Origin of the sequence: Halobacillus litoralis (assembly GCF_020524025.1) — a bacterium.
Classification (GTDB): Bacteria; Bacillota; Bacilli; order Bacillales; family Halobacillaceae; genus Halobacillus; species Halobacillus litoralis_D.
Map to the genome: position 1 here is coordinate 1 of NZ_JAIVKN010000008.1, position 48,962 is coordinate 48,962.

Here is a 48,962-nt window from a genome sequence, read left to right on the forward strand (position 1 = left end):
AAGTTAAGTTTGACTTGCTCATTTGCACACCGAATGTGCTTGTTTCAAATCTCTTCATAAAGAAGAAATGTTTTGACGTACTGGTTGGTTCGTTCAGTTTTCAAAGATCAAAATGTTGTCAGCCACTTCAAAACAGCGACTCAATCATCTTATCATGTGCGAGTTATTTAGTCAATAACTTTTTCATGATTTGTTTTTGGTTTGTTTTATGTCGTTTTTTGCGACATTTACTAATTTACCACTGTTTGTTTTTAATGTCAACAACTTTTTCTGTGGTTTATAGTATCTTTTCTCTCGTTCTGTCGCGATCTCTTAATGCGACAAATAATAATTTACCATGCCCCGAAGACTAAATCAATAGCTTTTACGTTAAAAAACTATTCTGATTATTCGCGTGTGTTCTACATTGATTCTATTCATTCTTACCCTCTCTGTCTACAATCAATAAAACCCCCTGCGAAGCTGTCGCAGAGGGTAGAATCTATAACTTATGAATCACGATGCCTCATTTGTGGGAATAGCAGCACGTCACGGATAGACGGTGAATTAGTAAGGAGCATAACAAGACGATCGATACCAATTCCTAATCCGCCAGTCGGCGGCATACCATATTCAAGTGCCTCCAGAAAATCTTCATCCATCATATGAGCTTCATCATTTCCTTCTTCTCTTTCTTTTAGCTGTGCTTCAAATCTTTCTCTCTGATCAATAGGATCATTTAACTCAGAAAAGGCATTCGCATGCTCTCTGCCTACAATAAACAATTCGAAGCGGTCAGTGAACCGTTCATCATCCGGGTTCTTTTTCGCCAAAGGAGAAATCTCGATTGGATGACCATAGATAAATGTCGGCTGAATCAATTTCTCTTCAACCCGCTGCTCAAAGAACTCATTCACAATATGGCCGAATGTCATCGTTTCTTTAATTTCTATACCGTGTTCTTTTGCAAGCTCTTTCGCTTTACTATCGGTCATTTGTTCCCAAAAGTCCACGCCCGTGTATTCTTTAATCGCATCCACCATATGAAGACGAGTCCACTCAGGCTCTAAATTAATCTCCTGATCATTATAGGTAACAGTTGTTGAGCCTAACACTTCTTTCGCAATGTGGGCGACCATATTCTCCGTCAATGCCATGATATCTTTATAGTCAGCATAGGCTTCATATAATTCAATCATAGTAAATTCAGGGTTATGGCGGGTAGATACCCCTTCATTACGGAAGACGCGTCCTATTTCATAAACTTTTTCCAAGCCACCGACAATCAACCTCTTCAAGTGGAGTTCAATAGCTATACGCATATATAGCTGCATGTCCAACGCATTATGGTGAGTAATGAACGGACGAGCAGATGCTCCCCCTGGAATCCCATGCATTAAAGGAGTCTCCACTTCCAAGAAACCCAAACCATCCAGGTAGCGGCGCATAGACTGAATGATTTTACTGCGAAGTACAAACGTATCTCTACTATCAGGGTTCGTAATTAAGTCGAGATACCGCTGACGATATCGTTGTTCGACATCCTGCAGACCATGAAATTTCTCAGGTAATGGACGCAGTGATTTCGTAAGCAGTTGAAACTCATCCGCTTTAACAGAAAGCTCACCTACTTTTGTTTTGAACATAACACCAGTTACCCCGATAATGTCACCAAGATCCGCGGAGTTAAATAGTTCATATGCTTCTTCACCGATACGATCTTTACGGATATAAAGCTGTATCTGCCCAGTAAGATCCTGAATGTGAGTGAAGCCGGCCTTCCCTTTTCCTCGTTTGGTCATAATACGGCCGGCAATCGTAGCTGGGAATTGTTTCTCCTCAAGCTCTTCTTTTGTATATTGGTCATATTTCTCTTTCAACTGTTCTGCATAATCTGTGCGCTCAAATTTATCACCAAAAGGATCAAGACCCTGCTCACGATGAGCATTCATTTTGTCTCGACGCACCCGCATGTGTTCGTTGAGTTCTTCTGTCATTGCTACCACTCCATTCTCTGATCTATTTCATTAGCCATTCCGTCACAATAACAAAAACTGCCAGCAAGGCACTGGCAGCATCTAACTATGGTTAGTATAAAAAAGTCTAATAGGCGTGTCAACGCTCAAGAAAGTCAGGATGTCTGCATCCATTCTTCTCATTCAACCGCAAACTCATAAAGGTCCTGACACAACTTCTTTTGTTTCTGCTTGTCATCGGATTACGTATACGGCCATTCCTATTTAATTCCTTGAACTACAAGGATGTGTACTTACGTATTTCAAAAGGCACCTCTGCCTGCCACTAATGCTTAAACCCGGTGAAACTATATCTTCCCCCAAAGTTTTACACTATCCACTTCATCAGGGGGCAGCTTACTAAGGGTTTCTTCAGCTGTAAGATGTGTATGAGGCAGTACTATACCGGGAGCCACATCCGCCAGCGGAACCATCACAAAAGCGCGGTCCTGCATATAGGGATGTGGAATAGTTAGACGCTCTGCTTTCATATTTTCATGATTATACAGCAAAATGTCAAGGTCTATTGTACGGGGCCCCCATTTAATTATGCGCCGTCTCCCCAAATCCAGCTCAATCCTCTGGCAGTAATCCAGCAGTTCTGTAGGCGGGAGCGCTGTCTCCACTTCTACCACCATATTTAGAAAGTCATTTTGTTCCGTATACCCGACTGGAGCAGTTTCATATACGGAAGATTTATTTCTCACTGTTATGTGCTGGTGTTCATCTAAAAGTGTAAGGGCATCTTTAAGAAAGCCTTCCCTTTCTGCAAGATTTGATCCAAGAGCAATAAAGGCATTACTCATTGATTACGGCTCCGATAAATCTCTATGGCAACGGATTTATAATGGCCCGGAATAGGCGGATCAGGCTTGTATACCTTAACCAGGCAACCTTCCAGCCGTTCAAATTCCCGGAATAACTCATCTGATATTTTTTCAGCTACGGATTCGACTAAACGAAAGGCCTTTCCTTCCACAATGTTCTTTGTCACTTCATAGATCGCACCGTAATCGATAGACTTGGTCATATCATCGGATTGAGAAGCAGGCTTTAAGTCTAATTCAAGTTCTAAATCAACATAGAATCGTTGACCTAACTTATTCTCTTCCGGGAAAAGGCCGTGGTACCCCCAGAACTCCATTTGATTCACATAGATCTTATCCATCCTATTCACCCTTTCCAACCATCGCATCCATCATTTTAGACATTCTTGCGATTGGTTTTACATCATGCACCCTTACCATCTGTATTCCTTGGGCGATTCCATAACATACCGTAGCTCCTGTACCTTCCATACGTTCTTCTTTTGGTAAGTCTAATACCGTACCAATAAATGATTTCCGTGAGGTTCCGAGAAGGATCGGGTAACCAAGATCATTCAAATCCTTTAAGTGTCTCATCACTTCCAGATTATCAGACTGCGTTTTTGCGAAACCGATACCTGGATCAAGAATGATCTTTTCGTCCTTTACGCCAGCTTCTTTTGCGATTTGGATACTTTTCTTTAAGTCTTCTTTCATATCCGCGATCAATGAAACATAATTCTTATCCGTTCGATTGTGTGTAAGGATGATCGGTACATCGTAGTCAGCTGCCACTTGAGCAATCTCAGGATTTTTCATCGCTCCCCAAACATCGTTAATAATGGAAGCACCACATTCTACTGCCTTTTCAGCCACTTCAGCTTTGTACGTATCGATAGAAATGGGGATATTCACTTCTTTTTTTACAGCCTCAATAACAGGAAGCACACGCTCCATTTCTTCGTTTGCTGCTACCGGCTCAAAACCAGGACGCGTAGATTCACCACCAATATCGATAATATGAGCGCCGTCTCTTTCCATAGCTTTTGCCTGAGTGACCGCTCGATCCAGGTCAGCATATAAACCACCGTCAGAAAATGAATCCGGCGTGACATTCAAAATCCCCATTACCAGGGTTTCTTTAGAGAGGTCGTATGTTTTTTCGTTTGTTTTTAGTTGAAAGACCATGACCCTTCCCTCATTTCCTATATACTCTGTTCCTATCTTACATCATATCCAGATTTCTATCACGCATGGACGACCTTAAACTACAGCCTGTGGTCGTTGATCCTAAAACAAAATGAGAGAAGAGCTATTTTTCCTTTCATGAATTTAATCAGTGTTCAATTCCTATAAAAAAAGCCGCCCCTGTTCAGGGGCAGCTTTGTACTTATTCTTCATCAAACTGATAGAGTGGTGTTGAAAGGTAACGCTCACCATTACTCGGAATGACAGCCACTACCTTCTTACCTTTTCCAAGTTTTTTAGCCACTTGTTTGGCAACATGAATGGCAGACCCTGAAGATATGCCACCTAGAATGCCATCTTTTCTTGCGGCTTCCCGGGCTGCGGCAAAAGAATCGTCTTTAGAAACTTTAATCACTTCATCATAGATTTCTGTGTTTAAAATTCCTGGAACAAATCCTGCCCCTATTCCCTGAATCTTGTGGGGTCCTGGGTCACCGCCTGAAAGGACAGGGGATTCCTCTGGTTCGATTGCGTAAATTTTAATATCTGGATATTTTTCTTTTAAGACTTTACCTGCGCCTGTGATTGTACCACCTGTGCCAATACCGGCAACGAAAGCATCCAGCTGGTCACCCATCTGTTCCACAATTTCCGGACCTGTTGTCTTTTCATGAATCAAAGGATTCGCTTCGTTGTTGAACTGCTGCGGCATGAAATACCCATGCTTTTCATGGAGTTCAGCAGCTTTCTTAATCGCACCTTTCATTCCTTCACTTCCCGGGGTAAGTACCAAGTCAGCCCCGTAGGCACGGAGGAGGTTACGACGCTCCTGACTCATCGTATCCGGCATAACAAGCACGGCTTTATAGCCTTTAGCGGCAGCGATCATAGCCAGACCGATCCCTGTATTTCCACTTGTTGGTTCTACAATTGTATCGCCCTCTTTAAGGCTGCCATCTTTTTCTGCTTCCTCAACCATAGATAGAGCAATCCGATCTTTTACCGAACTTCCCGGATTCATATACTCAAGTTTGAGGTACACATCTGCACTGTCTTCATCAGCGCTTCTATTGAGCTTCACCAAAGGGGTTTGACCAACCAATTCACTGACATTGTTCACGATTCTCACAACAATCACTCCTAAAACCAAGTATTTAAATAGGATTTAACTTTAATGTACTGAATCTGATGTTAATTGTCAAACAATTCAATATAAAGTTGCTTGGGAATCTCTCTATAAATAAATGACGAAACACAGGTTCCGCCATTTATTTATATCTTACGCTTTATCCTTTTATGATGGTGAATTGGAATCGTTTGATTGGAGCTCCTGTAAGTCTTCTACGTCAAACTGGTAATCCTCATTGCAGAAATGACATTTTGCTTCCGCACCTTGATCTTCATCGATCATACGCTGGATTTCCTCATCTCCTAAGCTGGAGATTGCCATTTCTACACGCTCACGGGAACAGTGACACTCAAATTGAACAGGCATTGTATCTAATACGCGCACATTCTCTTCCCCTAAGACCGTGTGAAGAATCTGCTCAGGAGTTTTTCCATCTCTCACAAGAGAAGAAATAGCGGGCATGTCTGTCAATCGCTTCTCAATTTCGCTCGTTGTCTCTTCATCAGCACCCGGCATCATTTGAACAATAAAACCGCCTGATGCGAGTATGGAATGATCTGTATCAACAAGGACACCAGCACCAACCGCTGAAGGCACCTGTTCAGAGTTAGCAAAATAATACGTGAAATCCTCACTGATCTCTCCTGAAACAATAGGCACCTGTCCTGTAAAGTGATCTCTCATCCCTAAGTCTTTAACAACACTCAACGTTCCAGAGGTACCTACGGCTCTTGCGACATCCAATTTCCCTTTTGCATTTAAATCAAAGTCTACATGCGGATTTTTAACATAGCCGCGAACCTTGCCGTTGGCATTAGCGTCAGCAATAATCGGTCCTGCTGGTCCATCCCCTTCAACTTTAATCGTGATTTTGTCGTCGCCTTTGAGCATCGCACCCATCATCGAACTAATTGTCAACGTCCTTCCAAGAGCGGCTGACGTTGTGGCCCATGTATCTTGTCTGCGTCTAGCTTCTTCGACTGTTTCTGTGGACTGCACTGCATATGCTCTCACTTGTCCGTCAAAAGCTATCGCCCGCACTAAATAATCTGACATGGTTGATCAATCTCCTTTAAACGCTTTTTTATCTTTGTTCCGTTGATATATTTTATGAAGTCCTTTTAATGTTAAATAAGGATCTACATGATCAATTGTCCTTGACTGACCTGCAATTAAATTTGCAAGACCTCCTGTCGCAATCACAGTAGGTTGCTGATCAGAGGTTTCCTTCATCCTTCGTACGACTTCATCTACTTGTCCTACATAGCCATAAAAAACACCCGACTGCATGGCATCTACTGTACTCTGCCCAATCACATGCTCAGGACTCTTAATTTCAATCTTAGGAAGTTTGGCCGCCTTTGCGTATAAAGCTTCCATAGAAATATTAATACCAGGTGCAATCGCTCCACCCAGATACTCTCCGTCTTCATTGATATAGCAATAGGTTGTTGCTGTTCCAAAATCAATAATAACCAAAGGAAGTGGATAGTCACCAATTGCTCCAACAGCATTTACCACCCGGTCCGCACCAATTTCATTTGGGTTCGGATATTTCATAGGCAGTCCATGATCAACGTTGCCTTCGCCGATAATCATTGGCTGCTTTTTAAAATAATAACGGGACATACGATCAAGTGCAAACATTATAGGTGGAACCACAGAAGAGATAATAACCCCACCCATGTCCTCAAATGTGAGACCTTCATGATCGAGCAGTGATTTAATAAGCATCCCGAACTCATCTTCTGTTTTATGACGATCTGTCTTAATTCTCCATTGATATTTCAAAGAGTTATTTTCAAATACACCTAACACAGTATTGGTATTTCCTACATCAAGGACAAAATTCATACAAACAGCCTCCAATGTCATTTCCTTCGGCTACCATCATACCATAAGAACTCTTTTCTTCGCTCTATATAAAAATGAAAAGCCACACCGCCCAAGTATAAGGCAGGTGTGGCTTTTTTTACACTTTAGGAACGAGGATCTTCTTTATCAGACGATTCGTCATCCTTCGCTGCTTCGCTGGATGGACTTTGATCTGTCTGCTCCTCTTTTTCTTCAGTGTCTTCATCTTTAGACTGAATGTTTACACGTACATCTTCGTCATGATGAGAAGATGTGTTGTTCTTAATCTTTTCGTTGTGTTCCCTTGCGATTGCTTCAAGCTCTTCGTCTGTCGGAAGACGTCCTTTATCGAAAAGGGAGCGGATTTGTGTCGCATCCAGTGTTTCGATCTCTAGTAACGTTTTCGCAACAAGCTCAAGTTTATCTTTATTTTCTGTGAGGATCGTTTTAGCTCGATCGTAACAGTGTTGAATAAAGTTTTTAACTTCCTGGTCAATTTCGTAAGCAATCTGGTCACTGTAGTTTTGTTCATTTTGGATATCACGGCCTAGGAAGACCTGTCCTCCTGAGTTTGAACCAAACTGCAATGGACCAAGTTTCTCACTCATTCCGTACTCAGTGACCATCTTACGCGCAATGCTTGTTGCACGTTGGAAGTCATTGTGAGCACCTGTACTCACTTCACCAAAGATAATCTCTTCAGCGACACGGCCGCCAAGAAGTCCGGTAATCTTATCAAACAGCTCCGGCTTCGTCATGAAGTAACGATCTTCTTTCGGAAGCATCACTGCGTATCCACCGGCCTGGCCGCGTGGAACGATGGTTACTTTGTGGACCATGTCCGCATCATCAAGGACCATACCAATAACCGTGTGTCCACTTTCGTGGTGGGCCACAATGTCACGTTCTTTCTTAGAAATAACGCGGCTCTTCTTAGCTGGTCCTGCAATGACACGATCAATCGCTTCATCGACATCATCCATGTCCACATTCTTCTTATCTCCACGAGCAGCAACAAGCGCTGCTTCGTTTAACAAGTTTTCTAAATCGGCACCAGAGAAACCAGGAGTACGAAGCGCAATCGTCTTCAAGTCCACATTCTCTGACAACGGCTTGTTCTTAGCGTGGACAGCCAGAACAGCTTCACGACCTTTAACATCTGGACGGTCAACAGTGATTTGTCTGTCAAAACGTCCCGGACGAAGAAGGGCCGGGTCTAGAATATCCGGTCTGTTTGTTGCCGCAATAATAATGATTCCTTCATTTACACCGAAACCATCCATTTCAACAAGCAGCTGGTTTAATGTTTGTTCACGCTCATCGTGACCACCGCCAAGACCTGCGCCACGTTGACGACCAACAGCGTCAATTTCATCAATAAAGATGATTCCCGGAGCATTCTTTTTAGCATTTTCAAATAGGTCACGTACACGGGATGCACCTACACCTACAAACATTTCCACAAAGTCAGAACCACTGATGGAGAAGAACGGTACACCCGCTTCACCGGCAACAGCTCTGGCAAGCAATGTTTTACCTGTACCAGGAGGTCCCACCAGAAGGACACCCTTAGGAATACGCGCGCCGACAGCAGAGAATTTACGAGGATCTTTTAGGAAGTCTACAACTTCTACAAGTTCCTGCTTCTCTTCATCCGCTCCCGCTACGTCTTTGAAACGAACTTTCTTCTTCTCTTCTGAGTACATTTTCGCCTTACTCTTACCAAAGTTCATTACACGACTACCGCCGCCTTGTGCCTGGTTAAGCAAGAAGAAGAATAAGATGAAGATGATTACAAACGGGATAATTGAGGTTAGAAAAGTCACCCATGCGCTAGGCTGCTCCTCTTCTTCAACATTTAAAACACTTTGTTCTTGTGCCGTTTGTGTAATATTCGCGATCACTTGGTCATTGGCTGGAATTTTAGCTGTGAAGCTCTCTTCCCCTTCTTCAGCATTTGCCAGTTGACCGGTAACACGGATCACTCCATTGACAGGTTGTATTGTCATTTCCTCAATGTTACCGCCATTCAGTGCCTCATAAAAGTCATTCACATTCAACTCTTGCTGCGGATCACCTTGACCTCGGAATAGACCGACCACGCCGATAACAACGAGGAAGATAAGTAAGTAAAATATGGTGTTACGAAATATCCGGTTCATTGCCTACCTCCTCCCAAACGAGAAAAACTATAGTAAATACTACCATAACAAAAACGGACGACACAACTAATTACCCTTGAAATGAACAGCTTGAAACCACTTACGCGAAATCTGTTACTATCCACCATAAACTTCCGGCTTTAACACTCCGACATATGGAAGATTGCGGTATTTTTCCTGATAATCCAAGCCGTATCCCACGACGAATTCATCAGGTACTTCAAACCCAACGGTATCCGCTTTGATGTCAGCGCTGCGCCCTGTCGGCTTATCAAGCAGTGTCACAATTTTAATTGATTTTGCCTGACGGTATTTAAACAAATCGACAAGATACGCAAGGGTGCGCCCACTATCAATGATATCTTCAATAATCAGAATATCCCGACCTTCAACTTTCGTATCAAGGTCTTTAACAATTTTGACCTCACCTGAAGATTCCATACCTCCGTGATAACTGGACACGTCCATGAAATCCATTTCCAAGTGTGTCTCCATACGCTTCAAAAGGTCCGTCATGAATGGTGTTGCGCCTTTTAAAACACCGATAGCCAGAGGAAAACGCCCTTCATATTCCTCTGAAAGCTGCGCCCCCAGCTCTTTACATTTCTGTTGGATTTCCTCTTCAGAAATCAAGACCTTTTCAATTTCGTTGTGCATGATTGCTCCTCCTACGTCTCTGCTTTGTTTTTATAATGTAACCGAAGCCATGTCCCTGATGAAGACAGACCGGCAGGATCCCCGCCTTTTTTCAAACCAACGACCCATAGGATCTTCCCTGTTTGATCAGTGACGATGGGCCACATATCGCGCAAATGAGCAGGGATTTTCTGATCGATAAAAATATCTTTCACTTTTTTCGATCCATTCATCCCTCTTACCCTTATCCTGTCCCCTTTCTGCCTTGTACGAAGAATGAGAGGAAGTTTTACGTGATTCTCATCACATACATAAACATAAGGATCTTCTTCATAAGAACAGCTCCACTGCGATTCTAAGCGAGAACCGTCGGGCAGTTCGACAGCTTCCCCTACATGAAAAAGCTGGTGAAAAGTGTCCGCTTCCTTATCTTCTGCAAACGTAAAGGTGACCTTATCATAAGCGCGTTTGATCTTTAAACCTTGCGGAAAATCCAGAGATGCATTCGGTTTTTCTTCATCCAGAAGGTTCATGAACATCTCTTCATGAATGTAAGAAATGTCTTCGTTTTGCTTCACATACAGATAGTTCAATATTAGATGAAAGGCTGTCCTTTGTAAAGCAAGCGGGAATGTTTTGAAAGTTTGTATTGAAAAATGTGCGAATTTCTCCACATCCTTTGAAAAATGGACTTCTTTCAGGACATTTTGAGCCTGCTCATTTATGTATACCCGTTCTTCCTCTACCCTCTCACTCCATGCCTGCATATGTTGGTGAAACTTCGGATTCTGCTCTTTCATAAAAGGCAGAACGTGGTGACGAAATGCATTCCTTGTATAATCCGTCTCATTATTCGAAGGATCCATTCTTACCTCAATCCTATGTTTCTCCAAGTAAGCAAATATTTGGTCTTTCGACACACATAGAAACGGACGGATAATCTTCCCGTCAGCGAAAGAACGCTGTACCGGCATTCCATGGACAGCTTCAGGACGAGCGCTGCGTGTCATCTGCATGAGCACGGTTTCTGCTTGATCATCGCCATGATGCCCTAAAACCAGTGCATCTCCACCATAGACGTACATCATCTTTGAAAAGAACTGATAGCGAAGATCCCTTGCTGCTTCCTGGGTTCCTTTCCCCGTTGACTCCTTATACGATTTAACGTCAACAGAGGTTCCAAGAAACTCAACTTCCCATTGTTTACACGTCTTCTTCACGAATCGAAGATCCTCTTTAGACTCTTCCCCTCTAAGACCATGGTCGACAGAAAGGGCGATGATCCGCAGAGGAATCTGTCTCCTTAACGATTTCAAAAAATGTAGGAGAGCTATTGAATCAGGCCCCCCTGATACAGCCACTAATAACACTTGGTGTGGCTGAATAAGGCCATGTTTTGAGATGAACGAATGAACCGTCTGATCCATTGAGCGTTCCTCCTGTCTCCATCTGTTTATCTCCCCTTATCGTATCACTCTTCCTATGTTCTGCAAAAGAATAGCTACTACAACCAAAAACTTACGACGGCACTCCCAAATACTGCAGCTGCAAAGATAGATAAAGCTGCTAACTCCATCTCCTCTCCCCGCCTGCCATCCCTTCGCTTTTGGAGGCGGGACGAACCTTCCTGCCTTTTTAATAAAATGTCGGTTAAGCCGGCTTTCATCGCTTGAGCACTTTTGTATCTGCCTTTCCAACAGGATTGTATAAACTGCCGGTATGGCTTCAACTGAGAAGAAGAGGCTAACTTACTTTCTAGTGTCTTCAATGGAGAACTGCCTTTTTCAAATTTGGCTGGATAAGCCATTTCCATCATAATCATAGTGACGGCAAACAAATCATACGTGGGTTCTGATCTTCTCATCCCCATCCCCCAGTACCCTCGGTCATAAAATTCGGTATACTCTTTAATAGCCCTGCCGGACGCTGTTACCCCACCGACATCAATCCACCGTATACGAGAGGAGGAGACTAACAAGTTATCTGTTTTCAAGTCTCCGAATACATAGCCGCATTCGTGAAGCTTTTCCAGATCCGTCAGCAGCTGAATCGCGCATATACCTATCCATTCATTGGTCTTTCCTTTAATGAACGAAGAAAGAGAAATACCATCTATATATTCCATTACATAAAAAGGGTGCGCCCCCCCTTTTTGATCTACCCAATCATCCACATCAACAAAAGAAGGCCCAAGTTTTACCCCTTGGACCTTGCCGAATTTTTTGAGCATATTTACTTCCAGCATCATACGGGAACTATCTTCCCCCATTTTCAGGGCATACGTATCCCCTTGTAATGTCCGGCACAAAAAAACTGTCCCGCAGGCTCCAAAGCCCAGTTCCTTAATAATCATGTATTTATGCCCATTCCATTTTCCGATAACTTGGCTTCCAGGGGTTAAGTTAAAAGCCCGTTTCTTCATATGGATCTTCTCCATCTCTTAAACGTTCAAATAACGGCTTTCCAGCAAAGGTATACAAGGCCTCTTTTAATGCAGGTCCTGTGGGTGTATATCCACCGCTGTTCAACTTTGAAAAGATTCCATGAATTTCTCCCAATTCAGGTGTCCAATCCACCATTTTCTTAATGGTCTTTTTAGGATCAGGAAAAGCATACACGCTAAACTGATTGGATCCTGATCTTGCATTTAAACTTAAAGACAAATCAAACAGAGCCTCTTTTACTGTTGGAAGCTTATGGTGCATACTAGCGCTTGTATCCACAAGTACCAGAACATCCAGGTCACAGCTTTCCCCCAGCTCCTCTACTACCTCTACTACCTCGCCCCTTTGTTCAGGAGGAAGCTCTTCGATCGTTTGATCCTTCCCTAATATTTCTGTTAATTCTTTATTAACGAAACCTTGAATCGTCTGATTCATGGCTTGTCTCGTCACCATTTGCACGGTTTGGGACAAACTTTTCTGATATACAATTTGACTGACGCCTCCACCTGCCTCAGCAATCGATTCTACTTCTTCAAGCCCCTGGGGCCTGCCATTCTGCCGATCGTCAAGTACGCCAATCACATTGACCGTTACGCCCTGATTCCTCGCGAGCGCCGCTACAGCAATCGGGTCTTCTCCATGGTTCGAGCATCCATCCGTCAATAAAAGAATCTGCTTTAATCGGCCTGGTTTCATTGTGAATATCCCTCCTGTTTCGTTGCTTCCATCTTCGCCGAAAAGGAGGATTTATATACTTCCTTTAAGCTTCTTTTTGCTCGGAAGGAATCGATGACCACTGCGGCATATAATGATCGATTCTTGCCACAATGACCGTCATATCATCTACAATATTTCCGGATTGTGTCCGTATCACCTCTTCTAATAGGACATCCGCCATAATCTGCGGGTCGTCCGTGTTGATTTCTCTAATCTTACGCTTTAACCACATTTCTACGTTCTCAATCTGCTTCGGTCCTTCAAAGATGCCGTCACTCATCATGATGAGGAAATCCCCTGCCTTTAATTGTTCACTTCTCATATCCACATCAACATCCGGTATAATTCCCATCGGGAGATTGCCGGCCTCGATAGTGAAGATCTTATCCCCCCTTTTGATAAAACTAGGCGTACTGCCGACCTTTACGAATTTAGAGGTCGCCTGATGCAGATCAATAACTGCCAAATCCAGTGTTGAAAATATTTCATCATTTGTCCGTAAAGACAAAATGGAATTAATAGATTGTATAGCCACAGATTCCTGGATGCCTGATTGTAGAATCTGTTTTAATAAGCGCAGCGTTTCCATACTTTCTTCATGAGCACGTTCCCCGTTGCCCATTCCATCACTAATCGCTAAGGCATACTTCCCCCTTCCCAGTTCCATCATTGTAAAGCTGTCTCCGGAAATAAACCCTCCCCCTTTAGCCGCATGGGCTACTCCAGATTCAATTGAGAAATGCTTGGCCGAACCAAAAGTCAGGTAGCACCTGCCCTGCGGATAAGGGGAAATTTCCTCCATTGTTACAACAATCGTCTCTCCCAGGATATCCGACAAAACAGGAGCAATGATTTTCGCCCCTTCCCCACGATAATTATCAATCTCAACAATTAATTCCAGGTCCATATTCCCAGAATCCAGCGAATAAATTTCTAGTTTTTGAATCACCATCCCCATGCGCTCCAGCGCGTGATAAATAATCTGCTCTTTGTGTTCATGATGTTCCCGTTCTTTCACAATTTCTTTAGCAAAATTATTCATAACTTCAGAAACTCCCTGCAGCTGCTCAGCTACAAACCTTCGACTTTCTAACACCTGCCTTTTCAATTGTTTATTCGCATGATAAAAAGATAGCTCATGATTCATCGTATCTATTAATTTCTGAGGTTTTACACAATGCTGATCCAGACTTTTCCTGAGCACGCGGCTCGGCTCTCCCCTCTCATCTAATTCATGCATCAGTTCCGTCATCAGATCATGGGTCTCGTCAAACCTCCTCACCCAGCATTTTTCTTTCATAAAACAGGACTGGCACGTTTTTTCTGTCACATGACTTAAAAAATAATCAATTTCTTCTGCCTCCGCACTCCCCTCACTGGACGTATCCACACGCGTAAAACTTTTCGATAAAGCCTGAAAAACGTCCGAAAATTTCCCGACCCTGACAGCCGTGACATCTCGAACTTTTTGTAAATATTTTTGTTGTTCTGAATGATGCTCCTCTGTCCCAGGAACATATTTAGAAAGTTGTTTAATCCAACTGTTCGGCGTCAACACAAATAATGCCACCGCCCAGGCTGAAGCCCATAATGATGATGGCAGACCAGCCCCATTATTTACGTAAAAGCCGATCAATAGAGTTCCAACCACAAGGCCGGCACTCACACCAGCCTTCTTCCCTTCCTTCAGTAAACCTCCAAGCAAGCCTGAAAAAGCCAGCAGGCTCATTTGATAAATATGATCCATATTGGACAGGCTCAGCACGAGGCCGGTCACCACACCCACGGTAGAACCAATGGCTGCTCCTGCGGTGTAAGCAAGCAGAATAACTAAGTATCTTGCAAATATATCAACAACAGCTACGCCCTGAACCTGCCACCCGATCATTCCTGTCAGGACGGAAGCTAATAATATAATTAAACAAACAATTTCTTCGTTTTTTAATGAAGGTTGAAATCTTTGTGGTGTTAAAAGTGGAATACTCTGCATAAAGATAAGGACAAGGATGAAACTGAGCACCCCTTCTGCAAACATCAACGTAATCTCGTATAGCTGCCATCGATCTAAGAGCGCCAGACTGACTGTCCGTGGAATCAGGCTGGCCATCAGTGCAAGCGTCGGCAGCCATTTCTGGGGGTGACTTGTTTTGTGCAGCGCCAGGCTTAAGAGCAAAAAAGTCATCGACGCCCCCACCACGTACCCTGCATGACCGTAGCTGTATGTAGACGCCCCGGCTGCCATCATAACGGTTACGGGTATGACGAGCGGTCGTTTTAACCACCAGATTACCGCTAAAAAAGCTACACCAAAAGGGGCCATCGATGAAAGAATAATAGCTCGTCCTAATAAAAGGGCTAAAACCATATGGAAGACCCCTTTATCAGCCATAAATGAAAAGGTACCTAATGAAGCACGTTGCAGCCCTTGCACAATCCCAAATCCCCTGGCAGCGTTCTGACGATTTTCACGTTTTGATACAGTTCCTAACATTCTCATCACTCCTTCTTTGTGAAACCTATTAAACCACATCCAGAACAAGCATTTTGTCAAAACAACAGGAGAGCAGAAACAAAAACTTCGATAGTTTTCACATAGTCTAAGCTCCTTTCTACAAATTCCCCCCGGGCTAGCTCTCTCAAGTCCTCTCACCTTACAAAAACTTACTTATTTCCTTAGCGAAATAGACAGAGTTATCTGATTTATTTATTTGTTGTTGACACTTTTTTTTTCATGGTGTACTATATGACTTGTGACTTTGAGAGAACAACTTATTCACATGGCGGTGTAGCTCAGCTGGCTAGAGCGTACGGTTCATACCCGTGAGGTCGGGGGTTCGATCCCCTCCGCCGCTACCATTTATTTTTTTCTTACATAACTGGCCCGTTGGTCAAGTGGTTAAGACACCGCCCTTTCACGGCGGTAACACGGGTTCGAATCCCGTACGGGTCATCTAAACATTCTTGTCCTAAAAAAGCACGCCTCTTTTAAAAGAGGCGTGCTTTTTTATGTTTTTGGCCATTGATCTTCACAAAAAGAAACTGTTTGGAGAAATAGATAGAATTTCACGCAAAAAAAGAACAGACCCAGTCTGGGTCTGTTCTTTATATGAAAGTGCGCACCTTTTACTCATTGTCCTAGACAGCAAGCTATCCTCGTTTAGCACCTCGACCTCCACGTTTGGATTCCGTGTGCTTTTTCAGTGATGCTAAGCGTTCGTCGCTATCCTTCATAAAACGGTTCATCTTCTGTTCGAAAGACTCCGCTGGTTTACGAGGTTTTGGCGGACGACGATTTGTGTTCTCTTTTGCTTTTTTAATGGAAAGTCCAATCTTCCCATCATCCCCGACATTGATGACTTTCACTTCAACCTGATCTCCCTGGCTTAAGTGTTCATTAATGTCTTTTACATAGTTGTCGGCAACTTCACTAATGTGGACCAGACCCGTCTTCCCATCTGGAAGTTCAACGAATGCTCCGAAATTAGTGATACCCGTTACCTTACCCTGCAGCTTGCTGCCTACTTCAATTGACATAAAAAAAATGCTCCTCCTTAGAATTTCGATAAAAATGTATCGTTCCTATATATTATATATAAGCGATGAAAAGAGTGTCAATATGATGGATCTTCATTCGGCATTTTAAAGATGATTTCGCCTTCTTTTGAGAAGAAATAATTCGTTCTTGCAATCTGCAATACATACTCCTCATCTTTCAAAAGTTCAATCTCCTGCTCCAGATCACTTTCCTCTTTTTTCAAAGCGTCCATATCCTGTTGCATTTGCTCGTACTGCTCACTCTTTTGAGCATACAGAGACTGTTGTTTCATATGATAGAATATCATGGAGCCAGCGACGATCGACACTAACAGGGCAAACATTACGAGACGGCGAATTAAGCGCTTCTTTTTCCTATGATGTCTGTCCAAGTAGGCATCGTAGTTCTTCATGTATGTAGAATCAAGACGGGCTACCGACTCCGACTGTCTCTTTGCCATGTGCGTTTGGCCTCCTTTACTTTTTGAATCGTTTCATCCAATTGATCATTGTATTCTGCATTTTATCCAAAAACCCTGCTAATTGCCTTAAGTAAATTTTCATGTTTTTCGGCAAAAGTCGCCAAATCAATATGAAAACTAACCGGATTGGATAAAATACGACAACAAACAATATAATGATACCCTTTAAAAGTATCTTATAAACGCCAATAAGTAAAGAAATAATAAGGAAAATGATGGATTTCGATGGAAGGAATAAAAGATAATAGATTGTTTTCTTTAAAAACCTCAAGATCCCAAGGCCGATACGAATCCACATTTCAAGCGTTCTTAAGTAAAGGCTCTGAAACATGGCACGATACGCCGCAAATCCACATACGATGGCGACAAAAACATAAACCCTTAACTCCCCGTAATTGGCCAGGTAAAGCAAATAAAAAAGAAAAGCCGCTTGAAGTAACCAAAATAACAATTGATATACGATTTCAAGCCAGCTTCTTTTATTTCTTTTATGAAAAAAACGTTCAAACGTATCTAAAAAAGCCCCAACGCATATGCCTCCGAAAATCATCGATAAGATCGTAACGAACTGTGTGGTAAGCGTCATTTGAAGAGCTTGCTAAATAGCCCTTTAGCTTTCTCCCCTTGGTGCTCGTCCAAGTATGACATTTCATACATCTTTCCTTTAATGGACACAATGCCTGCATCTAAGTCTAAATTTTTCATTTGGAGATTTTGACCACGGACAACAAGGTAACCCATGCTTGTCTGCAGTAAAAACTCCTCACTGTCGAAGCTGTCCACTTCCTTTACCCCTGATATCTCTATATTTCTTCTGTTCCATATCTTCACGTTGTGTTCAACTGGTTGCTGACTTCTTAATCCCTGGTTCTTCTCATAAGCTTCCATCTCCTAACAGCCTCCTTCTCTAGTACAAACTATGAGAAAAATAAGGCAATTAGAACTTGAAACAAAAGCATTCAAATCAGGAAGAAAGAAAGCAGGTATAGACAGACAAACGGCTGTAACCCTTTGGAACAGTGGGTTACAGCCGTTTGCGTAAACTTAAAAGTCATGGACTTACGATTGGTTAACAGGTTCTTCTTTTTTTATTTCATATAGGGAAGCCGCTTCGTTTTTATTGACGTTCTCCTTTAGAGACTTCACTTCAATCGTTAATACTTTTTGACCAAATTGAATCGTTAATTCATCCCCAATGGCTACATTGCTGGCCGCTTTACTCTTCGCTCCATTGATGCTGATGCGACCTTGATCAGCCACTTCTTTTGCGAGTGTACGTCTCTTTATTAAACGGGAAATTTTAAGGAATTTGTCCAAACGCATCACTTATTCCGCTCCTTTATTTTTAACTTTCGCTTGCACCCATAGTTCTTCTAAGGAATTTAAATCATAATCTTTCAGCTGACGCCCTTTATGTTCCGCTTCTTTTTCCATAGACAATAGCCGCGTGCGGAATTTTCTATTGGTACGTTGAAGGGCATTTTCACTGTTCAGCTTGTAATGTCTGGCTAAATTCGCAATAGCAAACAACCAGTCTCCAAATTCTTTTTCCATTTCCTCCTGGCTGCCTGATTCCCTGGCTTCTTGGAATTCCTGCCATTCTTCCTCTACCTTTTCAATTACAGGCTCTACAGAATCCCAGTCAAATCCGACCTTGGCTGCTTTTTTTTGCAGCTCTTCCGCCTGCAGTAAAGCAGGGAAACTTTCGGGCACTGAATCTAAAATGGAAGCAGGGGCTTCTCCTTTTTCCTGCTGCTTAATCGCATCCCAGTTGGAGAGAACCTCTTCTGCATCTGCTGCCTCTATTTCTCCAAATACATGAGGATGGCGGCGGATCATTTTTTCCGTTACCGTTACTATTACGTCGTCGATTGTAAAATATCCTTCATCTTCACCAATTTGACTGTGTAACATCACTTGTAACAGCACGTCCCCCAATTCCTCTATCATATTTTCATCGTCCATACGATTCACAGCATCTATGAACTCATAGGCTTCTTCAATCATATACTTACGAAGAGACTCATGGGTTTGTTTCCGATCCCAGGGACAACCTTCCGGACTGCGAAGAATTCTTATGACTTCTCTCAGTCGGAAGAACTGGTGATTTAAATCTGCCGGTTCCACCGGGGCCACGTACACACTTGTGAGGTTGTCTACCTGCACATTTCGATCCAACTCTTCCAATGTAGTTTTCTGTACCCTCTCATTCTCACTTCCCGCTGCGGTTACAATTGTAACCGGATGTTCAGGCGGAAGGTCTTCAAGCAGCGTCAGTTTCACCTCTGATGCGATGACAGGGTCATACACCTGACATAAAACAATATGGTTCATATATTGGAGCTGGCTACGATTCAAATCTGTCGCATCTAAAAATTGAAAGCCTTCAATGGGATCAATTTCAAGGGCTGTGAATGTTGCATCAAGAAAGCTCTGTCCACCTTTAATTTGAAGGTTGAGCCTTCCCTCCTCACGCTCTTCAATGAGCAGTTGAACCGTCTTTTCAGCCAGCATAGGATGACCTGGTACTAAATAGACAAGTTCCTCATTTTTTGAGAGTTTCACCAGACGTTCTACGATCTCTCTGTATACATCACCAAATTGGTCATGCCCTTCATAAACTTCATCAAAGCTTTGTATATGGATGCCTTCCCTTTGTAATTCCTGTATAACAGGATGTTTCAATGTTCTTGCGTAAATCGTGCTTTTCGAATTCATCAATTCCCGATATACGCCCAATGGCAGCTGGTCTATGTCTGATGCTCCTAAACCTAGCACTTTCACAGTATTCATCGATTCATTCCTTTCGGTAAAAATTTACCCAGCCATTTACTTGAGGGAAGAACAGCGACTTCTTCCTCTGTAAGTCCTCCCCTTTTCAGAAGGAGAGCAATATAAATAAATGCCCCAATTCCCGTTAGAGCCAGTGTATAAATGAATAATGACAACCGGTCATTTAAAACAAACAGTGTTTGGAAAACCCTGCTGCATACATACAACCCAAGCAGCATTCCTAAAAGAGAATAACCGAGTGGCAGCCAGGGAAGAGAGACCCACCTTTGTATAGGAACTTCTTTTCTTAAGATTACGATATTTCCTATTAAAACAAAAGCAACAGCTACTATAGAAGCCACCGCCGCCCCGTAAACCCCCAGGAGGGGGATTAAGACCTGATTGCCTGCAGCCTTGATTAACAGTCCTCCTCCAACAACAAGTGCAGTATATTTAACATAGCCGAGACCCTGTAAAATGGAAGAGGTGGTAATGGAAAGTGAGCTGCCCAGAATGACAAGCATGAACACCCTCAAATATCCCGTCCCCTCTATATCCTGAAAGAAAGCTTCGTTAATTGAGGGAAATAAAAAGATGAGGCCTGTAGTCGCTCCAAAAGAGATAAAGCCTGTGATCTTAATGGCACTCAGGATAGATTTCTGCGTGCGTTCCTCATCCTTTTCCAGGCGCTTTCTTGTTACAGAAGGAATTATTGCTAAAGCGAGGGAAGAAGCAAGTACGGTTCCCAGTTGTATCAAAGGCTGTCCTCTATCGAAGATACCTTTCGTTATCCGGGCTGTATGTGTCGATTCTCCTGACTCTATCATGAGAGGAACCAGCGTGAACGCATCAACAAGCTGTAAAGACAATAGCAGCATATAGTTTAAACAAATAAATAATCCATAAACGAAAATTGGCTTCCCATACGAAGGTTTCTCATTCCATCGAGCCAAAGACCATAAAGAAGATTTTCGAATACGCGTAAACAGAAAGAGACAGGCAGCGACGGCACCACACATCGCACCGGCCGCCGCCCCTATTCCCACTATGTAGACATCCCCGCCTCTCATTACAATAAGGGAAGTAAAGAGAATGACAGCTACTCTGAAAACCTGTTCGATGATTTGTGAAACTGCTGTCGGTGCCATCTCACTTTCACCTTGAAAAACACCACGGAAAACCGATACGAAAGGAATAAGTAAAAAGGCATAAAACGATGCCTTCAGTGATGGAATGAGCGATTCATCTCCCATCATCTGAGCTATGAAAGGAGACTGGGTATAACCCAGCAAGAAAATCACGCTGCATGCGAGCATCATCCAACCAAATACAGGCAGGTAAAAGGAGGGAATAGATAAAGAAATCCGATTCTCTTTTTCCTCTGACACGAGTTTGGAAATGGCAGCCGGAAATCCGTACAACGATAATATTAATGCGATCCCAAGTATAGGGTAAACCTGCTGATACACATAAAAACCGATATCTCCTGTTAAGTTCTGAAGCGGAACCCGATATCCCGCACTGATAATTTTGCTGATTAGTCCGGCGAAGGACAGAATAAATGCTCCTTTTAAAATAGAGCGTGACTGCGTTTTGGTCATTTTGGACCCTTTCTACTATTATGTATATATTTAGACACTCCATTATATCACATGAAAAGGTCAGATCCTTTATCTGACTGGACCTGACCAAGTTCGTTATTCCATCTGTTTAGCCAAAAAGCTGGCTGCTGTCTGTAATGATTTGGATGTACCCTCTTCAAGCGGGGCGCCTTCTTTATTAAAAGCAACCACACACCCGATAGGATCTCCTTGTGCAATAATAGGATGAATAAGATATGAGATCACATCTTCTTCCTGCCCCTGAATCAACTCAATCGGGTCTGGATGCTTCTCAAAAGACATCGTTCTAGAATCCATCACTTCTTCTATCTTCGTCCCTATCGATCGGTTCATATACTCTTTTTTCGCACTACCTGCTACCGCTATATACTCATCACGATCGCAAATCAAAACAGGGGATTCTAAAGATTCACTCAGAGCTTCTGCATACTCTTTCGCGAAATCTCCCAACTCACTGATTGGTGAGTACTTCTTAAGTATGACTTCACCTTCTCTGTCAACGAAAATCTCTAAAGGGTCTCCCTCACGGATCCTAAGGGTGCGGCGGATCTCTTTCGGAATAACAACACGTCCTAAATCATCAATACGGCGTACAATACCAGTTGCTTTCATTCTTTATGCTGCCTCCTTTTCTGTGATGACTTCCTTCTTTCTCCTGTTGAAGTGCAAGCAGAATAAGCGGGTGATTACAGATAGTATGATTCAGCAATAAAAACCTATACACCCTTGAGATGGATTTTTTCATAAAAAATGTAAAACACAAAGGTGGAGGCGACCTGTTCAGACACGACAAGCATAAGAACTTCCCTGCTGTAGAGCGGTTTTCTCTACATCAGGGAGGGACTTATGACCTCGAGTGTCTGGGAGCCTGAACTAGATGTCATCTAATGTGGAGGTGCCTTGAACAGCTTCGACAAGCATAAGCGGAGCATGTGCAGGGAGGCGCTCTTCCCTCCCCATCATGATTCGCTTATGTGACGTTGATATACAAAAAATCCCCCTCCACTATATCTTGTGAAGGGGGGGGAAGTTATGCTGTTGTCGCTTCTCTCATCATTTCTGGAAGCTTGCTGATGAACTCTTCTACAAGCTCATACCGCTTCCACTCATTTTTACGATCCCATGTAATTGTGACTTTTAACTGTCCCTCTTCTGTACCCAGCTGAACCATTCTTCCATATTGATTGGCAAACTCAAAAAGTTTTGAACCATCGATATTCTGACTCTGATCTGCTTCCATAAGCATCTCAATTTTCTTTTTCTTTTCTGTCACAGATTCGATTCTTGCCCGTTTGGCATAGAAACGGATGGAAGAGACACGGAATAAGTTTTCAACTTCTTCTGGATAATCCCCAAAGCGGTCGATCAATTCATCACGTAAGTCATGAATATCTTCGACCGATTCAATGGCTTGGAAGAGTTTATACATATCAATCTTTTGTTTTTCGTCGGCTATATATTCATCCGGAATATAAGCATCCAGCCTGATATCCAGTTCTGGCTGGAATGGCTGCACCTGCTCCGGCTTTTTGCCCTGCTGTTTGGCCTCTATTGCATCCTTGAGCATTTGGGAATACATATCAAAACCAACAGAATCGATATAGCCATGCTGCTGGGAGCCCAGAAGATTCCCTGCACCCCTGATGGATAAATCCCTCATAGCAATCTTAAAACCAGATCCAAGTTCTGTGAATTCTTTAATGGCCTGCAGTCTTTTTTCAGCTACTTCAGTCAGCACTTTATCCTTTTGATAGGTGAAATAAGCGTAAGCCACTCTGTTGGATCTGCCTACACGTCCGCGGAGCTGATAAAGCTGGCTGAGCCCCATACGATCGGCATCATAAACAATCAACGTGTTCACGTTAGGAATGTCGACCCCGGTTTCGATAATTGTTGTACTTACAAGAACATCAAATTCCCCTTCCAAAAAGGAGAACATGACGTTCTCAAGCTCAGTTTCATTCATCTGCCCATGTGCAAAAGTTACACGTGCTTCAGGAACCAATGCTGATATTTCCTGAGCCATCCGCTCAATGTTTTCCACCCGGTTAAACAGGAAAAAGACCTGACCGCCCCGGGCCATTTCTCTTTCTACCGCCTCCCGCAGGAAGATTGGATTGTACTCCAATACATAAGTTTGAATTGGAAAACGGTTGGCCGGAGGTGTTTCAATTACCGACAGATCACGAACTCCAAGCATAGACATATGCAGCGTTCTCGGAATTGGAGTTGCTGTTAAAGTAAGGACGTCTACGTTATTTTTAAGCTGCTTAATCTTCTCTTTGTGCTTCACACCAAACCGCTGTTCTTCATCTACGATCAACAGCCCTAAATCTTTAAATTCAACGTCTTTGGAGAGGATTCTGTGTGTGCCTACAATGACATCAACCAAGCCTTTTCTCAACCGGTCTGTAGTTTCCTTCTGCTGTTTCTTCGTTCGGAAACGACTCATTAATCCTACATTAATCCCAAAGCCCTGGAATCGCTCCTGAAGAGTCTCATAGTGCTGTTGGGCAAGAATTGTAGTAGGCACAAGCAGCGCAACTTGCTTTCCATCCACAATGGCTTTAAAAGCAGCACGTATAGCCACCTCTGTTTTTCCATACCCCACGTCTCCGCACAACAGACGGTCCATCGGGCGGATTCTTTCCATATCTGATTTAATTTCCTCAATACAGCGGATTTGGTCTTCTGTTTCCTCATACGGGAATGCGGCATCAAAATCCCGCTGCATTTCCCCATCTTCACTGAATGCATAGCCCTTAGACGCTTCTCTCTCTGCATAGAGCTGGATAAGGTCATCCGCAATATCTTCCACGGAAGATTGAACACGGCTCTTTACCTTCTTCCATTCACTTCCGCCAAGTTTATATACTTTCGGCTCTTTTCCTTCTGATCCCACATATTTCTGAATCAGGTCAATCTGATCAATGGGGACGTAAAGTTTATCATTCCCTGAATATTTAACAGTGAGGAAGTCTTTATGGTTGCCTGCCATTTTTAAGGTTTCAATACCGAGGTATTTTCCTATTCCATGACTCGCGTGTACGATGTAATCTCCGACCTTGAGTTCCTGATAGTTCTTAATCCGTTCAGCGTTGGACATTTTTTGTTTCCGCTTCGGCTTCGCGGTCCGCTTTTTGAACAGTTCATTTTCAGTAAGTACAGCCATTTGATGCATCGGCCACTCAAATCCACTGCTGATGTTCCCAATAACAATCGTCGGCTTGACCAGGGGAAGTGTTATATCTTCCTTAGCAATGACAGCTTCCATGTCATAGTCATGAAGGACATTTTGAATTCGTTCCTGCCTTTTTTCATCCGGGGCAAGAATAACAACAGAATAATCCTGCTTCTGCCAGCGATCCATTTCATTTTTCAGGAGATTCATTTGTCCATGAAACTGCTGCATCTGCCTGCTTGAAATATTTAAAATGTTTTGTGGCTGTGTGTTAGGAATATGACGCATAAAAACAGACATGTATAAACGAGGATGCTCAATTTTTGCCCACGCATCCTGCCAATCGAACGAGATATTTAATTCCCTGACGGTTTGGTTAGCTTCGAGCATGCTTTGATGCCACTCAGCCTCCTCCTGATCCAGACGGTTGGCTGTTTCCTGAATACGGCTCATTTCATCCAGGATCACAAGGCCTTCCTTAGGCAGATAGTCTAGTAGACTGACAGGCTCCTCATAAAAGTACCCGATGTACTTATAAATTTCCTGGAAACGTTCCTGCTGCTTCAAAAGTTCTAAATCATGTTCAACCACTTGGGATAATGTTTCTTTAGCCTCTGCTCTGTTCAATTTTTGCAAGGAGTGGCTGAGAGCGTCTTCCAAGCGGTGATAAGCCCTTGTGTAATCTTCATCTGTCAACAAGAGCTCTGTCGCTGGTCCGATATTTACTTGATCTATTTTTTCATGAGAACGCTGTGTTTCGGAATCGAACGTGCGAATTGAGTCAACTTCTGTATCGAACAATTCAATCCGGTATGGAAATTCTGCCGTTAATGGATAGACATCCATGATGCCCCCGCGAACCGAGAATTCTCCAGGAGTGGCGACCATTTCCGTCCGTTCGTACCCCATACTGATGAAACGCTGTAAATAATCATCCAGATTGATTTCTTCCCCAACACGAAAAGGGAGCTGGTTACGCTCCCAATATGTTTTCGGTGGCATCATTCGTTTCAATGCAGCTACAGGGGCAATGAGAATGCCGGTTTCCTGCGTGAGCCATTGACTAAGCGCTTCAATGCGCTGACTGCGGAGTTCCGGACTGGCTACAGCAATCTCAGAGGCAATTAATTCATTCACCGGATAAAGATGAACCTGATCTGGATCGGTTAGTTCCTGCATATCTTCATACAATTGTTGAGCCTGTATCAACTGATGCGTCACTAAAATTACCGGCCGCTTTAAAGACTCCTGAACCAGAGAGATCATCAAGCTTCTTGAAGCTCCGGACAATCCGGCAACCATCTGCTCTTTCATCCCTGACCTGAAGCCCTCTACAACAGAATGAATATCATCCTGCGGATATAAATAATCCTTAATACCTTGCATAACGAATTCCTCCACCACCTATATCTTCAGACAATCCGAAGATCATGATTTACTGAATAAAATAGTCTAACTCATGGTAATGTGGATTGTCGTCCAGAGATTCTTTACACGAATCACAAATAGTTGTTATATCCATATTGCCGTTTGTGGTCATATGAACCATTTGTTCTTGATCCTGATCATTTAACAGATCAAAACCCAGCTGTGAGACATCCACATGTTTGGCATCTAATTCACCGACCTGGTTTTGACAATGACGGCAAAAATAACGAATTTTCATGTCCATCCTCCTTGAAGGGGTGATGGTAGATAGTTTTACCGTCATTGGTCCGAGTTATACGATGAGAGATGCCTCTCTTTCATTCCTACATATTATAATCATTCATTACTTTATCAAAAGAGTGGTTCACCCAGGATTCACACGCCTGTACAGCATAATCAATACTTTCTTTTACAGCAGCCTGCTCCTCTTTATTAAACGTACCCAGGACATGATCAATGACCGTTTTAGAACCATGCGGACGCCCGACTCCGATACGCAGGCGCTTGAATTCTTTTGTACCAAGCTGGTCGATAATATTGCGAATGCCGTTATGTCCTCCGTGTCCACCTTTTTTACGTAATCGAATTTTTCCAGGAGCCAGATCCAAGTCATCATAAACGACCAATACATCCTCCACATCAATGTTGTAGTATTCCATAAGAGGACGTAATGACTCACCCGATAAATTCATGTATGTCTGGGGCTTTAAGAGGATCACTTTCTCTCCCCCTATACGCTCCATTGTATATAACCCGTTAAACTTCTTCTGAGTCACAGACCAATTGTTTTGATCTGCCCACTCATCAACGGTCATAAAACCAACATTATGACGCGTCTGTTCATACTTCTTACCTGGATTTCCAAGACCTACTATACATTTCATACGTAACTTCCTTTACTCTCTTTGTACTCATACCCTAATTATATCAGAGCCTCAGCAAAAATAATGTCAAAAACCGTTTGAGGTTATAAAATCCCAAGGGAAACGTTTGTTTATACAATCCCCTTAACCATCATTCTTAAACGCAGAAAAGGGCGGGGCCTAATCGGCCACGCCCTTTCCTTAGATTTCATTTTATTCGTTTGTCTCTTCGGATTCATTCTCGTCTTCATCAGACTTCTCATTGATGACTTCAGGTTCAGCATCCGCATTCTCGGTATCCGGCTCTTCCGGCATTTCTTCCGGTGGAGTGACAGATACGATAGTCGTATTCTCATCTTCAGTAATTTCATAGCTGCGACTCGCTTTCAAATCACTGACCATGATGCTGTCTCCAATATTCAGTTCAGAGATGTCCACGAGAATTTCTTCTGGAATATCCGCCGGTTTAGCACGAACAGCCAGCTCATATAATGGCTGCTGAACGACACCGCCGTCTTTGCTTCCAATCGCTTCCCCTTCAAGGTGGACAGGAACTTCAACGTCCATCTCCTGAGACATGTTAACGATGTAGAAATCAGCATGAATCAATTCATCTCTTAAAGGATCGACTTGATATTCATGCAGCATAACGTCGACCGTATCTTTACCTTCGATATCAAGGGAAATAATCGCATTCTTCCCTTCATCACGAACAGTCTTAAGTAACTCTATGCTGTTAACAGCAACCGTGATCGGTTCTTTATCCTTCCCGTACACTACACTCGGAACATTTCCTTCCAAGCGTATTTCACGAGTAACGGATTGTTTGAGATTTTGTCTTTGATTTGCTTTTAATGTAGTAGCCAAATTAATCAACCTCCAGTAATTTACCAATCATTTATAACAGTTTCCCGTTATACGCAAGAGTTAAACCTAAAAACTGAAAATTAATCAAATAAAATACTAATGGATTGACGTTCATGAACGCGAATGATGGCTTCACTGATCAAGCCGGCAACAGATAGCTCTGTAATTTTTTCACTCGCTTTTTCTTCTCCAAGTGGAATCGTATTCGTTACGACAAGCTCTTTAATCTTGGAATTATCAATACGCTCAATCGCAGGTCCGGACAACACCGGGTGCGTACAGCAAGCATAAACTTCCGTTGCTCCATTTTCAATAAGCGCATTGGCTGCAAGCGTAATTGTTCCAGCTGTATCAATAATATCATCAATAAGAATCGCTGTTTTACCTTCAATATTACCAACGATATTCATGACTTCAGCAACGTTCGGTCGAGGACGGCGTTTATCGATAATTGCAATCGGTGCTTTCAGACGGTCGGCCATCTTACGGGCACGTGTAACACCGCCATGGTCCGGAGATACAACCACGACGTCATCAAAGTTTTTCTCTTCAAAGTAGTCGGAAAGAATCGGCACGCCTACTAAGTGATCAATAGGCAGATTGAAGAATCCTTGAATTTGCGGCGCGTGAAGATCCAGCATAAGCACACGGGAGGCTCCAGCTGTTTCTAACAGATCAGCAATTAATTTAGCCGTAATTGGTTCACGGGCGCGGGCTTTGCGATCTTGACGAGCATAGCCATAATAAGGCATAACAACGTTAATGGTACGTGCAGAAGCACGTTTCAGTGCATCGATCATGATTAAGAGTTCCATGATGTGTTGATTGACCGGCTCACTTGTAGACTGGACAATGTACACATCGCATCCACGGATACTTTCTTCGATGTTGATTTGAATTTCTCCGTCACTAAAGCTCGTGACTGTACATTTTCCTAGTTCGACTCCGATGTTATCAGCAATTTCCTTAGCTAACCCAGGATTTGAGTTCAGTGAGAATACTTTAAGTTTTGAATCTTTATATCCAGTTGACATGGATGTTACCCTCCGTTAATCTTTTTTGATCGATTTCATTTTACTTGCATAGCCTTCTTTATTCGTCTGGCGGGAACGGGCGATGGACAAAGCCTCTGACGGTACGTCTTGATTAATAGTAGATCCAGCGGCAACATATGCGCCTTTCCCTACGGTTACAGGTGCGATTAAGTTTGAATTACAACCAATAAACGCATCATCTTCAATAGTCGTCAAATATTTCTTTTCTCCGTCGTAATTCACAGTTATTGTACCACAACCGATGTTCACACCATTTCCGACTTCTGCATCTCCAATATAGCTTAAATGAGAGACCTTACTTTCGTTTCCTAACTCGGCCTTCTTCACTTCCACGAAGTTCCCGATTTTTACGTCGTTCCCAAGAGAGGATTGTGGTCGAATATGGGCGAAAGGACCAACCTGGACCCGCTCTCCAATTTGACTATCCGTCGCAACACTCTGCTTGATCGTGGTTTGTGATCCAACATGACAGTTGGTAAGTGTCGTATGAGGACCTACAACAGCATCATTCTCAATCGTTGTTTGTCCTTCTAATATACACCCTGGATAAATAACAACATCTTGACCAATAGTAACATCAGGTCCGATATACGTTTGATCCGGATCCACCAACGTCACACCATTTCTCATATGTTGCTCGTTCACACGGTTTTTCATTAACTTTTCTGCTTTAGCTAATGCAACACGATCGTTTACCCCAAGTGATTCAGAAAACACAGGGGTTTGATAAGCACTGATGGTTTCGCCTTGACCTTTTAATATCTCAATGACATCCGGAAGGTAATATTCTCCCTGCACGTTATCATTGGATACATTTTTCAGCGCTTCAAAAAGCATGGCATTATCAAAGCAGTACGTTCCAGTATTAATTTCCTGAATGGCCTGCTCTTCATCTGAAGCATCCTTCTGCTCCACAATCCGTTCAACCTGACCATTCCCACCACGAATGACACGGCCATATCCGTGAGGGTCTTCTGCATGCGCGGTTAGAATCGTAGCTTTTGCTTCTTCACGATCATGATGATCCAGAAGCTTTTGCAGGGTTTCGCCCGTCAGCAGTGGTGTATCTCCACATACTACAACCGTTGTTCCTTCTTTATCTGCAAGAATCTTATCTGCCTGCAAAACAGCATGTCCGGTCCCAAGCTGTTCTTCCTGGACGACATAATGGCTGTCTTCCCCAAGCTGGTCCTGGACTTTTTCCGCACCAAAACCTACAACAGTAATCAATTCTTTTAAGTCTAATGTATTCAATTGGTCTACAACATGCTGGACCATAGGTTTTCCGCATACAGGATGCAAAACTTTATATAGTTTTGATTTCATACGCGTGCCTTGTCCAGCTGCCAGTACAACAGCATATCGATTAGTCATGAAAGTACCTCCATCCTAATTATCCACTTTGAATCATATCTTAATCACAAGCTGATTTCAACAATAGAGGATAATGGATGAACGTTTTTCACAAAAGGTTTATGGATGCTAAAAAAGAGCCTAACCTTAAAGGTTAGACTCTTGGTGTTCGTAAGTATTAAGAAGCACCGGCTTCTTCGAATTCCACCTCTGCTTCTTCCTCCTCACCGGCCTGGTGATAGGCTTCAAGTACAGCATCCTGAATCTTTCCACGTGTACCTGAATTGATCGGGTGCGCAATGTCTCTGAACTCACCATCTGGAGTCCGCTTACTTGGCATTGCTACGAATAAACCATTGTTGCCATCAATCACCCGTATGTCATGGACAACAAACTCCTGATCCAAGGTAATAGAAGCAATTGCTCGCATTCTTCCATCAGTATTCACGCGTCGCAGTCTTACGTCAGTTACTTCCATTAGAATTCACCACCTTTTATACAAAAGAACTTATGTAACACAAATTCCACAAAACGGGAAAAATTCCTGCTTATTTTCTAAAAAATTTTAATTTTTATAAGCTTCAATTGTAAATTATGGTTTTTCGCATGAAAAAAGCCCCCATACGAAAGCATGAAGGCCATTAAGAATCAGATATTTTCCAGGAGATTTCCCGGTCGAACTTCAATGGATGACTGCCGTTCATCCGCATTTACTATTTGTACGAGTGAAAGGTACTCCTCAACGACACGATCTTCTTCTTCATCTTCAGCTTCTGCCAACACACCAATTCCAGCAAGTTCAGCGTCAAATTCTTTTAACAAGTTGCGCATTCCGTTAATCGTACCGCCTGCTTTCATAAAATCATCGATGATGCAGACTCTTGATCCCTGCTCCAGAGAACGCTTTGTTAAAACCATGGTTTGAATCTTGCGGGTGGATCCAGATACATAATTGATACTTACAGTAGATCCTTCAGAGATTTTAGGATCCCGTCTGGCGATGACAACAGGAACATTCAAATACGAAGCCACCGCATAAGCAAGAGGAATTCCTTTTGTAGCCACTGTCATGACAACATCGACGTTTTTGTCTCTAAAAGCAGAAGCAAACAAACGCCCGATATTCCGCGTAGTTTCCGGATCCCCAAGGATATCACTCATAAATAAGTAGCCACCTGGAAGCAGCCTTTCAGGATCCTCCAACTTATCACAAAGTTCACTCACAAAGGTGCGGCTGTATTCCTGTGAAAATACAGGGATATATTTCACTCCGCCTGCAGCACCGGAAACGCTCTCCAAATAGCCAATCCCTTCATGCTTGAACATCTTATTAATAATTCCAAGATCTTCACTGATTGATGACTTCGCTGCTTCATACTTCTCGGAGAAATATGGAAGAGATATTAACTCTCTTGGTCGATCAAGAATAAAATGAGTCATCGCGACAAGCCTTTCACTTCTTTTCATAGTAAGGACACCTCAAAATCCGAATGTTTTCTATAAATATAACAGATTTGTACGGAATTTATCAAGAGGTTTCTTGGTATCCAAGCATCCTTACCATATAAACTTCCGTACAAAAACCTTTCAGGCTGTTATAAATACGCTGCGCGCGCGCATCATGTTCAACCAGGCAGAAAACAGTCGGTCCGCTTCCACTCATGAGTACGGCATCCGCACCCGCCTGTTTCATCTGCTCTTTAATTTGTCCAACTTCCTCATGTAATCCTAACGTTACCCCCTCAAGGGTGTTTCCTACATGAGAACAAATCCCGCGATAGTCGCCTTTTTTTAATGAATGGACCATAGCTTCCGTATCAGGATGTTCGGCTTTTTTTAAATCGAGCCGTTGATAAACGGTCTGCGTTGAGACACCAATGGTCGGTTTAGACAACACCACCCAGCAGGGGGGCGGAGCTGGCAGGGCCTTCACTTTCTCTCCACGGCCTGTAGCTAAAGCTGTTCCTCCATGAACACAAAAAGATACATCCGAACCAATCTCTGCACCAAGGTCAGCAAGCTCATCCATAGAAAGACCAAGATTCCACATCCGGTTGACCCCTCGTAATACAGCAGCAGCATCACTGCTCCCTCCGGCCAGACCAGCTGCGACTGGGATATTCTTTTCAATAAATATTTTGACGCCCTCTTTCACTTGGAATCGATCTTTGAGCAATTTGGCAGCACGATATGCTAAGTTGCGTTCATCATTTGGAACGAACCTGCTTTCGGACTCCACTTTGATATCTCCACTCTGAAGAAGTGTCAGTTCTATGCGATCAGCTAGATCTACAGTCGTCATGACCATTTCTACTTCATGAAACCCGTCCGCACGTTTGTATAAAACATCTAGCGACAAATTTATTTTCGCAGGAGCTTTTTCAAGTATTTGCATGCAAGCACCTCATCTTCAAGATTATCTGAAAGCATTGTACCATATTTCTCGTCTAAAAGAGCGACCAGACCGATTCTACCTGCCTTCTTTGAAGGTACACCTATATGTATAAAAACCCCTTGATGCAGAAGCACCAAGGGGAGTGTTCAGTTCTGGCTTTTCACCATTTGTTCTTCTGCCATTTGAATGGCTCGTTTTACCATATTACCGGCATCGCGCCCAGTGATGCCGCCCCATCCGTCTTTCTCTACCTTGTCGTAAAACCCAAGCTCTCTCGCGATCTCTTCCTTCAACGAATCGGACATCATGCTGCGCTTACGTCCCATCGTCTTCAGCTCCTTTCGCTTTCACTCAGCTACGACAACGTTAGTATGTGTAAATTCCTCTGCAATGTGCAAGGGATTTGTATGTATTTATGGAATTTAATTCTAGAACGTTTGAATGCAGACAAACAGCGCCAGACTCGTTAACCTTTGGCATCTTAATGGATAAATCCAGTCAAATCATGAATGGTTCAACGAAAACAAGACAAAATAAAAAAGCAGCAAACGGAAGGTTCACTGCTCAAGTGCCATAGTTTGTAGGTCGTCGAAGTTTAGTTCGACTGTCTCTGTAAGTACATCTGCATAGCTGTATGATACACGTTCAAAAGCATTTTCTTCTTGGTCCAGTTCTACAATGAAAACAGCAGGATAAGTTTCTGCCAGAATACCGGAACGTTCAATTGTTTTTCGACGTCCACCATTTGCTTTCAATGTTAGACGTTTACCAATCTGCCCTTCAAGGGATTGCTTGATTTCTACTAACGTTTTAGCCACTGCACTCCACCTCACTGTATTTTATCTTATCACGGTTAACGGACAAAGTCAAATAAAATATTCAATTATACCAACATGCGAAAAACAATGCAACAGAATGATATAAATAATCCGTCCTGGTTAGGTTATCCAATGCATGAAAAAGTATGTATAATTTATTTAAAAATCTCCATGATCTAATGCGTGCCTTTTTTCTATATATAATTGAGATCTGAAGGTGCCTGAAAAAGGGGGCCGTCATACAGCAAACACAAAAAAAGCCGTTGTTTCTTGAAGAAACAACGGTTATAACTCTTCTTGGTTTTCTGTATAAGGAATACCTATTCGAAGCAGCCCTTTTGTCTCTATTCCTCCAAGTCCATCCTGTCCACTAATGGTATTCCGGATCACTTCCCATATGTTGATATGGTCCATAAAGGAGGTATAAGCCACCCTGGCCGCTACATAAACCGGATCGATTGCATGGATATTCACGCGGGCTGGCGAGCTGGCAAAATTAGCTCCCGCTCGTATAATAGACTCAAAGTGGGACTGACAGGCCCCTGCAAATACAACCAATTGGTCAAAGTTTGGATATTTCCGCCTTATATTTCTTACCGCTTCTACAAAATACCGGGAATGGCGGTAGGACTCTAACTCCCTCACCGATCCTTTTGCTTTAGAGTACGAGTCATGTCCTGTTAAGACGACAATTTCCGGGTGTACTTTTTCTATTAAAGGCAGGACTTGGTCCGGCATCTCTTTTTCATGAAGGTACTGACCATGAACCTGCAGCCCTAACTGCTCATATAGAGCAATACATTTTTTCAAGAATAATGGGTCCCCATCAATATGAAGAATACGGGGAGGGATTTGGAAGTAATTTGTTTCTTCCTTACTTGCGTACCCACTTCCTGCTTCAGCCTCTCGCTTTTCCCTCAGCAGCCTGTAATCCTGCCGAAAAAGTCGATAGGAATAGGCTTCCTGTTCATCCACTTTCCTTTTTCTTCTATGGTATTCAGCTCCGGTCACTTTTTCAATATCATCAAGCGGTGCATCGGCTTCAAGTCGTACGTGTTCTCCCATCAATGTAACCATTGAAGCCGTTTTTGTCTGCACCCGAAAAATAATGTCATGCTGATACGACTTCCTTGTTACAAGATCTCCCGTTGAAATCATCACTTCCCCACCTCACTCTAAACACTACTGTAGTGTATGTGAGAACATGGGCTTTGTGTCTATGGAATATTACTTATAAAGAATATTGGCTAACTGGGCGAATTCTTCCATTGTTAATGATTCTCCGCGACGGGAAGGGTCAATACCTGCTTCATCCAATCGTGTACGAATTTCGCTTTTATCCATCTCACCTTTGAAATGACGGGCTAAGTTATTCATCAATGTTTTTCTACGTTGTCCGAAGGTGGCTTTAACAACATCGAAAAAATAGTCCTCATCTTCTACCTGGACAGGTGGCTCGTCTCTCATTTCCAAGTGAAGGACTGAAGAATCAACGTTTGGTTGAGGCATAAATACGGTCTTCGGTACATTTAATACAACCTTCGCCTCTGTATAGTACTGGACAGCAATCGAAAGAGATCCGTAACTTTTCGTGTTCGGACTCGCAGCCATCCGGTCAGCTACTTCTTTTTGAATCATGACTGTAATACTGTCAATCGGCAGGCGATCCATAAGGAGCTTCATCAGAATAGGCGTTGTAATATAGTAGGGCAGGTTCGCTACGACACGGACTTTCTGCCCCTTCTTAAACTGATCAGCCACTACTCTTTCCACATCTGCTGATAAGATATCCTGATTCATCACATAGACATTGTCATAATCCCCTAAAGTATCCTCTAAAATCGGCAGCAGACGCTGATCAATTTCAAAAGCGACAACACGATCGGCATGCTTGGCTATTTGTTCCGTCAAAGCACCGATTCCCGGACCAATCTCAATAGCCCCGGCTGATGAATCAATCCCGGCTTCTCCGATAATATTCTTTAAAATGTTAACATCAATGATAAAATTTTGTCCGAGACTTTTCTTAAAGGAAAAGCCATAGGTCTGTAGAATCTCTTTTGTTCTTGTAGGTGTTGCTATTGGTTTAGTGTTCATCTCTTTCCTCCTGCAAAATCTCATTCATCACGTCTTTTAGTTGTTCGGGAGTAATGTGGAACATGTTCAGCCGTCTCAGCAGCTGCTTCCCGTTGGTTTTTCCTATTTTCAAGTTTCGTCCCAGCTTTTCACGAAGCACAGCTGACCCGGGTCCGCCGATAAGACCAAAATAAATAAGGTCATCTTTCGTAATTTCTCCCTTTTCTTCATCTACCAATTCATACACAGATGAGAGCGCTGTTTGTATATCTTCAATAGAGGCATGCTCAATACCAATTCCCTTATCATGCTTGGCTCTCGCCAAATCTTTAGGAAGAAATGCGTGTTTACAATTCGGGACGTGCTGGGTGACGATATGCCTGATTCGCTCGCCGGGATAGTCCGGATCTGTAAAAATAATTACTCCCCGCTTCTCCTGGGCATGCTTAATCTGCTCCAGCACCATATCATCAATAGCCGACCCATTTGTTTCAATGGTATCGGCCAGAACAGCTGACTTAATCTTTGCCGTATCATCTTTTCCTTCCACAACGATCACTTCTTTTATTCTCAAGGTCTTTTCCCCCTGTATCGTTCCCACATTCATCTTTTCATAGCATACCATGAGTCTATACACGGAAAAAAGCAGAGGAGTTCTTCCTCTGCTGTCTTTATTAATCCAATATTTTAACTTTTACATTCCGCGAGCCAAACCTAAGCGCTTCGCTCTTCGAAGGAACAAAGAGGTCAATCCGGCTTCCGTTAATAGCTCCACCAGTATCTCCAGCAACAGCGTATCCGTATCCTTCAACCCAGACACGACTCCCTAAAGGAATCACGCTTGGATCTACAGCTACCACTTTTTTGTTGGGATTTGCTTTCAAGTTAATTCCTGTGGCCGTAATTCCTGAACACCCTGCACAATTAGCTGTATAGGCCGTGGCATGCATATAAAGGGTTTTCGAAGCACTTGTGTTTCCTCTTGAAACATTCGTTGATGCTTCAGATGCTGAATTGGAAGAACTTTTGGAAGCAGGTGCTGCAACTGGCGCTTTTTTCTCGACTTTCGTCCCCAGCGCTACTACTTGTGTCTGGCTCTCTTTTTCCACAGTCTCTTCAACTAACTCGCGACTTGCTTCTTTACCATTCTTTATAATGACTTCATATTTCTTCGTAATCAGGCCTTTTTCTCCTGATTCCAAAACTTTCTTCTCACCTTTAGGTAATGAATCATCTTTTTTAGTTTTTACGGAATAATCGACTTCTTCCTCGACGATGTCGGTCACCTTCTCCACTCGTGTAATGGTAAGCGGTGAATCTTCGGTTATCCGTTCATCTGTAGAATAGTTCATCTCATCGAGTTCGTTGAGTGTAATTCCCTGATTAGAAATGAACGTTTCAGCCGTGACACCTGTCGTCCAAACTTTTTTCTCGTCTCCTCCATCATTGAGGGTGACTTGAAAGGCCTTGTCAACTTGGATATCCATTCCGTTTTGTACAGGAGCATCAAACGCATGAGAGATTTTATCCCTCTCTTTTACATCAAGGTCCTGTTCTTCAAGAAATTCTCCTATTGTAGAAGCCGTCGTGTAATATTCTTCTTTAGCATTTTGATCAACAGCTAGATTAATAGACTTAGATGCTATGTATTCAACATCCATCCCAAACTCTACTGGATCTGATAATTTATGTGATAGTTCGTCATGCTGATGAACCGTGATATCAAGTTCAGAAAGTAAATCACTGACGGTATCTGCATGAGTACGTATGAGTTCTGTATTTCCGTTGTGAGTCACTTGAACTGAAGCTTTGGTAGCTTCAAATGAAACGGTAACTAAAAAGGCGATGCATAGGACGGCAAACAGTGCTGCCCAAATCTTCATGTTTGATATGAACGATTTTAACATATTTCCTATTTTCATCCTTCGGCCTCCTCTCTAAAGCACGCGTTTTATTGTAGTCAAGTGACAAATTGAAGTCAACTAGATTTCTCTTCCAAAAAAAAAAAGAGAAGCCAGTAGACCATCACTGACTTCTCTATTATGCTATTTTACCTAGTTGATTAACATAACAAACGTGTTACAATTCCCATACAATTCTACATGTTTTGTAATATTGAGACCTTAGCCCCCTAAATTACGCTTGAATGCGGAAAAATTCGAGAGCATTCGACGTCGTAACTTGACTAACTTCTTCATACGAAATCCCTTTTAGCTCTGCAATTTGTTCTGCTACCAACTGAACATAAGCCGGTTCATTTCTCTTTCCCCGATTAGGATGCGGAGCTAGAAATGGGCAGTCAGTTTCTATCAGCAAATGCTTAAGATCGATGGCTTCTGCTACTTCTTTTGGTAACTTTGCATTTTTAAAGGTGACAGGACCACCCAGAGAAATCATAAAGTTCATATCAATACACTCTTTCGCTGTTTCCACCGGACCGCTGTAGCAGTGCATAATCCCGCCTACTTCTGAAGCCTCTTCTTCTTTTAAGATCTCAACAATATCATCGGTTGCTTCACGGTTGTGGATAATGATTGGCATGTTCACCTTTTTAGCCAGGCGGATTTGTTTACGAAACACTTCCTTTTGAACATCAGCAGGTGATTTGTCCCAATGGTAATCAAGCCCCATTTCACCAATCGCCACGACTTTTGGATGTAAGGAAAGCTCTTCAATCCAGTCTAAATCCGCTTCTGTCATGTCTACAGCATCAACGGGATGCCATCCGACAGCAGCATAAATGTGATCGTACGTTTCTGCAATTTCAATCGCCTTAGGAATTGTCTTTCGATCGAAACCCACAACCGTCATATATTGAACACCCGCTTCATGGGCACGTTCAATCGTCTGCTCTAAATCCTCTTCAAACTGATCTGCGTTTAAATGGACGTGTGTATCAAAAAGCATAAGTTTCTCCACCTTTCTACATTCATTGGAAAAGGGAAAGCGCTGATAAGAGCTTTCCCTTTTTTCATCCTTGTTATTTCACTTTTGTCCCATTACTAAGCGTCTGGTCAACAGATGCCAGGGATAACTGACCATGATCCTCACCAGCAAGGATCATGCCTTCTGATAATTCTCCACGAAGCTTAACCGGTTTTAGGTTGGCTACGCAGATGACTTTCCTGCCGACAAGTTCCTCAGCAGTGTAGTGCTCCGCTATACCTGATACGACTTGACGCTGTTCAAAACCCAGGTCCAGCTGTATTTTCAGTAGTTTATCTGCTTTTTTCACTTTATCCACTTTCAAGACCTCAGCGACACGGAAATCGAGTTTCATAAAGTCATCAATCGTTACTTCTTCAGCCAGATCATTTTTCTTCTCTTCTTGTTTCTCTTCTTTTTGAGGAGCTGGTTTTTTCATCATTTCTTTAATGATCTGCGTCTCCTCTTCTGCATCCAGACGAGGGAAAATCGGCTGATCTTTTTGAACCTGCGTCCCTGCAGGAAGAATACCAAATGTGTCCAGACTATCCCAGGCTTTGTACGACTCTTCCGTTACACCAAGCTGCTGGAAGATCCGTTCCGGAGTTTGTGTAAGGAAAGGCTGCAGCATAATCGCTGTATGACGGAGTGCCTCTGCCAAGTGTGCCATTACATTACCCAGACGTTCTTTTTGGCTCTCATCCTTAGCTAATACCCACGGTTGAGTTTCATCAATATATTTGTTTGTCCGGCTGATGAACTTCCACAAGTTAGAAAGCGCTACAGAAAACTCCATGTTTTCAAGCGATTCTTCAAGAGAGCAGCGTGTCTCTTCAGCTAATGTTTGAAGACTTTGATCGTACTCATTTTCTCCTGAAGTCAGGGCAGGAATTTCACCATCGAAATACTTACTGATCATCGCAACTGTACGGTTCAGTAGATTTCCTAAATCATTCGCCAGATCATAGTTTGTACGCTCAACAAAAGCTTCTGGTGTGAAGACACCATCTGAACCGAATGGCACTTCACGAAGAAGGTAGTACCGTAAAGCATCCAGACCATAGCGGTCGCTCAATTGAACTGGATCAACAACGTTTCCTTTTGACTTGGACATCTTGCCATCTTTCATTAGAATCCATCCATGAGCAAATACTTTCTTCGGCAGCGGCAGATCCAATGCCATCAACATGATCGGCCAGTAAATGGTATGGAACCTTACAATTTCCTTACCGACAAGCTGCACATCAGCAGGCCAGAACTTTTGATAGCGTGAATCATCATCACTATCGTAACCAAGTGCGGTAATGTAGTTGCTTAGAGCATCAATCCATACATAGATGACATGCTTTTCATTACCAGGAACGCCGACGCCCCAGTCAAACGTCGTCCTCGATACAGCAAGGTCTTCAAGCCCTGGCTTAATGAAGTTATTAATCATTTCATTCTTACGGCTTTCCGGCTGGATGAATGTTGGATTTTTCTCGTAAAATTCAAGCAGTTGATCCACATAGTTGCTCATCTTAAAGAAGTAAGATTCTTCTTTTACTTTTTCAACCTCACCACCGCAGTCCGGGCAGTGTTGATCGTCAAGCTGACGTTCTGTGAAGAAAGATTCACAGGATGTACAATACCAGCCTTCATATTCGTCTAGATAAATGTCACCTTTTTTCATTAAGTAATCAAAGATTTTTTCGACTACTTTTTTGTGACGATCCTGGGTCGTACGGATAAAATCATCATAGGAAATGTCCAGCTTATCCCAAAGCTGTTTAATGCCGCTGACAATTTCATCTACATATTCCTGCGGAGCTACGCCTTTTTCCTCTGCTTTTCGCTGGATCTTCTGTCCATGTTCATCTGTTCCCGTCAAATACATGACATCGTATCCTCTTAAGCGCTTATAACGGGCCATTGCATCTCCCGCAACAGTCGTGTAGGCATGTCCAATATGCAAATTACCACTTGGGTAATAAATAGGTGTTGTAATATAAAATGTCTTGTTTTCCTCAGGCATCCTGTTCCCTCCTCATAAATCTTCGATACGCCTAAAAAGGCCATGGTCTCATTCTATCGATTTATCTTCTTTATTTCCATTCCTAACATTAAAATATACCGAATAAGAAGTAAAACTGTCAAAAGTAACAAACATATTTGTTTAACATCTGTAAATACTCTGGTAAAATATAATGTACAACCACACCGTTGGATAAACTATCCATAAATGGAAACCCCGTCAAAAAGGGAGGAAGAGGCAGGCCTGTACATGTCGCTTTTCACCCCTTTTTATATACCTCCCTCAGTATGTGTTTCTGGAAATCTCTACAGACCTTTTAGGAATTGACACGTCTGGGAATGGTTGGTACTATAGTGTCGAGACATATGTCGAAACATGGCGATTAAACTTTTGATTGAGGGGAGACAGAAAAATGAAATCTACAGGTATCGTACGTAAAGTCGACGAACTTGGTCGTGTGGTTATTCCGATCGAGCTGCGTCGCACATTGGGGATCAATGAAAAGGACGCACTTGAAATTTATGTGGACGATGACCGCATCGTTCTTAAGAAATACAAACCTAATATGACTTGTCATATTACTGGGGAAGTTTCTGATGGTAATATGAAACTTGCCAATGGCAACCTGGTTCTTAGCAAAGAAGGCGCTCAAATGCTTTTGCAGGAACTACAAGACAACCTTAAATAAATAATATAGAGATAAATAAATAGACAGGCGACAAACTGGTTAATAGAAAAAAAGAAAATAGACATATGTTAAATAAATCCCTTACTGTTTACAGGCCTGACAGTAAGGGATTTTCTTATGTTTCACGATCAACATGGTAAGCTTGATAAACTTCTCTTTTAGGCAGCTTCCGATCAAGTGCCGTCTGCTTAATGGCATCTTTATTCTTCATGTTGTCTGTGTTCATATAATGTTCAACGTGGTCAATTACAGACAAATGAGACCACCAACTCTCTTTTTCTGCTTCTTCCTCTTCTCCTGATCCTTCGACAAGAACGCAGAACTCACCACGGATCTCCTGTTCATTCGTCCACTCTACCAGCTCCGATAACGAACCACGTACATATTCTTCATACCGCTTGGACAGCTCTCTTGCCAAGGTTGCTTTCCGGTCCCCGAGCATTTCATTTAGGTGGGAGATCATTTCCTTCAGTCGATGAGGTGACTCATAAAAGACCAATGTAGCCTGAAGCGGTTTAAGCCGGTCTAATATCACTTTCCGGTCCTTCTTCTTACGTGGCAGAAAGCCACAAAAATGGAATTCCTCTGTTGGAAGTCCTGAACCGGCTAATGCAGGAAGAGCAGCATTGGCTCCCGGAAGGACGACAACCGGAATGTCCATATCAATAGCTCTTTCCACTAAATCTGAGCCTGGATCTGATATTCCCGGCATACCCGCATCACTGACAATGGCAATATCCTCCTGGCCAAGCAGACGTTCGATGAGCTGTGGACCTTTTGTGTGTTTGTTATGTTCATGATAACTAACTAAAGGGGTTGTGATGTCAAAATGATTCAGTAATTTTTTTGTGTTTCGTGTATCCTCTGCGCCGATAAAATCTACTTGTTTTAAAATAGATACGGAGCGATATGTCATATCCTCTAAATTACCAATAGGGGTAGGAACTATATATAAGGTGCCTTTCGTCTGGGTCTGACTAAAACTCTTCTGTATTTTCAAAAGGACGTCCTTCCTTCCTGGTTGATATCCATTGTTCTTTCTGCTCTCTCGTCATCTTTTTGAGACGATATTCTTCCTGCATAGCCTCTGACTTTGTTGGATAGGTCTGAAATGCTTCTAAAACAAGCGGTCCGCGGCCTCTTGTGTATTTCGCTCCTTGTCCTTTTTGATGCTTATCGATCCTCGCTTTTAAATTATTGGTATATCCTGTATAAAGCGTGTGATCTTTGCAGCGAAGCATATAAACGAAGTGACTATTCTCCATAAAGAATTTCCCTTATCTCATCCGTGTATTCATCCTCATTTGTCAAAGCATAGAGAGGAGGGAGAATCTTCAACCCTGGTTTCCCATCACGCACACCTTCAATAAGCAGGATATTCGCTTCCTTTCCTTCTTTGGGATAGACAAGTCTCATTCTTTTTGGCTCTAACTTATTCGCTCGAAATGATTCAATGATATCAATCAATCGATCGGGACGATGAACCATAGACACTTTCCCACCGGATTTCGCTAATTTGCTGCATGATTGAACAACCTCATCCAACGTACAGTGGATTTCATGACGAGCGATGGCTAAGTGTTCGTTTAAGTTTTTCCTGTCACTTTCAGGGGTAGAAAAATAGGGAGGGTTACATGTAACAAGATCAAATTTATCATTTCCATAATACGCCGGCATATCTTTTAAATCACCGTGAATCATATGGAGCTGATCCCCCAGCTGGTTTAAATTGATATTCCGCACAGCCATGTCATAGAGTCTTTCCTGTATCTCCACACCAGTAATCGGAACATTTGACCTTGTGGAAAGGAATAGAGGGATGACCCCATTTCCTGTACATAAATCGAGAATTTTTCCTCTTGTCTTTGGCACATAAGTGAAATCCGCCAGCAGAACAGCGTCCAGCGAAAAGGCAAAGACACTGGGACTTTGGATGATTCTCATATTTTCCTTTGCTAGTAAAAAATCAATTCTCTCATCATCATATAGTTGAACCATCAAACCTTATTCCTTTCTTCTATCGATATAAAGAGAGCCCTTCCTCGGACGAGCAAGGAAAGGCTTGGACCTGGAGTTATTTCTTTTTATTCAAAAATGACAAACAGAATAAGCAGTCTTCGTCCCTTGGGCTGCCAAAATGTAAATTACAAATATGAAAGCCTTCTTCGTAAAGTCGAGCCAGGTTGTCATAGCCTTCGCCGACTACTGTGCCCTTGTCCTGTTTAGTCGTGGACGAGGATGCTTCTTCTTTTTCATTTTCTTTTTCTAATCGTTGTCGCAAATGATGATTTTCTAGCGATAAATGCTGGTTTTCTTCCAAAAGATAAGCCAGCTGCTTTTTCAAATCGCCGAGCTGCTCATAGAGCTCTCCGATTTGACTCTCAAAATGGGACACTTGTTCAAATATGGCTTTCTTATTCACGCTCGACTCCACCCTTTTATTCTGAGGCTTCGGTTTGAAGTACTCCCTCGTCAATCAGCTCTTGTAAAGAGTACTCGAGGACACGCTCTTTGTCGCGAAATTCAATTTGGACCATACGCTCCAACATATTGAGTCCGACGACTTTTCCTCTCCCAAAGGAAGTTGATATATTTTCACCGAGGTCTGGAAGCTCTTTTTTCGCATTTTCATAATCATCATTCTCATACTTGAGACAACACATTAAGCGGCCGCACAGTCCAGAGATCTTCGCTGGATTCAGCGATAAATTCTGATCCTTGGCCATTTTTATTGAAACAGGCTCGAAATCACCTAAAAACGTTGAGCAACACAGCATCCGTCCGCAGGGACCGATACCTCCAAGCATTTTTGCTTCATCTCTTACGCCGATTTGTCTTAGTTCAATTCTTGTCTTAAAGACAGAAGCAAGGTCTTTCACCAGCGTACGAAAATCGACGCGGCCATCTGCTGTAAAATAGAAGATGACTTTGTTGCGGTCAAACGTGTATTCAACATCGACAAGATTCATGTCCAATTTATGTTCGCGAATTTTCTTCTCACAAACTTGGTAGGCTTTACGTGCGTTGTCTTTGTTTTCATCCACCGTTACTTTATCTTTATCATCTGCAATACGGATGACTTTCTTAAGAGGTAAAACAACGTCTTCTTCATCTATGGATTTATTAGCAAGGACAACTTTCCCGAATTCGATCCCCCGAACTGTTTCGACGATTACATAGTCCTCTGTCGTCATCTGCAGGTCACCTGGATCGAAATAGTACACTTTACCGGCTTGCTTAAATCGGACACCTACAACTTCGATCATACGATCATCACCTCTGTAGTTGAAGGGTAAGTTGTTCCATCACTAAATTAGGATGGACATTTTGATTTATCTTTCGTTTCGCCTCAAGAATTGTAGACATAGAACGGGCTGCTTTTTGACGTGACCATCTCATAGAAGCCTGGTTCAGTTTCTCTCTTTCTGTCGTAAACACGATGGATTCTTCCCGGTCCAAAAGTACATTCATCACATCTTGGAACCAAAGCATTAATACATCGAGGCCACGCAGCAACTGAGAACGTTCCTTAAAATGAGGCATCCACTGATGATTGATAAACAAAAGTCCTTCATTTGGTTTATTTTGAAGCACTTCAATTAATTGTATCACTAATTTTCGTCCATTCGCAAACCACTCATCTTCATTCATTTCCAGTGCTTCTGTTAAATTATTCGTTAAAGCAGCAAGAAGCTTTGCATTTGATGAAGATACGCCCTCTTCCATCAATTTCTCTTCCACACGCTTTTGATTTAAAGGCTGAAATGCCAGAAGCTGACACCTGGAACGAATGGTATCCAAAATGGCTGGACCACTCTCTGTTAAAAGCATAGCTGTGGTCTGCTGACTTGGTTCTTCCAAAAACTTGAGAAGCCGGTTCGAAGCGTTCACTGTCATCTTTTCTGCATCGACGATAATGTAAACCTTTCGATTCGACTCAAGACCTGTATACGTAAATTCTTTCTGTAAATGAAGGATCTGGTCTTTTTTAATGGACTGACCATCAGGTTCAATCCAGTGAAGGTCAGGATGATTGCCCGAGTCAATTCTATGACAATCACGACAATCCTGACATGGATCTGCTCCCTGCCGGAACTTACAGAAGATACTTTTTGCAAATAGCAGGCTCATTTCCCGTTTTCCGGTTCCCCGGTTCCCCTGAAACAAATAAGCATGAGAAATCCGGTCTTTCTTAAAGCTGTTCATTAACATCTGCGCAGCCAGAGGTTGAATACTTTTCATTTCTGTCCATGTCTGCATAGTTATTCCGTCCTTAAGTGTATAAATTGATAAGCAAACCTTTAATCTCTCCGATGAGACCCAGCAGATCCACCGTTCGCTTTTCCTGGTCGATCACAGCATCCGTCAGGTCTTTCAACTTTTCATCCAGACACTCCACTATGGTTAACTTTCGTGTATGTCCGTGAGGGTTCCAATGTTGAGAATGCTTGAGGTTCATCCCATGCTGTAACTCTTTCATAAAATCCTTAATGAGTCGCTTATACTTAGCTAAATCACGGAAAGAGCGGGAACGGGCCACCCGTTCCCCCTGAGAGGTAATGGTATGAATGAGACGATTCAACTGAGCTTCCTGAAGCTTTTGACTTTGGGATTGAACCATTGCATCAAAAGGAATCCTCCCCTGAGACTGCTTGTTCATCTGCTTATGCTTCCCGTCCAACTGCGTACGCATTTCTTGTGTGATCTTCATATAGAAACCCTTTCTGTATTAAAACTGAAAAAAGGAATCAACAGGCAGAACGAAGACCGTAGCGCCACCTACTTCTACTTTGACGGGCTTTGGAATATAGGAATCTGCATTCCCACCCATTGGTGAGATTGGGGCTATCATCTGCTCCCGCTGACTGCAATTCTTTCTAAGGATGTCAAGGACATCATCGACATCGCCATCATCACAGCCGATCATGAATGTCGTATTCCCTTCTCTTAAAAAGCCCCCTGTAGTAGAAAGCTTGGTCGTTTTATAATCATTCTCTGCTAAAGCATCCGTCAAACGATTGCTATCTTTATCCTGCACAACTGCAACAATCATTTTCATAAAAAATTACCCTCCTGTTGGGTGTTTTATGTTTATTATATCAAAAGGTATGAACTCATGATGGCAGGCAATTCCGCAGAATTTGAAGTGCGTCTTCTTTTACTCTTTCAAAAGATTGACCAGCATCCAAGGTTTGAATACGGTCAGGGTAACGTGAAGCAAGATCCTGATAGGCCTGGTAGACTTGCTGATGAAAATCCAAATGTTCAAGGTCGAGCCTGTTCTGTTCACGTTCTTTATTTTCCATAATCCGATTTAACCCTTGTTCCGGTTCTATATTAAACAAAAGAGTCACATCCGGCATGCAGTCATCAATGGCAAATTCATTAATCGCATTGACTTCCTCCAGCCCGATTCCTCTTGCCACCCCCTGATAGGCAAGACTAGAATCAAGAAAACGATCGCAGAGGACAATTTTACCTTCCTGAAGGGCAGGAATTACCTTCTCAACTAAATGCTGGCGTCGGGCTGCCGCATACAAGAGAGCCTCTGTCCGCCGATCCATTTCCGTATGAGAAGGGTTCAGGATGACCTCTCTTATTTTCTCTGCAATACGGATGCCTCCAGGTTCTCTTGTTTCTAAAACCTGATACCCTTCACTTTTCAGTTCTTTTCCAATTTCGCGGAGTACGGAAGACTTTCCAGCTCCTTCCCCGCCTTCAAATGTTACAAACAACCCTCTCACATTCATTCTCCTTTAAACACTCGTATCCCTTTTTCAATAGTGGCATTCTGAAAACGTGCGCCTTGTTCAATTAACAACTGTACGTATTTATAATGCTGCTTGGAAATGCGCTCTCCTTTTAAAATCAGAGGAATACCAGGTGGATAAGGAATGACGGCTTCTGAGGCAATGCGGCCCACCGACCGTTCCCAACCCACAATCTCTTCAGGTAACGTCTGCATATAGGAGTAGCTCCACTCAAGCGTTTGAATTGGTGGAAACGAAATTTGATCTTGTTTTATTGTAGCATGGTTTTTCTCTTTTTTTAATTTGGATTCAACAGCTGACAGCCGCGTTTTCAGTTCCTCTATAGAAAATGTAGGTTCTAACCCCAATACGAGCAGCAGTTGATGAGAAACAGCCATCTCAGGTATGATCCCTTCGGACTCAAAAGCTTCTGATAAAGCATAACCAGACATTTCTTCAGGCTCTAGGGTGAGTTTTAAAGGATCATCCAGCGGACCTGAAGGAAGCAGTGTCCAGAAAGATTCGTAGTTATTAAAAAGCTCTCTTATTTCTTTAATGAAAGATATTAAGCGTTCTTCATCTGCTTTCGTCCATGTTTCCATATAGGACCTTGCAAGATCGAGACTCGCCATCAGCGGATAAGATGGACTGCTGGATTGAAGCATTTGTAAATAATGACGCACCCGGTCTACGCTTACCCTTTTCCCTTTAACATGAAGATATGAAGCCATTGTCATAGCGGGGGACATTTTGTGAGCGGATTGTACAACAGCATCAGCTCCTGCTTCCAAGGCGGTTGAAGGAAATAAACCGCCTAATTGAAACTGCACGCCGTGGGCCTCATCTATTAATAGTGGTAAATCATAGTGGTGAACGCGCTCAGCGATGGCTCCTAAATCAAAGGTTCTCCCAAAATAATCGGGATACGTTAAGATGACAGCCTTACTATCCGGATACTTCTTCAGGGCTGCTTCAATGGATGCTGCTGTTACTTTACTATACCGGTTTGTCTCGGACTCATAAGAGGGAGACACAAACACCGGGCTTGCTCCAGCGAGTTCCAATCCATTTAACACAGACTTATGACAGTTCCTCTGAACAATCACTTGATCTCCCTGCTGACATACAGACAATATCAAAGCTAAATTTCCAACGGTGGTTCCATTCACTAAAAAGAAAGTCTCATCACTTCCAAAGAATTCACCAGCCTTATCCTGGGCCTCTTTAATAACACCTTCTGGAGCGTGCAGATCATCTAAACCCGTAACCTCCGTGGCATCCATCTCCAGTACAGACTGGAAACCCGGCAGAGAAGCATTGTAAAAAACTCTGCCATACTTATGACCCGGCACATGAAAAGAGATCGGGTCCTGTCCTATATTGGTCATCAGCGCATCATAAAGCGGCGCATGAAGATTCTTCAACGTAACACCTTCTTCCCACACTCAAGCGTACCTAAATTCAACCACACAAGCAATACATGCCAGTTCAGTTAAATACCAATTAAAAAACCACTCCCCCTTGTGGTACATAGGAGCAGTGGTTTTTTCTTTAAGCAATCTATTATATGGGTGTGCCGTTGTTTCTTTACGGTTTACCAGAGAAACTTTAAATAATTCAGGATGGGATCATGGATTTATGAGCTTTTGACATTTGCTTTACAAAGTAATCATACTTTGGATCATCCGTTGAGGTCTGTATCATTTCAGCTTCGCACGATTCACAAATAAAAACCTGAAGCAGATAAAGACCTTTTTCCGTTTCTTTTGAACAAATACTACACTGGTGCTTTTTCTTCATTTCTCCCGTCTCCCTTCTTGTTACTAGCCATCCTTTTAGAAGATTTACTCTTAGTATCTCCTAATCTAGTAAACCTATACATCAAACAAGAGAATTTCAGGAACTTTTATAGTTAAAGCACAGCTTCAAGGATTAGAAAAAAGTTCGATTATGATTGGCAGGTCCTGTGCCCACATCAAACGCCCTGCATCCTGCAGGACCGGAAAGCGGGAAACTGCAAGAACCGCCTTGCACTCTATAAATATCTATAAAACAAAAAAATCCCTTCAGGACTTTTATCCTGAAGGGATTGCTGTTGACGTGGCGGCGTCCTACTCTCACGGGGGTAAACCCGACTACCATCGGCGCTGAAGAGCTTAACTGCTGTGTTCGGCATGGGAACAGGTGTGACCTCTTCGCCTTCACCACC

Annotated in this window: 51 protein-coding genes, 2 tRNA genes and 1 rRNA gene; 3 read left to right on the plus strand and 51 right to left on the minus strand. The window is 42.7% G+C overall.

Annotated elements, in window-relative coordinates; all coding sequences use genetic code 11:
* Positions 1-488 precede the first annotated feature (488 nt).
* From lysS to spoIIE, 13 genes are all read right to left on the minus strand, one after another.
* Positions 489-1,976, minus strand: a complete 1,488-nt coding sequence (lysS, locus tag LC036_RS17920; RefSeq protein WP_226585855.1) for a lysine--tRNA ligase — start codon at positions 1,974-1,976, stop codon at positions 489-491.
* A 326-nt stretch (positions 1,977-2,302) separates the two neighbouring features.
* Positions 2,303-2,800 carry a 2-amino-4-hydroxy-6-hydroxymethyldihydropteridine diphosphokinase gene (folK, locus tag LC036_RS17925; protein ID WP_226585857.1) on the minus strand — a complete coding sequence of 166 codons (498 nt, stop codon included), beginning with the start codon at positions 2,798-2,800 and terminating at the stop codon, positions 2,303-2,305.
* Positions 2,797-3,162 carry a dihydroneopterin aldolase gene (gene folB, locus LC036_RS17930; RefSeq protein ID WP_226585865.1) on the minus strand — a complete coding sequence of 122 codons (366 nt, stop codon included), beginning with the start codon at positions 3,160-3,162 and terminating at the stop codon, positions 2,797-2,799. Before folB ends, folK begins: the two co-directional genes overlap by 4 nt.
* A gap of 1 nt (position 3,163) precedes the next feature.
* Positions 3,164-3,988 (minus strand): dihydropteroate synthase, encoded by an 825-nt coding sequence (gene folP, locus LC036_RS17935; protein WP_226585873.1) that lies wholly within the window; start codon positions 3,986-3,988, stop codon positions 3,164-3,166.
* Positions 3,989-4,190: 202 nt separating this feature from the next.
* Positions 4,191-5,117, minus strand: coding sequence for a cysteine synthase A (gene cysK / locus LC036_RS17940; RefSeq protein ID WP_226585875.1), 927 nt, complete (start codon positions 5,115-5,117; stop codon positions 4,191-4,193).
* 165 nt (positions 5,118-5,282) lie between these two features.
* Complete coding sequence (gene hslO / locus LC036_RS17945) at positions 5,283-6,173, minus strand: Hsp33 family molecular chaperone HslO (protein ID WP_226585876.1); 891 nt, start codon at positions 6,171-6,173, stop codon at positions 5,283-5,285.
* A gap of 6 nt (positions 6,174-6,179) precedes the next feature.
* Positions 6,180-6,971 (minus strand): type III pantothenate kinase, encoded by a 792-nt coding sequence (locus LC036_RS17950; RefSeq protein ID WP_226585878.1) that lies wholly within the window; start codon positions 6,969-6,971, stop codon positions 6,180-6,182.
* A gap of 125 nt (positions 6,972-7,096) precedes the next feature.
* Positions 7,097-9,133 (minus strand): ATP-dependent zinc metalloprotease FtsH, encoded by a 2,037-nt coding sequence (gene ftsH / locus LC036_RS17955; RefSeq protein ID WP_226585889.1) that lies wholly within the window; start codon positions 9,131-9,133, stop codon positions 7,097-7,099.
* Between the two features lie 117 nt (positions 9,134-9,250).
* Entirely contained in the window at positions 9,251-9,790 is a 540-nt protein-coding gene (gene hpt, locus LC036_RS17960; protein ID WP_226585891.1) for a hypoxanthine phosphoribosyltransferase, read from the minus strand.
* Between the two features lie 11 nt (positions 9,791-9,801).
* Positions 9,802-11,196, minus strand: a complete 1,395-nt coding sequence (gene tilS, locus LC036_RS17965; protein ID WP_226585893.1) for a tRNA lysidine(34) synthetase TilS — start codon at positions 11,194-11,196, stop codon at positions 9,802-9,804.
* A gap of 77 nt (positions 11,197-11,273) precedes the next feature.
* On the minus strand, positions 11,274-12,191 hold the full coding sequence (locus LC036_RS17970; RefSeq protein WP_226585895.1) for a protein kinase domain-containing protein: 918 nt from the start codon (positions 12,189-12,191) through the stop codon (positions 11,274-11,276).
* Positions 12,172-12,909, minus strand: coding sequence for a vWA domain-containing protein (locus tag LC036_RS17975; RefSeq protein ID WP_226585897.1), 738 nt, complete (start codon positions 12,907-12,909; stop codon positions 12,172-12,174). Before LC036_RS17975 ends, LC036_RS17970 begins: the two co-directional genes overlap by 20 nt.
* A gap of 64 nt (positions 12,910-12,973) precedes the next feature.
* Positions 12,974-15,421: a stage II sporulation protein E gene (gene spoIIE, locus LC036_RS17980; RefSeq protein WP_226585899.1), complete on the minus strand. Its 2,448-nt coding sequence runs from the start codon at positions 15,419-15,421 to the stop codon at positions 12,974-12,976.
* 288 nt (positions 15,422-15,709) lie between these two features.
* Between spoIIE and LC036_RS17985 the strand changes: the two genes are divergently transcribed.
* Positions 15,710-15,786, plus strand: a tRNA-Met gene (locus tag LC036_RS17985).
* A 22-nt stretch (positions 15,787-15,808) separates the two neighbouring features.
* Positions 15,809-15,880, plus strand: a tRNA-Glu gene (locus tag LC036_RS17990).
* 197 nt (positions 15,881-16,077) lie between these two features.
* Here the strand turns inward: LC036_RS17990 and LC036_RS17995 are convergent.
* The 26 genes from LC036_RS17995 to metG form a co-directional block, all read right to left on the minus strand.
* On the minus strand, positions 16,078-16,464 hold the full coding sequence (locus tag LC036_RS17995) for a S1 domain-containing RNA-binding protein (RefSeq protein ID WP_226585900.1): 387 nt from the start codon (positions 16,462-16,464) through the stop codon (positions 16,078-16,080).
* 77 nt (positions 16,465-16,541) lie between these two features.
* Positions 16,542-16,925: an FtsB family cell division protein gene (locus LC036_RS18000; RefSeq protein WP_226585902.1), complete on the minus strand. Its 384-nt coding sequence runs from the start codon at positions 16,923-16,925 to the stop codon at positions 16,542-16,544.
* Positions 16,926-16,941: 16 nt separating this feature from the next.
* Positions 16,942-17,532 (minus strand): spore cortex biosynthesis protein YabQ, encoded by a 591-nt coding sequence (gene yabQ, locus LC036_RS18005; RefSeq protein WP_226585904.1) that lies wholly within the window; start codon positions 17,530-17,532, stop codon positions 16,942-16,944.
* Positions 17,529-17,834: a sporulation protein YabP gene (gene yabP, locus LC036_RS18010; RefSeq protein ID WP_226585906.1), complete on the minus strand. Its 306-nt coding sequence runs from the start codon at positions 17,832-17,834 to the stop codon at positions 17,529-17,531. Before yabP ends, yabQ begins: the two co-directional genes overlap by 4 nt.
* A gap of 171 nt (positions 17,835-18,005) precedes the next feature.
* Entirely contained in the window at positions 18,006-18,269 is a 264-nt protein-coding gene (locus LC036_RS18015) for an RNA-binding S4 domain-containing protein (RefSeq protein WP_226586004.1), read from the minus strand.
* A 3-nt stretch (positions 18,270-18,272) separates the two neighbouring features.
* Positions 18,273-19,739: a nucleoside triphosphate pyrophosphohydrolase gene (mazG, locus tag LC036_RS18020; protein WP_226585909.1), complete on the minus strand. Its 1,467-nt coding sequence runs from the start codon at positions 19,737-19,739 to the stop codon at positions 18,273-18,275.
* Positions 19,736-21,319: a polysaccharide biosynthesis protein gene (locus tag LC036_RS18025; RefSeq protein WP_226585911.1), complete on the minus strand. Its 1,584-nt coding sequence runs from the start codon at positions 21,317-21,319 to the stop codon at positions 19,736-19,738. The genes mazG and LC036_RS18025 overlap by 4 nt, the downstream gene beginning before the upstream one ends.
* 96 nt (positions 21,320-21,415) lie before the next feature.
* Positions 21,416-21,952: a stage V sporulation protein T gene (gene spoVT / locus LC036_RS18030; RefSeq protein WP_226585913.1), complete on the minus strand. Its 537-nt coding sequence runs from the start codon at positions 21,950-21,952 to the stop codon at positions 21,416-21,418.
* 418 nt (positions 21,953-22,370) lie between these two features.
* Positions 22,371-25,907, minus strand: a complete 3,537-nt coding sequence (gene mfd / locus LC036_RS18035; RefSeq protein WP_226585915.1) for a transcription-repair coupling factor — start codon at positions 25,905-25,907, stop codon at positions 22,371-22,373.
* A 49-nt stretch (positions 25,908-25,956) separates the two neighbouring features.
* Positions 25,957-26,187 carry an anti-sigma-F factor Fin family protein gene (locus tag LC036_RS18040; protein ID WP_226585918.1) on the minus strand — a complete coding sequence of 77 codons (231 nt, stop codon included), beginning with the start codon at positions 26,185-26,187 and terminating at the stop codon, positions 25,957-25,959.
* An 85-nt stretch (positions 26,188-26,272) separates the two neighbouring features.
* A complete protein-coding gene (pth, locus tag LC036_RS18045) occupies positions 26,273-26,833 on the minus strand; it encodes an aminoacyl-tRNA hydrolase (protein WP_226585920.1) in 561 nt (186 codons plus the stop codon).
* 192 nt (positions 26,834-27,025) lie between these two features.
* Positions 27,026-27,679: a 50S ribosomal protein L25/general stress protein Ctc gene (locus LC036_RS18050; protein WP_226585922.1), complete on the minus strand. Its 654-nt coding sequence runs from the start codon at positions 27,677-27,679 to the stop codon at positions 27,026-27,028.
* A gap of 80 nt (positions 27,680-27,759) precedes the next feature.
* Positions 27,760-28,713 carry a ribose-phosphate diphosphokinase gene (locus tag LC036_RS18055; protein WP_226585923.1) on the minus strand — a complete coding sequence of 318 codons (954 nt, stop codon included), beginning with the start codon at positions 28,711-28,713 and terminating at the stop codon, positions 27,760-27,762.
* Positions 28,714-28,728: 15 nt separating this feature from the next.
* Positions 28,729-30,108 (minus strand): bifunctional UDP-N-acetylglucosamine diphosphorylase/glucosamine-1-phosphate N-acetyltransferase GlmU, encoded by a 1,380-nt coding sequence (glmU, locus tag LC036_RS18060; RefSeq protein WP_226585925.1) that lies wholly within the window; start codon positions 30,106-30,108, stop codon positions 28,729-28,731.
* 157 nt (positions 30,109-30,265) lie between these two features.
* Positions 30,266-30,565 carry a septation regulator SpoVG gene (gene spoVG, locus LC036_RS18065; RefSeq protein ID WP_226585940.1) on the minus strand — a complete coding sequence of 100 codons (300 nt, stop codon included), beginning with the start codon at positions 30,563-30,565 and terminating at the stop codon, positions 30,266-30,268.
* Between the two features lie 170 nt (positions 30,566-30,735).
* Positions 30,736-31,554, minus strand: coding sequence for a pur operon repressor (gene purR, locus LC036_RS18070; protein ID WP_226585942.1), 819 nt, complete (start codon positions 31,552-31,554; stop codon positions 30,736-30,738).
* Between the two features lie 61 nt (positions 31,555-31,615).
* Positions 31,616-32,482 (minus strand): 4-(cytidine 5'-diphospho)-2-C-methyl-D-erythritol kinase, encoded by an 867-nt coding sequence (gene ispE, locus LC036_RS18075; protein ID WP_226585944.1) that lies wholly within the window; start codon positions 32,480-32,482, stop codon positions 31,616-31,618.
* Positions 32,449-32,616, minus strand: coding sequence for a hypothetical protein (locus tag LC036_RS18080; RefSeq protein WP_226585946.1), 168 nt, complete (start codon positions 32,614-32,616; stop codon positions 32,449-32,451). Before LC036_RS18080 ends, ispE begins: the two co-directional genes overlap by 34 nt.
* 12 nt (positions 32,617-32,628) lie before the next feature.
* Positions 32,629-32,808: a small, acid-soluble spore protein, alpha/beta type gene (locus tag LC036_RS18085; protein WP_226585948.1), complete on the minus strand. Its 180-nt coding sequence runs from the start codon at positions 32,806-32,808 to the stop codon at positions 32,629-32,631.
* A 231-nt stretch (positions 32,809-33,039) separates the two neighbouring features.
* Positions 33,040-33,300: a biofilm formation stimulator Veg gene (gene veg / locus LC036_RS18090; protein WP_035545428.1), complete on the minus strand. Its 261-nt coding sequence runs from the start codon at positions 33,298-33,300 to the stop codon at positions 33,040-33,042.
* 285 nt (positions 33,301-33,585) lie between these two features.
* Positions 33,586-34,458 (minus strand): sporulation peptidase YabG, encoded by an 873-nt coding sequence (yabG, locus tag LC036_RS18095; RefSeq protein WP_226585950.1) that lies wholly within the window; start codon positions 34,456-34,458, stop codon positions 33,586-33,588.
* 69 nt (positions 34,459-34,527) lie between these two features.
* The gene (rsmA, locus tag LC036_RS18100) at positions 34,528-35,397 is read right to left on the minus strand and encodes a 16S rRNA (adenine(1518)-N(6)/adenine(1519)-N(6))-dimethyltransferase RsmA (protein WP_226585952.1); all 870 of its coding nucleotides are present in this window, start codon (positions 35,395-35,397) and stop codon (positions 34,528-34,530) included.
* Positions 35,387-35,950, minus strand: coding sequence for a ribonuclease M5 (rnmV, locus tag LC036_RS18105; RefSeq protein WP_226585954.1), 564 nt, complete (start codon positions 35,948-35,950; stop codon positions 35,387-35,389). The genes rsmA and rnmV overlap by 11 nt, the downstream gene beginning before the upstream one ends.
* 100 nt (positions 35,951-36,050) lie before the next feature.
* Positions 36,051-37,298: a G5 and 3D domain-containing protein gene (locus tag LC036_RS18110; RefSeq protein ID WP_226585956.1), complete on the minus strand. Its 1,248-nt coding sequence runs from the start codon at positions 37,296-37,298 to the stop codon at positions 36,051-36,053.
* Positions 37,299-37,512: 214 nt separating this feature from the next.
* A complete protein-coding gene (locus tag LC036_RS18115; RefSeq protein WP_226585958.1) occupies positions 37,513-38,283 on the minus strand; it encodes a TatD family hydrolase in 771 nt (256 codons plus the stop codon).
* 73 nt (positions 38,284-38,356) lie between these two features.
* Positions 38,357-40,315 carry a methionine--tRNA ligase gene (gene metG, locus LC036_RS18120; protein WP_226585959.1) on the minus strand — a complete coding sequence of 653 codons (1,959 nt, stop codon included), beginning with the start codon at positions 40,313-40,315 and terminating at the stop codon, positions 38,357-38,359.
* 412 nt (positions 40,316-40,727) lie between these two features.
* On the opposite strand from metG, the gene LC036_RS18125 reads away from it, so the two are divergent.
* A complete protein-coding gene (locus LC036_RS18125; protein ID WP_226585961.1) occupies positions 40,728-41,003 on the plus strand; it encodes an AbrB/MazE/SpoVT family DNA-binding domain-containing protein in 276 nt (91 codons plus the stop codon).
* 115 nt (positions 41,004-41,118) lie between these two features.
* On the opposite strand, the gene rsmI is transcribed toward LC036_RS18125, so the two are convergent.
* The 12 genes from rsmI to rrf form a co-directional block, all read right to left on the minus strand.
* Entirely contained in the window at positions 41,119-42,003 is an 885-nt protein-coding gene (rsmI, locus tag LC036_RS18130; protein ID WP_226585963.1) for a 16S rRNA (cytidine(1402)-2'-O)-methyltransferase, read from the minus strand.
* Entirely contained in the window at positions 41,981-42,268 is a 288-nt protein-coding gene (locus LC036_RS18135) for a GIY-YIG nuclease family protein (RefSeq protein WP_226585965.1), read from the minus strand. Before LC036_RS18135 ends, rsmI begins: the two co-directional genes overlap by 23 nt.
* Positions 42,258-43,001 (minus strand): tRNA1(Val) (adenine(37)-N6)-methyltransferase, encoded by a 744-nt coding sequence (locus LC036_RS18140; RefSeq protein ID WP_226585972.1) that lies wholly within the window; start codon positions 42,999-43,001, stop codon positions 42,258-42,260. The genes LC036_RS18135 and LC036_RS18140 overlap by 11 nt, the downstream gene beginning before the upstream one ends.
* Before the next feature lie 76 nt (positions 43,002-43,077).
* Positions 43,078-43,425 (minus strand): DNA replication initiation control protein YabA, encoded by a 348-nt coding sequence (yabA, locus tag LC036_RS18145; protein WP_226585974.1) that lies wholly within the window; start codon positions 43,423-43,425, stop codon positions 43,078-43,080.
* 16 nt (positions 43,426-43,441) lie between these two features.
* Positions 43,442-44,269 carry a stage 0 sporulation family protein gene (locus LC036_RS18150; RefSeq protein ID WP_226585976.1) on the minus strand — a complete coding sequence of 276 codons (828 nt, stop codon included), beginning with the start codon at positions 44,267-44,269 and terminating at the stop codon, positions 43,442-43,444.
* 7 nt (positions 44,270-44,276) lie between these two features.
* Positions 44,277-45,263 (minus strand): DNA polymerase III subunit delta', encoded by a 987-nt coding sequence (gene holB, locus LC036_RS18155; protein WP_226585978.1) that lies wholly within the window; start codon positions 45,261-45,263, stop codon positions 44,277-44,279.
* A 13-nt stretch (positions 45,264-45,276) separates the two neighbouring features.
* Entirely contained in the window at positions 45,277-45,714 is a 438-nt protein-coding gene (locus LC036_RS18160) for a YaaR family protein (protein ID WP_226585980.1), read from the minus strand.
* 18 nt (positions 45,715-45,732) lie between these two features.
* Entirely contained in the window at positions 45,733-46,062 is a 330-nt protein-coding gene (locus LC036_RS18165) for a cyclic-di-AMP receptor (protein WP_226585989.1), read from the minus strand.
* Positions 46,063-46,117: 55 nt separating this feature from the next.
* Positions 46,118-46,747, minus strand: a complete 630-nt coding sequence (gene tmk, locus LC036_RS18170; protein ID WP_226586006.1) for a dTMP kinase — start codon at positions 46,745-46,747, stop codon at positions 46,118-46,120.
* 2 nt (positions 46,748-46,749) lie between these two features.
* Positions 46,750-48,177: an aminotransferase class I/II-fold pyridoxal phosphate-dependent enzyme gene (locus tag LC036_RS18175; RefSeq protein WP_226586000.1), complete on the minus strand. Its 1,428-nt coding sequence runs from the start codon at positions 48,175-48,177 to the stop codon at positions 46,750-46,752.
* A gap of 193 nt (positions 48,178-48,370) precedes the next feature.
* Positions 48,371-48,553, minus strand: coding sequence for a sigma factor G inhibitor Gin (locus tag LC036_RS18180; RefSeq protein WP_226586002.1), 183 nt, complete (start codon positions 48,551-48,553; stop codon positions 48,371-48,373).
* A gap of 298 nt (positions 48,554-48,851) precedes the next feature.
* Positions 48,852-48,962 (minus strand): 5S ribosomal RNA (gene rrf / locus LC036_RS18185); the annotation flags it as partial.

Bases quoted from the DNA above. Each gene is read 5' to 3' on its own strand.
- lysS (WP_226585855.1), bottom strand. From the start codon at position 1,976: ATGACAGAAGAACTCAACGAACACATGCGGGTGCGTCGAGACAAAATG.
- folK (WP_226585857.1), bottom strand. From the start codon at position 2,800: ATGAGTAATGCCTTTATTGCTCTTGGATCAAATCTTGCAGAAAGGGAA.
- folB (WP_226585865.1), bottom strand. From the start codon at position 3,162: ATGGATAAGATCTATGTGAATCAAATGGAGTTCTGGGGGTACCACGGC.
- folP (WP_226585873.1), bottom strand. From the start codon at position 3,988: ATGGTCTTTCAACTAAAAACAAACGAAAAAACATACGACCTCTCTAAA.
- hslO (WP_226585876.1), bottom strand. From the start codon at position 6,173: ATGTCAGATTATTTAGTGCGGGCGATAGCTTTTGACGGACAAGTGAGA.
- LC036_RS17950 (WP_226585878.1), bottom strand. From the start codon at position 6,971: ATGAATTTTGTCCTTGATGTAGGAAATACCAATACTGTGTTAGGTGTA.
- ftsH (WP_226585889.1), bottom strand. From the start codon at position 9,133: ATGAACCGGATATTTCGTAACACCATATTTTACTTACTTATCTTCCTC.
- hpt (WP_226585891.1), bottom strand. From the start codon at position 9,790: ATGCACAACGAAATTGAAAAGGTCTTGATTTCTGAAGAGGAAATCCAA.
- tilS (WP_226585893.1), bottom strand. From the start codon at position 11,196: ATGGATCAGACGGTTCATTCGTTCATCTCAAAACATGGCCTTATTCAG.
- LC036_RS17970 (WP_226585895.1), bottom strand. From the start codon at position 12,191: ATGAAGAAACGGGCTTTTAACTTAACCCCTGGAAGCCAAGTTATCGGA.
- LC036_RS17975 (WP_226585897.1), bottom strand. From the start codon at position 12,909: ATGAAACCAGGCCGATTAAAGCAGATTCTTTTATTGACGGATGGATGC.
- spoIIE (WP_226585899.1), bottom strand. From the start codon at position 15,421: ATGTTAGGAACTGTATCAAAACGTGAAAATCGTCAGAACGCTGCCAGG.
- LC036_RS17995 (WP_226585900.1), bottom strand. From the start codon at position 16,464: ATGTCAATTGAAGTAGGCAGCAAGCTGCAGGGTAAGGTAACGGGTATC.
- LC036_RS18000 (WP_226585902.1), bottom strand. From the start codon at position 16,925: ATGGCAAAGAGACAGTCGGAGTCGGTAGCCCGTCTTGATTCTACATAC.
- yabQ (WP_226585904.1), bottom strand. From the start codon at position 17,532: ATGACGCTTACCACACAGTTCGTTACGATCTTATCGATGATTTTCGGA.
- yabP (WP_226585906.1), bottom strand. From the start codon at position 17,834: ATGGAAGCTTATGAGAAGAACCAGGGATTAAGAAGTCAGCAACCAGTT.
- LC036_RS18015 (WP_226586004.1), bottom strand. From the start codon at position 18,269: ATGCGTTTGGACAAATTCCTTAAAATTTCCCGTTTAATAAAGAGACGT.
- mazG (WP_226585909.1), bottom strand. From the start codon at position 19,739: ATGAATACTGTGAAAGTGCTAGGTTTAGGAGCATCAGACATAGACCAG.
- LC036_RS18025 (WP_226585911.1), bottom strand. From the start codon at position 21,319: ATGACCAAAACGCAGTCACGCTCTATTTTAAAAGGAGCATTTATTCTG.
- spoVT (WP_226585913.1), bottom strand. From the start codon at position 21,952: ATGAAAGCAACTGGTATTGTACGCCGTATTGATGATTTAGGACGTGTT.
- mfd (WP_226585915.1), bottom strand. From the start codon at position 25,907: ATGCAAGGTATTAAGGATTATTTATATCCGCAGGATGATATTCATTCT.
- LC036_RS18040 (WP_226585918.1), bottom strand. From the start codon at position 26,187: ATGAAAATTCGTTATTTTTGCCGTCATTGTCAAAACCAGGTCGGTGAA.
- pth (WP_226585920.1), bottom strand. From the start codon at position 26,833: ATGAAATGTATAGTAGGTCTTGGAAATCCAGGTAAGAAGTATGAACAG.
- LC036_RS18055 (WP_226585923.1), bottom strand. From the start codon at position 28,713: ATGTCAACTGGATATAAAGATTCAAAACTTAAAGTATTCTCACTGAAC.
- glmU (WP_226585925.1), bottom strand. From the start codon at position 30,108: ATGACTAATCGATATGCTGTTGTACTGGCAGCTGGACAAGGCACGCGT.
- spoVG (WP_226585940.1), bottom strand. From the start codon at position 30,565: ATGGAAGTAACTGACGTAAGACTGCGACGCGTGAATACTGATGGAAGA.
- purR (WP_226585942.1), bottom strand. From the start codon at position 31,554: ATGAAAAGAAGTGAAAGGCTTGTCGCGATGACTCATTTTATTCTTGAT.
- ispE (WP_226585944.1), bottom strand. From the start codon at position 32,482: ATGCAAATACTTGAAAAAGCTCCTGCGAAAATAAATTTGTCGCTAGAT.
- LC036_RS18085 (WP_226585948.1), bottom strand. From the start codon at position 32,808: ATGGGACGTAAGCGCAGCATGATGTCCGATTCGTTGAAGGAAGAGATC.
- yabG (WP_226585950.1), bottom strand. From the start codon at position 34,458: ATGATTTCAACGGGAGATCTTGTAACAAGGAAGTCGTATCAGCATGAC.
- rsmA (WP_226585952.1), bottom strand. From the start codon at position 35,397: ATGAACACTAAACCAATAGCAACACCTACAAGAACAAAAGAGATTCTA.
- LC036_RS18110 (WP_226585956.1), bottom strand. From the start codon at position 37,298: ATGAAAATAGGAAATATGTTAAAATCGTTCATATCAAACATGAAGATT.
- LC036_RS18115 (WP_226585958.1), bottom strand. From the start codon at position 38,283: ATGCTTTTTGATACACACGTCCATTTAAACGCAGATCAGTTTGAAGAG.
- metG (WP_226585959.1), bottom strand. From the start codon at position 40,315: ATGCCTGAGGAAAACAAGACATTTTATATTACAACACCTATTTATTAC.
- LC036_RS18125 (WP_226585961.1), top strand. From the start codon at position 40,728: ATGAAATCTACAGGTATCGTACGTAAAGTCGACGAACTTGGTCGTGTG.
- LC036_RS18135 (WP_226585965.1), bottom strand. From the start codon at position 42,268: ATGGAGAATAGTCACTTCGTTTATATGCTTCGCTGCAAAGATCACACG.
- LC036_RS18140 (WP_226585972.1), bottom strand. From the start codon at position 43,001: ATGGTTCAACTATATGATGATGAGAGAATTGATTTTTTACTAGCAAAG.
- LC036_RS18150 (WP_226585976.1), bottom strand. From the start codon at position 44,269: ATGATCGAAGTTGTAGGTGTCCGATTTAAGCAAGCCGGTAAAGTGTAC.
- holB (WP_226585978.1), bottom strand. From the start codon at position 45,263: ATGCAGACATGGACAGAAATGAAAAGTATTCAACCTCTGGCTGCGCAG.
- LC036_RS18160 (WP_226585980.1), bottom strand. From the start codon at position 45,714: ATGAAGATCACACAAGAAATGCGTACGCAGTTGGACGGGAAGCATAAG.
- LC036_RS18165 (WP_226585989.1), bottom strand. From the start codon at position 46,062: ATGAAAATGATTGTTGCAGTTGTGCAGGATAAAGATAGCAATCGTTTG.
- LC036_RS18180 (WP_226586002.1), bottom strand. From the start codon at position 48,553: ATGAAGAAAAAGCACCAGTGTAGTATTTGTTCAAAAGAAACGGAAAAA.